Source organism: Aurantimicrobium sp. INA4, from assembly GCF_027924525.1.
Taxonomy (GTDB): Bacteria; Actinomycetota; Actinomycetes; order Actinomycetales; family Microbacteriaceae; genus Aurantimicrobium.
On record NZ_AP027040.1, the window covers coordinates 1,206,743 to 1,264,413 of the forward strand.

At 47.3% G+C, this 57,671-nt stretch carries 54 protein-coding genes and 1 tRNA gene (2 of these 55 running past the window's edge); 24 read left to right on the top strand and 31 right to left on the bottom strand.

Going from position 1 to position 57,671, the window contains the following annotated elements:
• Positions 1-843, bottom strand: the 5' portion of a protein-coding gene (locus AINA4_RS05940) for a nucleotide sugar dehydrogenase (RefSeq protein WP_281786548.1). The gene continues 489 nt to the left of window position 1, outside the view; 843 of the gene's 1,332 nt are visible here — the first part of the coding sequence; its start codon is at positions 841-843; its stop codon lies beyond the left edge, outside the window.
• A gap of 55 nt (positions 844-898) precedes the next feature.
• Complete coding sequence (gene argS / locus AINA4_RS05945; RefSeq protein ID WP_281786549.1) at positions 899-2,563, bottom strand: arginine--tRNA ligase; 1,665 nt, start codon at positions 2,561-2,563, stop codon at positions 899-901.
• A 90-nt stretch (positions 2,564-2,653) separates the two neighbouring features.
• Here argS and AINA4_RS05950 point away from each other — a divergent pair, with 90 nt between their 5' ends.
• The 5 genes from AINA4_RS05950 to AINA4_RS05970 all read left to right on the top strand — a co-directional run bounded on the left by AINA4_RS05950 (position 2,654) and on the right by AINA4_RS05970 (position 6,661).
• Positions 2,654-3,259, top strand: coding sequence for a hypothetical protein (locus AINA4_RS05950; protein ID WP_281786550.1), 606 nt, complete (start codon positions 2,654-2,656; stop codon positions 3,257-3,259).
• Positions 3,260-3,295: 36 nt separating this feature from the next.
• Positions 3,296-3,368, top strand: a tRNA-Arg gene (locus tag AINA4_RS05955).
• A 73-nt stretch (positions 3,369-3,441) separates the two neighbouring features.
• Entirely contained in the window at positions 3,442-4,347 is a 906-nt protein-coding gene (locus AINA4_RS05960) for an ABC transporter permease (protein WP_114129324.1), read from the top strand.
• A 3-nt stretch (positions 4,348-4,350) separates the two neighbouring features.
• The gene (locus tag AINA4_RS05965) at positions 4,351-5,091 is read left to right on the top strand and encodes an ABC transporter ATP-binding protein (RefSeq protein WP_114129323.1); all 741 of its coding nucleotides are present in this window, start codon (positions 4,351-4,353) and stop codon (positions 5,089-5,091) included.
• Positions 5,072-6,661, top strand: coding sequence for a DUF2142 domain-containing protein (locus tag AINA4_RS05970; RefSeq protein ID WP_281786551.1), 1,590 nt, complete (start codon positions 5,072-5,074; stop codon positions 6,659-6,661). The genes AINA4_RS05965 and AINA4_RS05970 overlap by 20 nt, the downstream gene beginning before the upstream one ends.
• Here AINA4_RS05970 and AINA4_RS05975 read toward each other — a convergent pair.
• Complete coding sequence (locus tag AINA4_RS05975; RefSeq protein WP_281786552.1) at positions 6,615-7,583, bottom strand: glycosyltransferase; 969 nt, start codon at positions 7,581-7,583, stop codon at positions 6,615-6,617. The two genes, AINA4_RS05970 and AINA4_RS05975, sit on opposite strands and share 47 nt — an antisense overlap.
• Positions 7,580-8,752, bottom strand: coding sequence for a glycosyltransferase family 1 protein (locus tag AINA4_RS05980; RefSeq protein ID WP_281786553.1), 1,173 nt, complete (start codon positions 8,750-8,752; stop codon positions 7,580-7,582). Before AINA4_RS05980 ends, AINA4_RS05975 begins: the two co-directional genes overlap by 4 nt.
• Before the next feature lie 26 nt (positions 8,753-8,778).
• On the opposite strand from AINA4_RS05980, the gene AINA4_RS05985 reads away from it, so the two are divergent.
• Genes AINA4_RS05985 through AINA4_RS05995 form a run of 3 tightly spaced genes read left to right on the top strand, consistent with a single transcriptional unit; the run spans position 8,779 to position 10,771 of the window.
• On the top strand, positions 8,779-9,669 hold the full coding sequence (locus tag AINA4_RS05985; protein ID WP_281786554.1) for a glycosyltransferase: 891 nt from the start codon (positions 8,779-8,781) through the stop codon (positions 9,667-9,669).
• 26 nt (positions 9,670-9,695) lie between these two features.
• The gene (locus AINA4_RS05990) at positions 9,696-10,436 is read left to right on the top strand and encodes a glycosyltransferase family 2 protein (protein WP_281786555.1); all 741 of its coding nucleotides are present in this window, start codon (positions 9,696-9,698) and stop codon (positions 10,434-10,436) included.
• Positions 10,433-10,771 (top strand): DUF2304 domain-containing protein, encoded by a 339-nt coding sequence (locus AINA4_RS05995; protein ID WP_114129317.1) that lies wholly within the window; start codon positions 10,433-10,435, stop codon positions 10,769-10,771. Before AINA4_RS05990 ends, AINA4_RS05995 begins: the two co-directional genes overlap by 4 nt.
• Positions 10,772-10,797: 26 nt before the next feature.
• Here AINA4_RS05995 and AINA4_RS06000 read toward each other — a convergent pair whose 3' ends face one another.
• From AINA4_RS06000 to AINA4_RS06045, 10 genes are all read right to left on the bottom strand, one after another.
• A complete protein-coding gene (locus AINA4_RS06000; protein ID WP_281786556.1) occupies positions 10,798-11,970 on the bottom strand; it encodes a hypothetical protein in 1,173 nt (390 codons plus the stop codon).
• Between the two features lie 73 nt (positions 11,971-12,043).
• Complete coding sequence (locus AINA4_RS06005; RefSeq protein WP_281786557.1) at positions 12,044-13,354, bottom strand: glycosyltransferase family 4 protein; 1,311 nt, start codon at positions 13,352-13,354, stop codon at positions 12,044-12,046.
• A 113-nt stretch (positions 13,355-13,467) separates the two neighbouring features.
• Positions 13,468-16,146 (bottom strand): hypothetical protein, encoded by a 2,679-nt coding sequence (locus tag AINA4_RS06010; RefSeq protein ID WP_281786558.1) that lies wholly within the window; start codon positions 16,144-16,146, stop codon positions 13,468-13,470.
• 82 nt (positions 16,147-16,228) lie between these two features.
• Positions 16,229-17,329, bottom strand: coding sequence for a glycosyltransferase family A protein (locus AINA4_RS06015; RefSeq protein ID WP_281786559.1), 1,101 nt, complete (start codon positions 17,327-17,329; stop codon positions 16,229-16,231).
• A complete protein-coding gene (locus tag AINA4_RS06020; protein WP_281786560.1) occupies positions 17,310-18,224 on the bottom strand; it encodes a glycosyltransferase family 2 protein in 915 nt (304 codons plus the stop codon). The genes AINA4_RS06015 and AINA4_RS06020 overlap by 20 nt, the downstream gene beginning before the upstream one ends.
• Positions 18,199-19,272: an NAD-dependent epimerase/dehydratase family protein gene (locus AINA4_RS06025; RefSeq protein ID WP_281786561.1), complete on the bottom strand. Its 1,074-nt coding sequence runs from the start codon at positions 19,270-19,272 to the stop codon at positions 18,199-18,201. Before AINA4_RS06025 ends, AINA4_RS06020 begins: the two co-directional genes overlap by 26 nt.
• Positions 19,272-20,456: an acyltransferase gene (locus tag AINA4_RS06030; RefSeq protein WP_281786562.1), complete on the bottom strand. Its 1,185-nt coding sequence runs from the start codon at positions 20,454-20,456 to the stop codon at positions 19,272-19,274. Before AINA4_RS06030 ends, AINA4_RS06025 begins: the two co-directional genes overlap by 1 nt.
• Positions 20,453-21,328, bottom strand: coding sequence for a glucose-1-phosphate thymidylyltransferase RfbA (gene rfbA / locus AINA4_RS06035; protein WP_281786563.1), 876 nt, complete (start codon positions 21,326-21,328; stop codon positions 20,453-20,455). Before rfbA ends, AINA4_RS06030 begins: the two co-directional genes overlap by 4 nt.
• 75 nt (positions 21,329-21,403) lie before the next feature.
• Entirely contained in the window at positions 21,404-21,976 is a 573-nt protein-coding gene (gene rfbC, locus AINA4_RS06040; RefSeq protein ID WP_281786564.1) for a dTDP-4-dehydrorhamnose 3,5-epimerase, read from the bottom strand.
• A gap of 33 nt (positions 21,977-22,009) precedes the next feature.
• Positions 22,010-24,040 (bottom strand): acyltransferase family protein, encoded by a 2,031-nt coding sequence (locus AINA4_RS06045; protein ID WP_281786565.1) that lies wholly within the window; start codon positions 24,038-24,040, stop codon positions 22,010-22,012.
• Between the two features lie 88 nt (positions 24,041-24,128).
• Between AINA4_RS06045 and AINA4_RS06050 the strand changes: the two genes are divergently transcribed.
• From AINA4_RS06050 to AINA4_RS06060, 3 genes are read left to right on the top strand one after another with little or no spacing between them, the layout of a single operon-like run.
• Positions 24,129-26,321, top strand: a complete 2,193-nt coding sequence (locus AINA4_RS06050) for a glycosyltransferase (protein WP_281786566.1) — start codon at positions 24,129-24,131, stop codon at positions 26,319-26,321.
• Positions 26,318-27,133, top strand: coding sequence for an FkbM family methyltransferase (locus AINA4_RS06055; protein WP_281786567.1), 816 nt, complete (start codon positions 26,318-26,320; stop codon positions 27,131-27,133). Before AINA4_RS06050 ends, AINA4_RS06055 begins: the two co-directional genes overlap by 4 nt.
• Positions 27,120-27,917: a hypothetical protein gene (locus tag AINA4_RS06060; protein WP_281786568.1), complete on the top strand. Its 798-nt coding sequence runs from the start codon at positions 27,120-27,122 to the stop codon at positions 27,915-27,917. Before AINA4_RS06055 ends, AINA4_RS06060 begins: the two co-directional genes overlap by 14 nt.
• Positions 27,918-27,920: 3 nt before the next feature.
• On the opposite strand, the gene AINA4_RS06065 is transcribed toward AINA4_RS06060, so the two are convergent.
• Positions 27,921-28,757 (bottom strand): NAD(P)-dependent oxidoreductase, encoded by an 837-nt coding sequence (locus AINA4_RS06065; protein ID WP_281786569.1) that lies wholly within the window; start codon positions 28,755-28,757, stop codon positions 27,921-27,923.
• A 249-nt stretch (positions 28,758-29,006) separates the two neighbouring features.
• On the opposite strand from AINA4_RS06065, the gene AINA4_RS06070 reads away from it, so the two are divergent.
• A complete protein-coding gene (locus AINA4_RS06070) occupies positions 29,007-32,696 on the top strand; it encodes a multifunctional oxoglutarate decarboxylase/oxoglutarate dehydrogenase thiamine pyrophosphate-binding subunit/dihydrolipoyllysine-residue succinyltransferase subunit (protein WP_281786570.1) in 3,690 nt (1,229 codons plus the stop codon).
• A 55-nt stretch (positions 32,697-32,751) separates the two neighbouring features.
• Here AINA4_RS06070 and AINA4_RS06075 read toward each other — a convergent pair whose 3' ends face one another.
• Entirely contained in the window at positions 32,752-32,991 is a 240-nt protein-coding gene (locus AINA4_RS06075) for a zf-HC2 domain-containing protein (RefSeq protein WP_281786571.1), read from the bottom strand.
• A complete protein-coding gene (locus tag AINA4_RS06080; protein ID WP_280799530.1) occupies positions 32,991-33,566 on the bottom strand; it encodes a sigma-70 family RNA polymerase sigma factor in 576 nt (191 codons plus the stop codon). The genes AINA4_RS06075 and AINA4_RS06080 overlap by 1 nt, the downstream gene beginning before the upstream one ends.
• A gap of 87 nt (positions 33,567-33,653) precedes the next feature.
• On the opposite strand from AINA4_RS06080, the gene aroA reads away from it, so the two are divergent.
• Positions 33,654-35,033 carry a 3-phosphoshikimate 1-carboxyvinyltransferase gene (gene aroA / locus AINA4_RS06085; protein WP_281786572.1) on the top strand — a complete coding sequence of 460 codons (1,380 nt, stop codon included), beginning with the start codon at positions 33,654-33,656 and terminating at the stop codon, positions 35,031-35,033.
• Positions 35,030-36,055, top strand: a complete 1,026-nt coding sequence (gene rsgA, locus AINA4_RS06090) for a ribosome small subunit-dependent GTPase A (protein ID WP_281786573.1) — start codon at positions 35,030-35,032, stop codon at positions 36,053-36,055. The genes aroA and rsgA overlap by 4 nt, the downstream gene beginning before the upstream one ends.
• A 10-nt stretch (positions 36,056-36,065) precedes the next feature.
• On the opposite strand, the gene rfbB is transcribed toward rsgA, so the two are convergent.
• Entirely contained in the window at positions 36,066-37,064 is a 999-nt protein-coding gene (gene rfbB / locus AINA4_RS06095) for a dTDP-glucose 4,6-dehydratase (RefSeq protein WP_281786574.1), read from the bottom strand.
• A 95-nt stretch (positions 37,065-37,159) separates the two neighbouring features.
• On the opposite strand from rfbB, the gene bcp reads away from it, so the two are divergent.
• Both bcp and AINA4_RS06105 read left to right on the top strand, forming a co-directional pair.
• A complete protein-coding gene (gene bcp, locus AINA4_RS06100) occupies positions 37,160-37,627 on the top strand; it encodes a thioredoxin-dependent thiol peroxidase (RefSeq protein WP_281786575.1) in 468 nt (155 codons plus the stop codon).
• A 57-nt stretch (positions 37,628-37,684) separates the two neighbouring features.
• Positions 37,685-37,915 (top strand): helix-turn-helix transcriptional regulator, encoded by a 231-nt coding sequence (locus AINA4_RS06105; protein WP_281786576.1) that lies wholly within the window; start codon positions 37,685-37,687, stop codon positions 37,913-37,915.
• A 391-nt stretch (positions 37,916-38,306) separates the two neighbouring features.
• On the opposite strand, the gene AINA4_RS06110 is transcribed toward AINA4_RS06105, so the two are convergent.
• Positions 38,307-38,747 (bottom strand): hypothetical protein, encoded by a 441-nt coding sequence (locus tag AINA4_RS06110; protein WP_281786577.1) that lies wholly within the window; start codon positions 38,745-38,747, stop codon positions 38,307-38,309.
• Positions 38,748-38,953: 206 nt separating this feature from the next.
• On the opposite strand from AINA4_RS06110, the gene AINA4_RS06115 reads away from it, so the two are divergent.
• Complete coding sequence (locus AINA4_RS06115) at positions 38,954-39,202, top strand: WhiB family transcriptional regulator (protein ID WP_096380259.1); 249 nt, start codon at positions 38,954-38,956, stop codon at positions 39,200-39,202.
• A 46-nt stretch (positions 39,203-39,248) separates the two neighbouring features.
• On the opposite strand, the gene AINA4_RS06120 is transcribed toward AINA4_RS06115, so the two are convergent.
• The 3 genes from AINA4_RS06120 to AINA4_RS06130 are packed head-to-tail and all read right to left on the bottom strand — an operon-like array spanning position 39,249 to position 41,315.
• Positions 39,249-39,827: a GNAT family N-acetyltransferase gene (locus AINA4_RS06120; protein ID WP_096380254.1), complete on the bottom strand. Its 579-nt coding sequence runs from the start codon at positions 39,825-39,827 to the stop codon at positions 39,249-39,251.
• Positions 39,828-39,844: 17 nt separating this feature from the next.
• A complete protein-coding gene (locus tag AINA4_RS06125) occupies positions 39,845-40,561 on the bottom strand; it encodes a uracil-DNA glycosylase (protein ID WP_281786578.1) in 717 nt (238 codons plus the stop codon).
• Positions 40,539-41,315 (bottom strand): potassium channel family protein, encoded by a 777-nt coding sequence (locus AINA4_RS06130; RefSeq protein ID WP_096380250.1) that lies wholly within the window; start codon positions 41,313-41,315, stop codon positions 40,539-40,541. Before AINA4_RS06130 ends, AINA4_RS06125 begins: the two co-directional genes overlap by 23 nt.
• A gap of 18 nt (positions 41,316-41,333) precedes the next feature.
• Between AINA4_RS06130 and AINA4_RS06135 the strand changes: the two genes are divergently transcribed.
• From AINA4_RS06135 to AINA4_RS06155, 5 genes are all read left to right on the top strand, one after another.
• Positions 41,334-42,368: an acyltransferase family protein gene (locus tag AINA4_RS06135; protein ID WP_281786579.1), complete on the top strand. Its 1,035-nt coding sequence runs from the start codon at positions 41,334-41,336 to the stop codon at positions 42,366-42,368.
• 62 nt (positions 42,369-42,430) lie between these two features.
• Complete coding sequence (locus AINA4_RS06140) at positions 42,431-43,738, top strand: bifunctional o-acetylhomoserine/o-acetylserine sulfhydrylase (RefSeq protein WP_280798554.1); 1,308 nt, start codon at positions 42,431-42,433, stop codon at positions 43,736-43,738.
• A gap of 138 nt (positions 43,739-43,876) precedes the next feature.
• Positions 43,877-45,718 carry a hypothetical protein gene (locus AINA4_RS06145; protein ID WP_281786580.1) on the top strand — a complete coding sequence of 614 codons (1,842 nt, stop codon included), beginning with the start codon at positions 43,877-43,879 and terminating at the stop codon, positions 45,716-45,718.
• A gap of 42 nt (positions 45,719-45,760) precedes the next feature.
• A complete protein-coding gene (locus tag AINA4_RS06150) occupies positions 45,761-46,546 on the top strand; it encodes a crotonase/enoyl-CoA hydratase family protein (RefSeq protein ID WP_281786581.1) in 786 nt (261 codons plus the stop codon).
• Positions 46,547-46,558: 12 nt separating this feature from the next.
• Positions 46,559-47,764: a homoserine O-acetyltransferase gene (locus tag AINA4_RS06155; RefSeq protein ID WP_281786582.1), complete on the top strand. Its 1,206-nt coding sequence runs from the start codon at positions 46,559-46,561 to the stop codon at positions 47,762-47,764.
• Between the two features lie 8 nt (positions 47,765-47,772).
• Here AINA4_RS06155 and galU read toward each other — a convergent pair whose 3' ends face one another.
• Genes galU through AINA4_RS06185 form a run of 6 tightly spaced genes read right to left on the bottom strand, consistent with a single transcriptional unit; the run spans position 47,773 to position 54,757 of the window.
• The gene (galU, locus tag AINA4_RS06160; RefSeq protein WP_281787650.1) at positions 47,773-48,660 is read right to left on the bottom strand and encodes a UTP--glucose-1-phosphate uridylyltransferase GalU; all 888 of its coding nucleotides are present in this window, start codon (positions 48,658-48,660) and stop codon (positions 47,773-47,775) included.
• Complete coding sequence (locus AINA4_RS06165) at positions 48,654-49,904, bottom strand: glycosyltransferase 87 family protein (RefSeq protein ID WP_281786583.1); 1,251 nt, start codon at positions 49,902-49,904, stop codon at positions 48,654-48,656. Before AINA4_RS06165 ends, galU begins: the two co-directional genes overlap by 7 nt.
• Before the next feature lie 2 nt (positions 49,905-49,906).
• Complete coding sequence (locus AINA4_RS06170) at positions 49,907-50,743, bottom strand: ADP/ATP-dependent (S)-NAD(P)H-hydrate dehydratase (RefSeq protein ID WP_281786584.1); 837 nt, start codon at positions 50,741-50,743, stop codon at positions 49,907-49,909.
• A gap of 29 nt (positions 50,744-50,772) precedes the next feature.
• Positions 50,773-51,825, bottom strand: a complete 1,053-nt coding sequence (locus AINA4_RS06175) for a hemolysin family protein (protein ID WP_281786585.1) — start codon at positions 51,823-51,825, stop codon at positions 50,773-50,775.
• A complete protein-coding gene (locus tag AINA4_RS06180; RefSeq protein ID WP_281786586.1) occupies positions 51,818-53,209 on the bottom strand; it encodes a hemolysin family protein in 1,392 nt (463 codons plus the stop codon). The genes AINA4_RS06175 and AINA4_RS06180 overlap by 8 nt, the downstream gene beginning before the upstream one ends.
• 51 nt (positions 53,210-53,260) lie before the next feature.
• Positions 53,261-54,757: a PAS domain-containing sensor histidine kinase gene (locus AINA4_RS06185; protein WP_281786587.1), complete on the bottom strand. Its 1,497-nt coding sequence runs from the start codon at positions 54,755-54,757 to the stop codon at positions 53,261-53,263.
• Positions 54,758-54,774: 17 nt separating this feature from the next.
• On the opposite strand from AINA4_RS06185, the gene AINA4_RS06190 reads away from it, so the two are divergent.
• Positions 54,775-55,815, top strand: a complete 1,041-nt coding sequence (locus AINA4_RS06190; protein WP_281786588.1) for an alpha/beta hydrolase — start codon at positions 54,775-54,777, stop codon at positions 55,813-55,815.
• On the opposite strand, the gene AINA4_RS06195 is transcribed toward AINA4_RS06190, so the two are convergent.
• A complete protein-coding gene (locus AINA4_RS06195; protein ID WP_281786589.1) occupies positions 55,727-56,620 on the bottom strand; it encodes an AAA family ATPase in 894 nt (297 codons plus the stop codon). The two genes, AINA4_RS06190 and AINA4_RS06195, sit on opposite strands and share 89 nt — an antisense overlap.
• The gene (locus AINA4_RS06200; RefSeq protein ID WP_281786590.1) at positions 56,617-57,228 is read right to left on the bottom strand and encodes an SAF domain-containing protein; all 612 of its coding nucleotides are present in this window, start codon (positions 57,226-57,228) and stop codon (positions 56,617-56,619) included. The genes AINA4_RS06195 and AINA4_RS06200 overlap by 4 nt, the downstream gene beginning before the upstream one ends.
• Before the next feature lie 99 nt (positions 57,229-57,327).
• Between AINA4_RS06200 and AINA4_RS06205 the strand changes: the two genes are divergently transcribed.
• Positions 57,328-57,597 carry a helix-turn-helix domain-containing protein gene (locus AINA4_RS06205; protein ID WP_281786591.1) on the top strand — a complete coding sequence of 90 codons (270 nt, stop codon included), beginning with the start codon at positions 57,328-57,330 and terminating at the stop codon, positions 57,595-57,597.
• Positions 57,598-57,670: 73 nt separating this feature from the next.
• Here AINA4_RS06205 and AINA4_RS06210 read toward each other — a convergent pair whose 3' ends face one another.
• On the bottom strand, position 57,671 holds a 1-nt sliver of the coding sequence (locus tag AINA4_RS06210; RefSeq protein ID WP_281786592.1) for a hypothetical protein. Its footprint extends 590 nt past the window's final position; only 1 of the gene's 591 nt is visible here; the start codon falls outside the window, past its right edge — the gene reads right to left on this strand; the stop codon is cut by the window's right edge — 1 of its three bases falls inside, at position 57,671.

Here is a 57,671-nt window from a genome sequence, read left to right on the forward strand (position 1 = left end):
AACTTCAACACCAAGTACATCCGCAGAATTGGAAAGTATGTACGCATCCTTTTCCAAACACGGACCAGCTACTGGCCCAGGTAGAGCCACATTCATTCGGTCATAACCGTAATTACATGCACGCACTACGTCGTAAACATCTACACCGGACTGATCTGCAAAGTAGGCAAGTTCATTAGCGAACGCAAAAGAAACGTCGCGGAAAGTGTTACTCGCAAGTTTGGCTAACTCTGCAGCCTCAGCAGAATGCACAGGAACAATTTCAACGCCCAAACGTGCAAACAATTCAGACGCCAGCTGTGTGGAATTCTCATCAATTCCACCAACTATTTGAGGCAACGAAGAAAGCTCAGCTAAGGCTTTGCCCTCGATGGTCCTTTCGGGAGCCATCGCGACAGCATATTTTTTCCCGGAATCCTTCAATATTGGTTCAGCGATAGTGCGTGTAGTACCGACACGAACTGTGGAACGCAGAACAGTCAATGCTCCATCAGGCATAACATTAGCAACGGCAGAAACTGCAGATTTCAAGTCCTCTAAATACACACTGCCGTTCTTAACCGGAGTGCCAACAGTAATCACATAAGAATCCGCAACCGGCGTCCCATCCTCCAAGGCAAAAGGCACCAATTTCCCCCGGGAAACAACAGCCTGAATAGCCTCATCAAGACCAAATTCATGGAAAGGAGATTGCCCAGAAGCAATGAGATCAACAACATCCTGACTACGCTCTGAACCTGCAACACGCAGCCCCGCAGAAGCTAAAGCAGTAGCCAAAGTCAAGCCAACATAACCCAAACCAACAACACAGACATCAAACTTATTGTTTGGCAAATTCGTCATTGGCAATCCTCAATACACATAAACAGGAACAATCTACTCTAGAACGTCAGATAATCTACATACGCTCTGGGGCCGAAACACCCAAAAGGCCCAAGCCGTTTCGAAGAACTTGGCCCGTTGCATCATTGAGCCACAGTCGTGTTCTATGTAAATCCGTTACTTCCTCATCAGCCTGAGGAATTACCCGGCACTTGTCATACCAGCGGTGGTAGTACCCAGCTACTTCTTCGATATAGCGGGCAACACGGTGAGGTTCTCTCAATTCTGCTGCTTGAGTAACAATTCTTGGAAACTCTTGAAGCGCGCCAAGCAGCTGGGATTCTGCTTCATGGTTGAGAAGTTCAGGAGCAAAACCATCTTCTCTGCAAACTCCAAATGCTTTTGCATTACGCCCAACAGCACAGGTGCGAGCATGTGCATATTGGACATAAAAGACAGGATTGTCATTGGTCTTTTTTCCGAGGAGATCAAGGTCAATATCTAACTGGGAATCGCTCGAGCTGCGAACAAGTGCATAGCGACCAGCATCTACACCAACCGCTTCGACTAAGTCTTCTAGCGTCACGATGGTTCCAGCACGCTTACTCATGCGCATGGGCTGACCGTCACGAACCAGATTGACCATCTGGCCAATCATAATTTCAAGGTTCACGCCTGGTTCGTCACCAAAAGCAGCACACATTGCCATCATGCGGGCAACATAACCATGGTGGTCAGCACCCAACATAATGATGTTGCGATCAAAGCCGCGCTCTCGCTTATCAAGGTAGTAAGCAAGATCACCAGCGATATAGGCGGCTTGACCATCACTCTTGATAATGACGCGATCTTTGTCGTCACCAAATTCTGTGGTGCGCAGCCACGTTGCACCATCTTGTTCAAAGATATGCCCAAGTTTACGAAGACGCTCAACAGCTCGTTCTACAGCTCGGGACTCGTGCAGAGAGTCCTCGTGGAAGTACACATCAAAGTCCACGCCAAACTCGTGCAAGCTGGCTTTGATTTCGCCGAACATGAGTTCAACACCGATAGAACGGAAAACTTCCTGCATTTCTTCACGAGGAAGAACAGTCAGGTCGTTCCCGTATGCTGCAACCACTCGGGAAGCGATGTCATGAATGTATTCACCACCGTAGCCATCCTCGGGAGCTGGTTCTCCGAGGTATGCGGCAATCAAGCTTCGAGAGAATCGGTCAATCTGTGCACCATGATCATTGAAGTAATACTCACGCGTGACTTCACCGCCTACAGCCTCAAGAACACGGGCAAGAGAGTCCCCAACTGCTGCCCAACGAGTCCCACCCATATGTATGGGACCTGTTGGGTTAGCGGAGACAAACTCAAGATTGAGTTTGACGTCTTTGTAAAGCGAACCCTGGCCGTATCCTGGGCCTTGTTCAACAATTGTCTTGACCAACGCACCAGCAGATGCAGCGCTGAGACGTATATTGATGAAACCAGGACCCGCCACTTCAGCAGATTCAATACCCTGAACATTCAAGAGTTTCTGGGCCAGTATTTCTGCAAGTTCGCGGGGATTAACTCCCCAAGGCTTTGCTAATTTGAGGGAAACGCTAGATGCCCAATCACCGTGTTCACGATTTTTTGGGCGTTCAATAGTCACAAATGAAGCATCAATGCCATCACAATCAAAATCATTTGACTGTGCATACTGCTTAATTCGTTCCAAAATTTCAAGTTGTAAATCTTGCGGAGTCATATGCTGACAGTTTAGGGCTTGCGGGATACCAATAAATGACTGTTCGACGCGCCTTCAAAAATAAAAGTCTCGCAGGATTAGGTTTGATTTATGGTTATGTCCATAAATCCAAAGTTGGCAGTCTGCGGTTTGTCGGTTGTCATCATTTCATCATTCTTAACTGCTTGTGCAGCCCCTGAAACTGAACCTGTTGCGCCTGTTTCGTCTAAAGTCGCAACGACTCCAACATCTCAAAGTACTTCGCTTCCTGTTGAAGAAGGAATCGTGGGAGTGAACACAGGAATGGACTGTTCCACCCTGATAAGTAACGAGGATCTTTACAATTACAACCCAAGTTATTCTTTAGACCTCAGTTTTTCCCCACAACCCGGTTCATTAGCAAAACTTGCTACAGACTACAAAGGAATTTCCTGTACTTACATCAATCTGTCAAGTGGAGATTCATTCACGATTTCTCTTGCCAAATTTGATTCCGAATCGTTTGACGCGTTTAAGCAAAATCGAGAAGCCGAATCCTCACAAATTTCCTCAGATTCCATTCCAAGTCCCTTTGTTGGTTTGTTTGTTTCGGGATCTAGTGGTGGAACATTAGAGATCCTTGGAAATGGCTACTGGTTGAGTGCAAGTGCCCCTTGGGCGCAAACTCCAGAGGACTTACTCAAGCCGCTTGGTAATGCTCTAACAAAGTTGAACTAATCTCATGAAACTACTTTGGCTGATAACCTCAATTAGGCCCTCGTAGCTCAGGGGATAGAGCATTGGTTTCCGGTACCAAAGGTCGGAGGTTCGAATCCTCTCGAGGGCACAGTGTGACTTCAACATAAATCGCACATTATGAAATGATTACTGAAATGAAAACGAGATAGCACGGAGATTCAATGACGGTGAAAGCTCGTGATGAATATATCTCAGGTCTTACTTGGCAAGAAACAGGAATAAGACAAGGTTTTTTTTCGTTTCTTTTGAGCCCATTTCTCGAAGCATATTCGCAAAGGGGCTTGATCTGGCTACTCATTGATAAAGAGCTCCGAGCAAGATACAAAGGTTCAGCCTTAGGTATTGTTTGGAGCCTGGCGAAGCCAATTACTCAATTACTCATTTATTTTGTTGCAATTGGTGAGTTCTTAGGCGCGTCAAGATCGATTCCTGGATTTGCCATCTTTGTGCTAATCGGCCTAACCGCATGGTCTTTTTTCAGCGATGTAGCATCCCAAAGCAGCCAAGCAATTTTGGGTAACGCTGGCATTATCAAAAAAATTCATATTCCCAGGATTATCTTCCCGCTGAGTGTGGTCGGGTCAAGTTTTGTTTATTTTTTCATTCAGTTCTTAGTACTTGGAATTGCAATACTTCTTGTGCAACAACTACCTGAGTTTCCTCAATTTTGGCTCTTGTTCCCTTCGACGGCTATTTTGATTTTGTTCGGGACCGGAACCGCCTATCTGATTTCGTCAATTAATGTGTTCATCCGGGATCTCCAACATTTGGTCGATGTATCTCTTTCAATTTTGTTCTGGCTTTCCCCAATTGTTTACTCGTACAAATTTGTTGTTCAAGCCATACAAAATGATTTTTTATTGAATCTCTACTTAGCAAACCCTGTGACTATTTCGATACTGGGGTTCCAAAGAGCACTTTGGGCTCAAGGCACGAACGATTTATCCAACTTTCCTGAGCACTTGGTTTGGCGACTGTGGATCATGTGCGCTATCGGTGTTGTGTTTGTGCTGATTGGCCAGTCTGTATTTCGCAAATTTGAACGAAACTTTGCACAGGAGATTTGATCAGTGGCACACATCGTTGAACTAGAAAATGTCTCAAAAAGATTTGTCATACACAAAGAAAAATCCCTCAAAGAGCGCCTTCTCAATTTTCGCTTGTCACAAAGCCATAAAGAAGATTTTTACGCGCTGAGAGATGTCTCTTTTGATATTTCAGTTGGTGAATCTTTAGGGCTTGTAGGACACAACGGTTCCGGGAAAAGTACCCTACTCAAGGTCATTGGTGGAATTCTCTATCCCACAACTGGCGTCGTCCGCAGACGAGGAAGGATAGCTGCACTTCTCGAGCTTGGTACAGGTTTTCACCCTGACTTGACTGGTAGACAAAACATTTATCTCAATGGGTCTCTCATGGGTCTTTCTCGATTAGAAATTGAGAAGCACCTTGAATCCATCATTGATTTTTCTGGAATAGAAGAATTTATTGATACTCCTGTTAAGTTTTATTCCTCTGGAATGTACGTGAGACTTGCATTCAGTGTTGCCGTCCATTCCGACCCAGATCTGCTCATTATTGATGAAGTGCTTGCTGTCGGAGATCAACCATTTCAAGAAAAATGTTTTGAAAGAATGCGAGAGTTCCAAAAACAAGGGAGAACAATCGTCCTTGTTAGTCATTCTTCGGAACAGATCAAGAGTTTTTGTGACAGGGTTGCACTTCTTCATCATGGTGAACTCAAATTTGTTGGAAAAACTCGCCAGGGTCTCAAAATGCTAGATGAGTTATATGCAGCAGAACAGCGATAAATCCATAGCTCCCCACACTAATTCTTCTCAAAGGTTTACAACTTTGAGCAAATATAAAGTCTTCGTAGGGATTGTCGGATTATTTCTCGCTCTGGCAGCATGGTCTGTCGCTTCACCAGTGGGCTCGAGTCCTGATGATGATTTTCACCTTGCGAGCATTTGGTGTGGAGACGGCATTCGGAACGGATTATGTGAACCTGGCTCAAGTGAAAACTCAAGAATGGTGCCCTTGGCCCTTGCGCATTCAATCTGTTACGCCTACAGCCCAGAATCCAATGCGACCTGCCAAGATAACAATCTTGCGATAAATCCTGAACTGCTTTATGAGACAGAAAGACTCAACACCACAGGGTTATACCCCCCACTCTTTTATGCAACCTTGGGACTTTTGGCTTCAGATCATCTTCAGGTATCTGTAGTCATGATGAGGTTGGTAAATGCAGCCATATTCACAATTCTCTTTTCACTGACATTTATAGTGGTGTCGAGAAAATTTAGGTCTCCGCTCCTTCTGACATACGCCTGTACTTTAGTTCCTCTTGGCTTTTTTCTTATTCCAAGTACTAACCCAAGTTCATGGGCCGTCATCAGCATAGGTATGTTTTTCTTTCTCCTTGCTTCTTTGGCACAAGAAGTGTCCTCAAAACGTGCAATAGCTACAGTTGTACTTTCTGTGATTTGCTTCACTATGTTGGTCGGCTCCCGCGGAGACGGCGCAATATTCGCTGCAATTGCTGTCCTTAGCAGTTTGGTTCTTTATCCGCCATTGAGGAAGTTCAGGATTCCTACTCTTGGGCTTTTTGTGTTCTTCTTTACTGCAGCAGTATTCATTTTCCTTTCAACTGGCCAAGCATCGGTTACGACCGAGGGTCTCAGCGATCAAACTGCCTCAGCAACAAAGCATTCAGGCTTCAACCTTTTGTTATTCAACATCCTCAATATGCCCTCCCTGATAACCGGGGTTTTTGGAAGTTGGGGATTGGGATGGTTAGACACCGTGATGCCACCCATGGTTTGGGGAATTGGGCTAATTATTTCTTGCATCGTTATTTTCCAAGGAATGACAACAACAAATAAACGAAAGAATCTGGCCTCTCTAGCTGTTTTGGCTCTGCTATTTGCCATCCCGTTGTATGTCTTACAGAAATCAAATGCAGCGGTGGGTGCCTACGTGCAACCAAGATACATTTACCCACTTGTCATTCTGCTCGTTGCCATTTCTCTTGTCCCACTGACAAAATCAACCGCTTTTTCCATCAATTTCGCACAAAAAATAATCATCTTTTTTGGCTTGGCGCTAGCTTTTAGCATTTCCCTTCATCTGAACATGGACAGATATATCAGTGGAATTTCTAACCCATCCTGGGACTTACAAACCGCTGATGGCTGGTGGTGGAATGTCCCAATTTCTGCATTTAGTGTTTGGCTAGTGGGCTCTATTTGTTCGCTGGTGTTTTTCTGGATTGCTGCCTCAGAATTTCAGCGAAATGTGTCTCAATCGGACAAGGTACATAAGCGCAAAATTACGCAGACTGGAGAAAATCTCGAAGCATCTCAACAACAGGCCTAGCAGAAAAGTCTCTGTAATTCCCATTTTCTGCCTGTTTCCAAATTTGAGGAAAACGAAACAGTCTCTGCTTTGGATATGACTTTCGACTGATGTTGAACTGAATTGCACGTCGAAGTTTTTCAACGTGATCATTCTTGAAATCTTTATGCTGAGCCAATATTTCGACTTCACTCAGCCTGTCAATGAGTTGTTCGTACCTTCCTCTTCGCGACGCGAAAAAGAATGCAAGCAAACCGCGTATCGACCTTTTTTGAAGCCCAACAGAATTATCGTCATGCAATCTGTAGCTAATCAACTCATCCTGAACTACAAAATAACCATTTTTTGCGGCGGCAATTATTGCAAGCCATTCATCATGCAGCCAATGCTGTGAAAAAGGAATTGAATCAGAGAGCAACTCACGTCGAATTACAGCGGTGGCACCAGTAACCAAATTCCTTTGGAGCAAAAGATCAAACGCTACTCCTGAATTTGCTTCATTCTGAAGCAAATGAGAATACTTCAATTTCTCGAAAAGAGTTTGGGGAAGTTTATGTCCATGTTTATCAATTAACTCAGCATCGCCGTGAAGAAGAAGTACTTCTGGATTGTTTTCCAACATAAATACTGATTGAGAAATTCTGTCCTCATGCCATACATCATCTTGGTCGGACAAGAAAATAATGCCACCCTGAGTTGCCTGTAATGTTCGTTCAAAATTAGTAACAATATGTGCAGCACCAGAAGGCGGGAGTATAGATGTCTTTATACCTAATTCTTCGAAATGGACCTTGTACTCTGTCAGCAGAGACAGAGTATTGTCTGTAGATCCATCATCACCGAAGATGATTTCATCTGGCAAAAGTGTCTGTCTCTTGATGCTCTCTAATTGAGCAGTAAGAAACTTCTCACCGTTATATGTGCATAACGCTACTGAAATCATTTTGTCTTTTGAACAAGATTTTTATAAATTTTCGCTGTTTCTTCCGCTACAAAATCCCATGTGAATTCTTTGGCTCTTGCGGGTCCATCGCGTTTTATTCTGTTCACCCAATCAATCGAAGTTGCTTTCTCGACGCTATCAATCAGGGATTGCACATCTCCAGGTTCACAATAAATAGCGAGATCACCGCCAACTTCCCTACTGCAGGATGCATCTGCGAGAACTACAGGCGTTCCACTCGCTAGGGATTCCAGGGTTGGCAGACCAAAGCCCTCATAAACCGATGGGAATACAAAACACTTTGCTCGCCGATAAAACTCTGGCATTTGTTCATCAGAGGGGTTGAAATGAAATACTCGTTCCACGAATGGAGAAGTTTGTACCATCTTTCTTTCTTCATCCGAATAGCGTCCGCCTCCAATGACGACAAAACAAAGTTCGGAATCGTTTTTCGCCATTTTCTCGAAAGCCAAAAAAGCAGTTTTGAAGTGCTTGTATCCTCTTCGGACTCCGACAAATAGAAGATATTTTTCTGGCAAATCAGGCATCTCAACCTCAGGATGTGGTGAGAGAAATTGTTCGCCAACTCCAAAAGGAACAACCATAGTTTTGGACCTGAGGTTGTCACCATAAAACTTCAACATGTCATTTGTTGTAGATTCTGAAATCGAAATGAGAACATCACATCTTTCAGCAAACTTCTTTTTAGCAAAATGCGGATTCCCCGTAGGAAAATATTCAGGATAAACCTCAGGAATCATGTCGTAAATTGTGACGACACTGGGCTTGTGGCCAAGACCTAAATATGCTCCATTCGTGAATGTATGGTGAATGACATCAACGGTTTCAATGAGAGGACCTTTGTACCTTGGGTTTCCGGTTAGACGCCACAAATATCCTCGAAGCCTGCTTTTGAGATTTGAGTCTTGTTTAGCTCGAGGCACTAGTCCGGACTCAGCTAAGTGAGAGTTTCGCGTTTCTTCGCAAAGCAAAATTGGTTCAACACCGTACTTTGGGAGCCTTTGAATGATCTCCACAAAATACTTGGAGATACCGCCACGAGATTGAGCTATAAATATTTGGTCGTCAAAACCTACGCGTATCAATTCTTTAGGCTTTCTCTGCGATATCCGTAAACAGGACTTGTGAATAGTGATGTCAAAAGGCATTTGACCCGTAGCGATAAGTTTAACCTGTGCGTCTTCAAATCTTTATGCCTTTCTACGGTAATCCTGAACACTTCAGGCTGGCAGTAGAAAGCGTAATTGCGCAAACAGACTCCGAATGGACGCTAACCATCCTGGATGATTGCTATCCAGATCCGGAACCAGGCAAATGGGTCGTAAGCCTCAATGATTCTCGTATTTCATATAAGCGAAACTCAACAAACCTTCTTCCCAGCAAGAATTACAACCAAGCAATAGACATCTCGTCTTCTGAGTTCATAATGCTGATGGGATGCGATGATTTACTTTTGCCTAACTTTGTTGAGCGATCCAAACAATTGATTGAAGAAGCATCCCCGGACGTTGCTGTCATTCAACCGGGTGTTGTGGTGATTGATGAAAACGGGCATCAACACAATGGTTTAGCAGACCGAGTGAAGAGAAAAATTGGTCCATGGCCTATTTCTGGTCACAGAATGGTTTCAGGAGAACAAGCTCACGTAGGACTGCTCAAAGGAAACTGGACGTATTTCCCCTCTATTCTTTGGCGAGTTTCTTCCTTTGGATCCATGAGGTTTCGTACTGACCTCAACATTGTTCAAGACCTGTCAATGATTCTGAACTTGGTCGAATCAAATAAAGCCATTCTGGTCGATAGCGAAATCTCGTTTTGCTACAGGAGGCATAAGCAAAGTCTTTCCGGTGCTACTGGGATAGATGGATCCAAATTTGTTCAAGAGTCAATACTCTTCAGTGAAGCTCAAAACAGAGCATTACAAAGAGGGTGGAAAAAGTCTGCAAGGGCAGCCAAATGGCACTTGCTGTCTAGATTCAACGCACTTGGGGAGTTACCAGGCGCATTGCTAACTCGAAACACCAAAGGGGCTCGAAATCTTCTCAGGCATATATTTATGTCTTAAGCAACAACTGTCAGTACTCTTGTAAAGTGCCGAGAAACCCAAAGACCTTAGTTATCATTCCTGCTTGGAATGAATCGGCATCAGTTGGCAAAGTTATTGAGAAAATTCTCCAATTAACGCATGAATACGACGTACTTGTAGTTAATGACGGTTCAAGTGACAACACTGAGGAAGTCGCACTTAACGCTGGAGCAAATGTGGCGACATTGCCCTTTAACTTAGGCGTCGGCGGTGCAATGAGAACAGGGTTTGTCTATGCAGTTGAAAACAATTATGAGGCCGCTGTACAGGTTGATGCTGACGGGCAACATGACCCAGTAAACATCCCAGAACTCTTGTCTGCTTTAGAATTCAGCGACATCGTGATTGGGGCTCGATTTGCAGGAAAAGGCGATTACCAAGTTTCTGGCCCAAGGAAATGGGTCATGCAAATTTTGGCTGCAAATATTTCTCGTATCGCGGGAAGTAAACTAACTGATACAACATCAGGATTCAAGGCTTTAGGCCCCCGAGCAATCAAATTGTTCAGCAAAAATTACCCTGCGGAGTATTTGGGCGACACAATTGAAGCACTCGTGGTCGCGGCACAATCAGGGCTCAAGATAAGCCAAATTCCTGTATCAATGCATGCGCGGCAGGCTGGTGTCGCATCCGCAAATCCAGTGAAATCTGCCATTTATTTATTTAGGGCATTAGTAGCGTTACTTTTCGCGATGAGTAGAAAACCTCATCCCATTGTCGATGCATCGGCAGGAGATCAAAAGTGAGTTATGTTTTTGGGATATCCTCCGCTTTACTCGTGATTATTGCCGTTGTTGTTCTTCTTCGAAGGAATTCTTTGAGGGAAAGACACGCAATTTGGTGGATGATCGCCGGATTTCTCGCACTAGTGGCAGGAATTTTCCCGAAGACCCTCGATTGGCTATCTGAACTTTTGGGAATAACTGTTCCCATAAACCTTGTGTTCTTTACAAGCATTGCAATTTTGTTTTTCGTCAGCCTTCAAAACAGTTCAGAACTAACAAAGCTTGAAGAAAAAACAAGAAAACTTGCAGAAAGAATCGCGATTATTGAAATGAAAAAACCGGAACGTAAAGAATAAGTTCTCGCGTTTAAGCCTCAATCAATTTATTGATTGACCTTGTTTTTTCTTTTTGTAATCCCTGGCATGGTTCCTACCAATAGCCCCACTAATGGCGGAGCAATCAATACTAGGGATAAAAGGAAACCAGGTTCTAATTCAAAGAACAAAAACGCGAGGGTAACAATTACTGTTACTAACCACATGCAGAGATAACGAAAATGAGCATCTTCGGCAAGTAGTTTTGCCCCAATAACAAAAAGTAAGGCAACAACGCCAGATGAGATTCCTACAGCTAGGTAAATGAGGCCGTTAATCTGTATTTCCTGATCAGCAACATATGAAAAGACCTGATTTCCAAAAACACTTAGAAGTGCGCCGAGAATCAGGGAAGCAATAAATACTCCCAATGAAATTAGTCGAAGCCGACTGATGAAGTCAGAGTTTTTTCTTATCTTTGCAATTAAGTAGCTCTGCAATGACATCGCAATAACGATTAATGGAGCTCTGGCAAGTGTCACAACAAAAATTATTGATGCAAGCTGCTCTTTTTGTACTTCGAAATACAACTCTCTAATGACTAGCGGGAACCCACTTATCAATAAAGACATGGCACCCGCGGCAGCCATTGTTTGGATGGAGTTGATGAAGAAGTTTCCCAATGAAACGTCAAAGGCAAAATTCTTGGAAATGTACTTCCTTGTTATTGGAAATACAAACGCTGGAACAAGAATGAAAGGCAGACATATCGCTACTTCCATAGCGATGGCATCGTAGCCAAATGTTGCCACACTTCCGACAAAGATGAGCCTGAGTAAAACATCAGAAACAATCATCAGGGCAACTACTTTGACCGCGTTGTTTGCTCCGTAAAGCAAGCCTGATATCAGCGCCACAATCGCGTATCCGGAAAGTCCACAAAATAAAATGAGGCCACTTTCCAAATTTGGAGGACCGAAATAATGATGAGGAAGTACCACTAAAGAAATAACAGCAAGAACAACAGCAATTAATCCGATGGTTGCTAAAGCAACTTGGAACGGGCGGGCTCCACGCGGGTTTTTTGAAGTTTGATCTCCCTCATTTCGACTTGAGGATCTTGTGACTTCTTGCTGGATTCCCGAAAGGAGTCCAATACCTAGATAGAGCGCGCCCCAGAAAATAGCGAATTCCACAAAAGAAGAATCAGAGACTTCTCGCTTAACCAAAATATTGAGCACATATCCAAGTACTCCCGCTAGTCCGGTTGCCGTAACTAGAAGCCCAAAATCTGAAAAAACAAAAACCCTAAACTTACTTAACAATTTTTTGCCAGACTTTTTTCAGCAAAGAGGAAAGTCCCTCTGTACGCAAAATTTCTCGTGAGTGCAGAATTGCTGGTTTGAACTTGTTGATTACTGAATTTCTTTGCAAAGGAAGCAATAGGTATCTCTTATCTTTCTTTGCCCTTGGCAAAGGAGCATTTTCAAGTGCGTTAATTAAGGGTGCAGCCACTTTGTCCCAATAAAAATCATTCTTTAGCTTTTCGATATTACTTTTAGCTTGAAAATATTCGTCGTTATCGTTGAGTAGTCCAAGTATTGAATCAGCGATTTCTTCTGGACTCTCGAAATCTGCTACTTTTCCCAAATTCAGACGCTTAATTTGGTCTGAAAAGAAGTCTCCTTCTGTTGAGACAACTGGCAATCCGGCCCAAATGTAGTCAAGCATCCTCGTGCGGAATGAGAAAGTCGTCTCGAGAGTGTCAAAATGTGTTGTTATCCCTAAGTCCGCTTCGAGTAGGTAACTGGCTCTCTCTTCATATTCGACCCAGGAATCGGTAAAGAACACACTCTTGTCCAAAATGCCTAATTGACGAGCAAGCTGTTTTGCTCTCAGTACTACGGGCATATCCGGAATATCAGAATTAGGGTGACGTCCACCCATGAAAAAGAGCTTCACTGAAGAATTCGATTGAGAAATCAAAGCAAAGGCTCTAATGAGGTTTTCAAGATCAAACCACTCATATAGTCCGCCAGACCACAGAACAACTTTGTCTTTTTCCCCAATTCCAGTGACTCGTCCCTTAATTACTTGGGAATGATGTTGGGGAAGTTCCCTGCTCAAACCAAAAGGAACAACCAAAACCCTGCTATCCAGATTTGGGTGAGCCGAATACTGAACTGAATCTATGGAAGTAATACCTGAGAGAACTCCTAGATAGAAATTTCTTTGATTTTGATTTGCGCACAAAAGTAAATCACTGCGAAAAATCAGCTCACGCTGAATTCGGGATGCTTCCGAAATTGCAAAATTAGCTAAGCTTCCGGGTTGTTTTTCTAAACGTGCCAAATTCTCAAAAACTACTGGTGCGTATGCATCTGCAACCAAGAACTTGCGGGACTTACGTAGTTTAGGAAATTCCTCAAAACCGAGAGCTTGGAAAACTATTGCATCGGCCCAATTCTCCAATTCTGAAAAATTGCGAGAATCGTTTTTGTCAACGTGTACTGAAGGAATGTTTTCGATGGCGCTACAAGTTCCAGTTGTAGCTATTTGAACATTGAATCCATGATCCTTCAATGCTTGTGCAAGGCAAACAGACCTAATTCCAGGTCCTGCCATACGTGAACCGATAGGGTCGGATGTTAGAAAAAGAACGTTCTGTATCTTCAAACTGTTCACGCTAGTCCTAAATGCGGAGTGCGAATGAGTAAATCTTCGCACCTACTTCAAGACTACGGCACGTTGACTGTCCGACAGCCAATATTTGACGCTGGTCCAGAAACGTTAGAGGCCCAGATACAAATTGTTTGTTCGCCTCTGGCTGCAGGAATCACCCCAGAAAAACCTTGGTTTTGTCCTGCGTTAAGCACAAACCCTGGAACAAGAGGATTGCTCAAACCGCGAGGAATTGAGGTCCACGAAGAGCCGATGTTGGCTGCGACATTGACACTCTGCGTTGGTTGACTTGGCCAGACTGCCCATCCACTCACGCGTATCCCGCCGCTTACAGGCGTAAATTCGGTGAGCATTGAAGACAGTGACGGTGTGGGAAGAACGGTGACAGTGCTACATCCAAGCACTACTGCCCTAGTTACACCTGCAGCCCAGACACAGGCTTCGTATGTTCCAGGTGGCATTGGCATCAGAGCGTTGTATCCCTGATTTGGCCCCGCACCAGATACTCGAGAAGGTGCGAGTGAATTTGCAACACCTGTGTCAGTTGGGAACCATTGGCTTCCTACATTGATGGCGATTCTCACCTGTGAAGTTGGTGACGAAGGCATTACTGCCCAACCATCGAAGTGGATGCCTCCTGCGCCACCAGAAATGTTGTTGAGTTCGCCAATAGTGGCGTTGGCTTCAGGAACAACCACAGATCTACACTCTAGGAATTTTGCGGGTGCATTTGGTTGTGCTGCCCAGAAACACACCTGGTGTGTTCCTGCTGGTAGCGGGATTGAACCTGAGAATCCATGTTGTGCAGAAACTCCCGGCACAGATTGTTGAATTGTTGTGCTGTTTTGGTTTGCATCAATTGGATACCATCTTGAACCAATGTTTGCAGCAACCCGCACAACAGTAGAGTCTGACGATGGCCAAACTGCCCACCCACTGAAATTGACTTGACCAGGTCCAGGCGTCACAGATTCCACTGCAGCTAGTACACCAGCGGTAGATGCGCCTACTACGACTGTCCTACATCCCAAAATAGTCGGACCCGAATTGGGATTTGTTGTCCAAATACAAATTGACTGGCTACCCGACGGTGCTGTGAGATTGACCGTGAAGCCATGTGAATTACCAACCCCGGGATATGCAGTATTTGCTGCGGGATTATTTTGGTTTGCAGAAATCGGAGTCCATGAGGAGCCAACATTTGCAGCAAGATGCACAGATGTCGACGGAGAATCAGGCCAGACTGCCCACCCTGAGATTGTTACTGAGTTTCCATTAACAGTAACCGTCTCTATTGCACCGGCAGCAGGTCTCGCCTCAGCAACCAAAACGGTTCTACAACCGACCATCGTGGCGGAACCATTGGACTTATTTGCCCAGATGCAAAATGTTTGTTGGCCAGGAGGTGCATCGAACTGTGCCGTGAATCCTTGGTTTGATCCTGCCCCAGACACTTGACCAGGGGCTGCAGAATTTGGTTGTCCACCTGTAGCTTGAATCCATCGGGAACCAATGTTTATCGCGATGTTGACACCAGTGGTTGGAGAATCTGTATTGACAGCCCAACCATTTACTTGGATTCTTCCAGCAGTGGAAGTAACAGATTCCACAGTAACAATTGGGGCAGGTGCAACTGGCACTGTGACTGACCTACAACCAGTGCTGCCCATTCCACCTGAGCCCCCAGCATTGACAAGATATAGACAAACAACATAGGTGCCAGAGTCAAATGGCAAAGTCGCGTTCACAGCATGATTTGGACCGGCACCTGGGTAGTTTGCACTCAGGTCGTTGCCGGCTGAATTAGCGATAACCTGTCTCCAAACCGTTCCGATCTGAACTGCAATTGCAACGCTTGCTGTGGGAGCATCAGGGTCTACTGCCCAACCACTGAGTTGTATCCCAGAGGAATTTGCACTAACTGAAATGTCACCCTCGGGCGTTCCCAGGGGTGCGGTGGTTGGCCCGAACCAGTCTGTGTACAGACGCCAAAAGTTTCTATTTCCATAAGCAGAACAAGCATCGCCAGTACCGTACAGATTGTTGAGAGCCGCGGCATTTGGCTGATATGGAGTGTAGTTATACAGAGCGGCTGTTGCTCTGTTTTGAATAAAGATATTAGAAGATCCACAATCCCTATTTGGGTGGAAAAGAATTGTATTTATTTGACCAGCTCTGTAGTTCCAACGCTCAGGAGCGAGGCCGTAATTTCTCATCTGCCGAGCAGCGTTATAAACCTGGTAAAAGAAACCGCCAAAACTAGGGTCGCACGGTGCTGTATCTGGACAGGCAAATCCTGTGGCGCGTGCGTACTGGCTTGCAACTGGCCATGTGTCAGTAATGAGGCTTTGTTCCTTCTGAAGAAGAACCAGAAGAACTTTGGCACTTACGCCACAGCTAGCAGCAACTCGAGAAATAATTTCAGCTGCACTCTGGAGTGGATGTGCAGTGTAACCATTACACAAGCCTGCCTCCGCGCGCATGTTAGGCACTGCCTGCAGATAGTCCTTCAGACAGGTATAGCCTGCACGGCAAACCCCAGATTTGGAGTCAATAAACCTAGCTACGTCCATAGGGGACATTGAATTGCCGTCAAAAAAGTTTTGATCGCTGATGATGTAGCCAGGATTAAACTGATTCGCCACTGCAGCTTCGGCTTTGGAGGTCGGAGAAAATGCAAGCAACAATCCTGCAAGCGTCACAACGCTTGTCAGAAGTGCAAATAATTTCTTCATCGCAATACCTTCAACCCCCAGTTTAAGGTTAATGCTACTGATGAAACAGATTACCAAGCTGTTAATCGACTGAGTGTCGAATTTACATCAATTTTGCCTTTACTCGCCTGAGCAGGTTTCTTGCCCTAACTGCGATGCGAATAAAGGGTGAAATGAGCCGAATAAACACTCTAAATGGACGCCTCAGCACCCCATCTTTGAACATGAAACCGTATGAGCCTTCAGCGCTTATTTCATGATGAAGAATTGCCAATTTTCTTAGCTCATCGATCGTTCCGGTCTGAAAAACGTATGGAGCAAGGTTCAGCTTTTCAATGACCCTTTGCTCAGATTCCCTCCACTGAGTTTCAGAGTGTTCTGTGTAGGAAGTTTCGACGCCTACCCAATTGCGATAAATAGCAGTAAGTGCATTTTGCTGATGAACCCCACAAATACTTCCCACTCGAAGAATCATGTCCCAGTCTTCGCACACGTCAAGTTCTTCGTCGAATTTATTCCCCAGAACAGAGAAAAACGCAGTTGGAAATGCCACAGACATAAATGGCGAGTGGTTTACTCTCAGATGATCGAGTTGAGAATACTCAATCGCGTAAGGAATTTCTGGCCACGAAATTGCACGAAAGCCGAAGGATTGGTCAGACCATTCTTCGATCTCAACTTTTTGCACTGCGCAAATTGTTCGGATCATTCTGCCGGGGGCAAGGAGAGCACCCTTCTTGAATTCTTCAACCCAGTGAGCAAAAACAATATCGTCATCGTCTAATGCAGCGATATAGGAACTATTTGCCAATTCAATTCCTACGTTGAGCGGTCTAGCACGCCCCCCGCCCTCAACTCTTACTTGCCGGATTCGTTCTGTAAAATCTTCAGGAAACTGGTTGATTACTTCCTCAAGTTGTTGATGAATTTCGTCAGTAACATCATGCTCCAGCAACAAAACAGCAAAATCTTGTGAAGTTTGTCCATAGAGAGACGTGAGAACATCCGAAAAAGCGTTGAGTCGTCGACCCTGTGTTCTCATCAAAATCGTTAGGAACGGTTTGTCACCTGTGACAGCCGACTTGTTCTTCACCTCAAAAATGGGGTCCAACGAAGACTCAACGGGTTCAGGAAAGTGTGCCGTCATCCCACTGAGAAACTCTTGAAATAGCGGTTGTGAAGGATCAAAAGCGATGTTTCGCATAATTCCCCTCGATAAATTGAGCAACTTCATGCTTACCATCAACTGGTGTTGGAAGTGTTCCTGATTTTTCTCGGAGTTTAAACTCATCGAGTGCTTGGCGTTGTTCAGCGGATCCCTTTGCAAACAACTTGGTCAAATGTTTGACCAAATCTTGCCTTGAGTACTTATAGGCAAGCAATAAAGCTGCTTCCGCAGAGAAATAGGCTTCTGACGAGGTGGCAAGCCACTCCCCGCCAAGTCCAAGACGTTTGTCGTGAAATACTGTCGCGCTGGGCTGGTACAAAACTTTCCAACCCCTAAGTTTCAATTGCCAACTGTAATCAACATCGTCACAATAAAGAAAGAAAGTTTTACTATCAAAACCTTGTACCTGATCAAACGCAGATTTACGTGTGAGCAGACAAGCTGTCGAGGACCAGGCAGTTTCTAAGGTCCTTGGGTCGTAGTTTTTTGGGTGTTCTAAAGGTAGTTGTCTAGCCTCGACAGAGCCCACACCTTCTTTGAGAGTTGCAGTCAGTTTTTCGATGCATGTCGGGGATACTTCAGCGTCTGGATTCAGAATAAGCAGGAGGTCATCTTCTGACTTTCCGGCTAGGACATTATGTCCTTGAGCAGATCCTAGGTTTTCTCCAAAGAAAAGGTATTCAAAACCACCGCCCGCATTTGCGGCTAATTCTTGGAGTGATTTGATATCTGACTGAGAGATCGTCTCTTCGGGTGAACAGTCACCCCAGCGAACAACCCAATTTTCAATTTCCTTTTTTTGTTTCGCTCTTTGCGCAGAATGGACTACTGCTCGAAAAGCTCGAACTAAAGCAGGAAACTCATTTTGATAAATTACTGTCTGAACAGCCAACGAAACTGGCACTTCATAACCCCTTGGCTGATAACTCATCTTGAAGCCATTGTTGAAGCTTGAGTAGCCCCTCTTCTAGGTTGTGCTGCGGCTTCCAGCCAAGAAGCTGGATCGTGGGGTCGATGTTGCAAGCTGCGTATCTAACATCACCCTCCCTAAATTGACCTGTTACGTGGGGTGGCTTAGCGTCGTAGAAGTCACTCAGCCACGTTGCCACTTGAGAAATAGTTGTGGGCACACCCGAACCAACATCACAGGTTAAGACTGCTTCCTTTTGTTGAAGTTGGGAGGCTGCAACAAGCGCAGACACGACATCATCGATCAGCACAAAATCACGAACTATATTTCCATCTTCATAAAGGGGAATTGATTTTCCATTTCTCGCCAGTTGAGAGAACAAGGAAACAATTCCCGTATAGGGATTCGACAAGGACTGACCCGGCCCGTAAACATTTTGCAATCTTAAGATTGTGATGGGCACATTGTTTGCTGCGCCCCAAGAAGAAAGCAAATGTTCTTGATCAAGTTTTGTTGAGCCATAGACACTTGTGGGGTGCGGCCATGTTTCTTGTGCTGCGGAAGGAACTGGGCTTAATTCTGAAAAGTCCCATTGCCCGGATTCAAGTTGTTGTTTAGATCTGATACCTGGGTATTCTGCTATTCCCTCAGACGTTTGCCACCGTCCTTCTCCATAGACAGCACGACTACTTGTCAAAATAACCTGTTGTGGAAAAATCTGAGCTTTCCCAAGAGCATCCATCAACCTAGTTGTACCAACAACGTTGACCAGCGCATGACGGCTTGACTCATACATTGACTGTGCTGTCCCGGTTTCAGCAGCTAGATGTATGACCAGGTCTGGGGCAAAATCGTCAAAAATGTTTTCCCAAATCTTTTCATCGACGACGTCACCAATAATCAGCTCTGCACTTTCATGCAATGCTGTTGGTCTCACTTGGTTTTCATGGACTTGTGGGTGAAGGGAGTCGAGAACGACCCACCTTTCGGCATGCATTGCTAATTGGTTTGACAGTGCGCACCCAATGAAACCTGCTCCGCCAGTTACAAGAACATTTCCTAGATTCATTACTTTTTGCCGTTTCGAATGCGCTCGTACCAGAAGCGAACACCCCGTCCAGGGCCCCAGTCCTTGAGAGAAAGTGCATGCTTTTCAAGAATGTGCCAACTTAGCCACGCACAACCCATTGTGACAATCCACGAAAGAATCACATAGGGGAAGAAACCCCATTGGTATACGCCCATGAAGGCAAGTACCTGTTGGACTAAGAAGCCATAAATGTAAACGCCATAGGAGTAATCATTCTTTTGGCCAATCCATTGAAACGATTTGGGTAGTCGAGCTGCAAGATAAAGGATGAAATACACAGCAGCGATCGTTCCCATTGTGGAGAACCCACCAAAGCGCAGTGTGGCTAGTGCGAGCAGGCCAGTGAAGATTCCTAAGCGGTCGTCAAAAACTACCTGCTTGGAATAGACGGCAAACACTGATCCCACTAAGAAGGTAAACCCTAAGGTAATCATGTATTGATCAGCCATAAATGTAGGCACTAGGGCGACCACTATGTCCCAGTTCAGAGCTGCCAATAACTGCAGAATAAAAAAGAAAATAGCAAGCATGGGCACGATTATGCGTGCCCGTGTCAGTAAGCCGAAGGCAACAAGAGCAGCAATGATTAAGTATGCGCGCCACTCATAAATCAAGGTCCACAACGAACCGTTAAATGCGCTGGCACCTACTTCTCTTCCGTATGGAGTTGTTGCCGCTAGAAGGTCATAAATGCCGTATGTTCCAATGCTCAAAGTCCAGTTTGCTGTGAAGTAGTAAACGGGTCCGTTGGGAGCAAAAGAAAAATAATCGAGAAGTTGCTGACCTCCTGCAACCCAGATCATGGGTGCAACGAGGAATGCAGTTACGAGAAGTACTAACCAATAGGCAGGAAAAATTCGAATTGTTCTACGCCACATGAATTGAACAACGTCACCTGACATCCCGCTTTTTGCAATCAGATAACCACTGACCGCAAAAAAACCTGCCACTGCAAGACTGCCGAGTGAGGCTTGTCCACGCGTAAGAGCCCAGAATGGATCTTTTCCAAACCCGCCAAGAGGAAAGGCGTGATCAACAATAACCAGGCTGGCAAGAATGAGGCGAATAATTCCTAGCGAGTTGTTGTGACCGTTAAGCGCCTGTGAGATGGATACAAAATTGGATACAGATTTCCCAGAGGCCAGGGGCGTCGACTCACTCACAGTGCACTGTAATTTTCAGTGAGCTGCTGAAGATATTGTCCATATCCACTTTTGATCAATGGTGCCGCCAATTCTTCAAGTTGGCTGGTTGTAATCCAGCCATTTCTCCAAGCTATTTCTTCAATGCATCCTATTTTGAAGCCTTGGCGATCCTCAATGACACGTACATATTCCGAAGCTTGCATCATTGATTCAAATGTTCCAGTATCCAACCAAGCTGTTCCACGATCAAGAACCTGAACACTAAGTTTGTTCATTTCAAGGTAATGAGCATTAATCGAACTAATTTCGAGCTCACCCCGGGCACTTGGCTTGATGCTGTGCGCAATGCCAATTACGTCATTGTCATAGAAGTACAAACCTGGAACAGCGTAATTACTCTTCGGGTTTTTGGGTTTTTCTTCGATAGAAACCGCTCGTAACTCTGAGTCGAACTCAACGACGCCATAGCTCGTGGGATCAGAGACATGGTAAGCAAAAATCAAACCGCCATCCACATCAGTGTTGTCTGAGAGCGAAGTTCCTAAACCAGCACCATGGAAAATGTTGTCACCTAGAACGAGTGCAACACTCTCATCTCCAATAAAATCTTCGCCGATGATAAATGCTTGGGCTAATCCGTCAGGTGAAGGCTGGACCGCATACTCAAGTGACATCCCCAGTGAAGAACCGTCACCAAGAAGTGCTTTGAACTGGTCATGATATTCGGGCGTAGTGATGACAAGAACCGCACGGATACCGGCCATCATCAAAGTTGAGAGGGGGTAGTAAACCATCGGCTTGTCATAAATGGGCATTAGTTGTTTAGAAATGCCCTTAGTAATAGGCCAAAGTCTGGTTCCAGACCCGCCGGCCAAGATAATGCCGCGCAACAACTTCCCCTAACAATGTGGATAAAACCAGTTTATCGGAACCAATCCGAGCCTGGTTTAGATATCCGATTTAAATCAACCAAGCCACTTTGGCAGCAAGCCCATGTTCAACGCATCCTTCAGCGTTGGTGCTTCCTTATCTTTCCCAGAAAAAAGAAGTTGTTCAGTAGGTAACCCAAAGTCAATGTTGAGATCCGGGTCAAGAGGATTAATCCCGTGCTCACGATCTGGCTTAAATGTGTCAGTAACTAGGTAGCTCACAACTGTTTCATCCTGAAGAGAAACAAATGCGTGCCCTAAACCTTCACTAAGAAAAACAGCATTTCGAAGCTTTGAATTTACTTCGACAGCTTCCCATTGCCCGAAGGTCGGAGAACCAACACGAATATCAACAATGAAGTCGATTATTGAACCATAAGGACAAGTTACGTATTTTGCTTGCCCAGGAGGGACATCCGCAAAATGTATTCCTCTAACTACACCTTTTTTGGAAACAGAAATGTTCCCCTGCTTCAAGTCAAGATCTCTACCTGTGGCTTGCTTGAAATGATCGGCTCGGAACCACTCCGCAAATTCGCCTCGTTCATCCTTGTGGACTTGATTTTGAACTACGAAACTATTCGGGATTGGTAATTGATAAATTGGCATTGGTAAATGTTATCAACCCTCTGAATTTGTTTCTCAAGAATTCGAAGATAATTGATTGTGAAAAAACAAACCAAGTGTTCTCGAAAACGAATCGCTTAGGTGGTTGGTGTCAGCATAAATGGGAATGCCGCCGATCACCGAAGAGCATTTATTTATTTGGGGGCAAATGTGCGAATACAAGTCGATTATTGTTACACCTTGAGTTGTTCGCGCTGTGGTCAAAACAACATTTGATAATTGCTTAATCGATCCATCTATTGAGCATGGGTCAATTGCTCCCTTACCAGCTGCAATTATGCAATCTGGGATATTTATTCCCCCTGTATCTGGCACATCAGTAACTACGTAAATTTGCTTCCCTTTGGACAATAGTGAATCAAAAGTTTCTTTTACTTTGTCTTCTGACAGCCTTACTTCTTTTGAAACATTGTCGTCAGGGTAGCTGCTATACCAACCTGCAAAAATAACCTTGTCAATTTGCTCATTTTCTGAAATTTCTTGAAGCACACGTTTGGACCATTCTGTGCACTGTTCCCAATAAACAGAATCATGAAATGTAGCTTCGAAATATCTTGAAGAAATCCCTGGGCAGCCGAATCTAGTGTATGTTTTCAAAAATTCTTTATCTTTTGAGGCCACAACTTTCATCGCCGGTATCAATGCGGCAGCATGAGAATCCCCCACTATTGCAATCCCGTTTGAGTATTGATCAAAGTAGGTACAAGATTTCCAATCATTAGTTGGCTCAACTAAACACCAATTCGGGTCGAGATCTTTTCCACCTGATGCTAACTTTTCAAAATTCTCAACAACATTGTTGTTTTTACAAGACAAATTTCCAATTGCATTCGCGCCGCTACAAATCCCCTGCTCTGTCCATGCAACTTTCGCAGAACTAGCCTGGGGCAAAATTTGTGTTGCACAAAATGCCACAATCACAAAAATCGCAACAGAAGACAGAACAGCAAGCTTGACTCTATTTTTTTTGGGCGACCATTTCCGCATGGGTTCTTCAATTAGATAAAAGGTAGCCATTGAAAAAAGACAAGTCACTATAAGTAAATAAATATTGTTGATTGGGCCCTCAAAACCTATATAGCTAGCTGTTACGAATAGAGGCCAGTGCCATAAATAAATTCCGAAAGATAACAACCCAATCATTTCGATGACAACCAAAAATTGGTTTGTAGTTGTTCGATGTAAAGAACCAATCAAGATGATTATCGAAGTGAAAAGAACTGGAAAAAGAGCATGAAACCCCGGATAGGTTTCGGAAGGTTTGATGAGGAATATGCAAAGAATCAAGCCAATCCACAATGAAATTAAGAGAGGAAAAACATAAAATTCTTTGATTATTTTCTGCTTCTTTTGCTCAAGGAATCTGTAAGCAAGGTAAACAAGGGCACCTGAAAGAAGTTCCCAAAATCTGGCGAGAGAACTGAAATACAGGTTGGTACCAGTTATATAGGCAGATACGGAATAACAGAATGAAACCGACCATGCACAGATTAGAAATATGCCCAGAACATTGGTGGATTTGAGCTTAAGGAAAGATGTCCCAAACGCAAATAAAAGTAGGGCAAGCGGAAAAACAAAATAAAATTGCTCCTCAATTGCAAGCGACCAATATTGTTGAAACATTGACGGCAACGCATCGTTTGAAAGGTAATCAACTTGCCTATTTTGAAAGATGAGATTGAGTGAAAAACTTAACGAACCCAAGAAATCAAGAAAGTTACTCTTCTGAACGGAAACTGGCGAAGTCAATAAAGACAAAACCATAGAAACGCAACTCACGAATATTGCCAAGGGCAATATCCTCCTAAATCTCCTAAACCAAAAAGTGCTTAGTAGTGATTTTTCGCGAATTAGCGCGCGCGGGTACAAATACTCCGTCATCAAAAAACCTGAGATGACAAAGAAAACGTCAACGCCGATAAATCCGCCCGGCAGCAAATTCGGCCAGAAATGAAAGACAACAACTCCGACAACGGACAAGCCGCGCAAGACTTGTATATCTGATCGATAATTCTTTGAGTTGTTTAATCTAAGGAGGCTTTGCATTTGAATTGCAGTTACCCCTCTATCTAAATCGAATAGTTTTTACGTTAGTGTAGTACCAAAGATGTCGCATTAAATGACTGGGGGAGTCATGAAACAAGCATTTTCCAATGACATTCTTTCTGAGGAATTAATTCACGCAGAAACAGTTGCAGTGGTCACCCTATGGTCAGGAGGTATGACATGGTCAGCTTGCGCAGAAAGCCTCATACGCTTCACGAGTGAAAAAGTCCCAATTTGCATTTGGGATGACGAGGGGCCCTCCCACGAAGCCATTGCCGAATTAAGTCGACTCGAAAAAAAATTCAACAGGGAAGTTTTTTATTTTAGGCAAAATAAAAACTTAGGTGTTGTTGGAAACCTGAACAGCGCGTTTGCAACATTTATAAATTCTGACGTAATTGTTTTGAATAGCGACATTGTGGTTGGACCTGACTGGGACCAAGCCTTGAGAAAGGTTGCTGATTCACGTACAGATGTTGCGACAGTAACTTCGCTCAGTAATGGTTCAGGACTTTTCGGAATCGGAGAAATTCCTCAACTAGGTAAAAGAATCCCAACTGTAGATGAATTTGCAGCGCTATCCGAAAAAGTAAAACAATATTCAGCACACATCACTCCCGTAGTTCCAACAGCAACTAGTTTCTGCACGCTATTCACAAGAAAAGCAATAAACATAGTTGGCTTGCTCGATCCTGAGTTCTCGCCTGGTTATGGTGAGGAGGTTGACTACTCTCTAAGATGTTCGGCCTACGGCTTTGTACACCTTGCCGCTGATAGTGCTCTAGTTTTTCACGCCACGGGTGAGTCATTCGGAGATACAACTCAAAACGAGAGAAAAAAACTCAACGACGAGCTGGTTTCAAGAAGATACGAATACTGGCAACCGTTTATTGATGATTATATTTCTGATGAAGACACCCCTTTAGCTAGGTCTAAACATTTGGCTAAAGCGGCTCTAGTCGGATTGAAAATTGTGATTGATGCTGAAAAGGTGAACCCCGATCTCACAGGGACTTTTGAAGGTTCTTCAAGGTTAATCAATGCTTTGTGGCAAAATCCTATGGTTCATTCAGTAACACTGGTTGCTCCTACCCACGCGTTACAAGATCTCCGTGAGTGGTCGAAATTACACACAAACTCAGTAATTGATGTTGTATCTCTAGATGAACTGGGAAACGAGAAACAATACGATATTGCTTTTAGGCCTTATCAAGACTACAGCGGAGATACTTGGCCAAAAGTAAAACGAATAGCGAGGAGAAATATCGTCTGGCATTTGGATTTAATTGCCACACATAATCCGACTTACTCTCTAGACTTCGAAAACTTCAAGCTGCTTGATAGAGCAGTTACTGAATCGCTTGATCAAGCAGATGCAATTGGTGTCCTAACAAAGCATGTAGCGAATGATTTGCAAAGTACCTATGGCGGTAAAGGACTTGAGTCGAAACTTTTCATACTTCAAAATGGGCCAACTCAATCCCAAGCACTCGCTAAGTCAAACATTTATCCAGACGAACTTCAACAACTGGATTCTGAACCATACATTCTCGTTTTAGGAACAAATTATCGCCATAAAAACTTAACTTGGCTGATGCGGGTCTTCCTTATGGTCCGAGAATTAGGCTGGGTTGGGCGAATGGTGGTGGTTGGCCCAACTCCAAGCATTGGTGGAACCGTGGAGCAAGATTATCTTCTCGCGGAATCCACTATTCCAAGTGCATTTTCATTCTTAGGCAGAGTTGAAGAAGCTTCAAAAAGATTGCTGCTCAAGGGTGCAAAACTTGTACTTGTTCCATCAATTACCGAAGGTTGGGGATTGGTCCCCATAGAAGCTGCACTTGAGGGAGTGCCTGTCATTTCAACTGATGGCGGTGGGCTCAGAGAAGTTATGCCTTCTGACGCTGTTTCTTTGAATATTGCATCAGACTACGAATCTGCCGTAAGAATTTACAATCTACTGACCAACTCATTGCTTTCTGAAAAACAACTTCAGTTATGGGTAAACAAGGCTAGAAATCTAAGTTGGTCTGATTCTGCTGAATCATTGGTTCATGCAGGCCGTCTATCCCTTTCAAAAGCCAGCTGGCTTGAGGAATCGACAATTATCCAACAACAAGAAACTGATAACGAAGTAATTCAACCGAAGTCTCGACGGAGTCAAAGTTTTAGCGATTTCTTTTTCAGTATCTCGAGAGTTTTTTTTCCTTTGAATTCAAAAAGAAGGGAATACCTCAAGAAAGTTTTCCCAAGCGTTAGACATTCAAGGACACTGTCTTGAGTGAAAAATCATTGATGGATTGCGTCTTTGACCCCATAAATGTCATCTTGAAGCCCTGTATTTGTGTTCGTGTAGGTCAGGTCGATCTTCTACTTCCTGCAGATGATCTAGTAGTTACTCCTTATATTCAAAACAACAGAACATGGGACCCCGAGGTCTCTGCCTGGTTGAGACACTTTGCGCAACAATCTGAAGTTTTCATGGATGTAGGGACGATGATTGGCTACTTTGGACAACAAACATTTCAAGCTAATCCAAATTTGAGGATTCATCTGATTGATCCAGATGAATTTAATCTAAGAATTGCATACGAAAATGTCAGGAATCAACCGAATACAACTCTCTACAACTGTGCAATTACACCAAAAAATTCAGAAAACTGGGTGATCACCAGAGACAGTAAAAATTTCGGGAACTCTCGCGTCCAACACAGCGGAGTCTTTCAGGATCACAATTCAATTAAGACCGTCAACCTTGCAGAGGCGATTGCGGAGGTTAGGGCAGATTTAGTAAAAGTCGATATCCAAGGATTGGAAGAGTCCATCCTTAGCGAATTAATCCCTGATGAATTGCCCAACCTTATCACCATCATTTCAGAGGTATCTCTCCCTGAGTGGGAAAATCCCGAATCGTTCATGCCAATGATTCAGGCGTTTAGGAGACATGGATTCAGGGTTTTCATTATTCAGGGACAACGACTACTACTTGAGATCAAAAATGTACTAACCGAAAGCATGAACATTCTGCTCACAGGAGACCATGTAGACCTGATCTTTGACAGAGGTGGGAGAGTTGCAGATGTACAAGACTAAAGTTGACGCACTTTACATAAATGGTGAAAAATTTACCGTTTTGAACGAATTCGCAAACGAAAAATACATCGCATTAGTTCATGACACTTTCTACTTAGACAAAGCAGAGGAGTACTTTTCTGATTTATTGTCTGCTACTGCGCTTCATAGCAGGGGATTTACCTACTCTGCATGGAATCCCTGTCTAGAAGAGTATGGTTGGCCTCCTGCTGTTTTATCCTGTGGGTGTCTAAATTCTGCAGAATTTCGCAGATTTATTAAGCGCTTTCATGACGGGTCACACATAAATACACCATGGCCAAATTCAAATGCTTTGCTCGTGGACAAAAAAAGGCTCACAGCGTTGACTTCAGGAGGCACGCAAATCAATCTCAAGATGTGGCTGAATTTGTTTCCGCTTGGAAGCCACTATATTTCCCTCTCAACTATGAGTATTCAATCACCTTCTAAATTTATTAGCTTGGAGGGGCCAGGTTTACTCAATCATTGGGTGTCTAAACAAAACTCGAACTTCACCGGAGGAATTATCCCCAAGGAAATCGGTCGGCTAACCAGAGAAGCTTGGATAGAAGATAGAGCTTTTCAACTCGGTAAGACTTACATTCCTGGAGAAAGCCGTAAAAAAGTTCTGAGAGAAATTAAGAATCTCAGAGGCTTATTCTTTGAGGAAAGTTTTTGTTGTACGAAGGTGGTTAAGGGAACTCCCACGATGTTTTTGACACCTAATGAAAAAAAAGCACTAAGCACTATGAGCATAAACAGTGAGGAAACTTTGGCTTCTTGAATCTTAGAATTCTAGGAGGTTGCTTATCTTTGCTAGGTCAGGCCAGCAACCCTCACTAATTCCCTGCCTCTCAGGAAAAGCACCAAAGTCCAGCTCAATTGTTAAATTGTGCTCTCTGTGAAACTGCTCCAAACGTTCACGCAATGTCATGACTTTTCCAGAACCTATATTCAGCACGCCTGATGAGCCTTCAATAGCAGAGACAAGTGCAATTTTTCTGCCAAGTTCTTCGACATCAATGAAATCAAATTTCGTAGTTCCCAACGTGAGGGGCATTGTTTTCTCACCCGCAGCATCAAGCTGCAACATCTTGGTAAATACTGAATGATTTCGCGAATCATCCCCAAGAATGTAGTAGCACCTGAGCCATAGGTACTCGACACCCTTTCTTTCACATAATTCTGAAAGCGAAAGCCGGAGAGCATTTTTTGCTATTCCATATTGGTTTTGCGGGTTGGGAACTGCGTCCTCTCCAACTAGGCCGGTTTGAGGACCAAGCTCGTGCATAGTGCCTAAACCCACAACTTTTTTCAAACCGAGATTTATGCAGGACCGAACGAAATTGAAGTGATCTGAAAGATGCCCCATATGAGCATCAGAAGTGTGTACAAAGCCGTCTTGCCAAGCCAAATGTATAAGTGTCGCCCCGTGGACAATGGAAGCGTATTTTTCCATGTCGAGTTGCCATAAATCAGATTCGATTATTACCACATCACTAGTGAAGTTGACTTTAGATGAATCACGAAGAACAGCAAACACTTCGTGGCCTTGCTCAGCCAAAGTAGTCACAACATAGCGGCCAATATAGCCAGCCGAACCAGTCACGATGAACTTAGACAAAATTTCAACTTTCAAAAAAGGTGGATGCAAGGTCCTGTAGCTTCAAACCCGGTTATGTTTCTAGCTTACCCACGGGAACTTCTCGATTTTTTGTGCAAGAAATCATTTACTGCAGAAAAATCTCTAAAACTTCGGGCGCCTGGCACCAAGTACTTTTTTCAATTGGGTTAGGCTTGAACTTGTGGGTTCTTGTACGTCTCTACAAGAAAATAGACCAAAACAATCAACGGAGAGTGGGCGACTTTAGCTGTGTCGAACCAGACGGAGAATGCCGGAGCAGCCGATGAATTCGGCGCTAATGAATGGATGGTCGAAGAGCTTTATGAGCGCTTCGTCGTAGACAAAAACTCAGTAGACCCAACATGGTGGCCAACCCTTGAGAAGTATGCAGCTAAGTCCGGTTACACCTCCCCCGCTACTCCAGCACCAGCGCAAACTCAAGCACCTGCTCCCACACCAACAGCAGGCACCGAGACTCAACCAGTAGCCACCACTACCTCCCGCCCCGCACAATCAGCCCCTATTCCTGCAGACGCTCCAGTTATTGCTCAAGACTTCTCCGCCGCAGAATCTGAAGAAGAAGACGTCGTCACTATTCTCAAAGGCATGCCAAAGACTTTGGCAGCGAATATGGATCAGTCTTTGACCGTTCCGACAGCCACAAGCGTCCGCGCAATTCCCGCCAAACTTCTCATTGATAACCGGATTGTCATCAATAACCACCTCAAGCGTACTCGCGGTGGCAAGGTTTCCTTCACCCACATTATTGGCTGGGCATTGGTTCAAGCACTCAAGGCTTTCCCCAGCCAGAACGTCTACTACGACGAGGTAGACGGCAAGCCAGCACTAGTTTCCCCTGCTCACGTAACCCTTGGTCTTGCTGTTGATGTTCCAAAACCTGACGGCACTCGTGCACTCATGGTTCCTGGTATCAAGCGTGCAGACACTATGACTTTCGGTGAGTTCCTTGCCGCTTATGAAGATCTCGTTGTCAAAGCTCGCACCAACAAGCTGGCTGCAGATGACTTCAAGGGAATCACTGTATCCCTGACCAACCCAGGTGGAATCGGAACCGTTCACTCGGTTCCTCGCCTGATGAGGGGACAAGGCTGCATCATCGGTGCAGGTGCTCTGGATTACCCAGCTGAGTTCCAAGGCGCCAGTGAAGAAACCCTCATCGACCTTGCTGTTAGCAAAGTGTTGACCTTGACCAGCACCTATGACCACAGGGTTATCCAAGGTGCTGGCTCTGGTGAATTCTTAAAGATTGTGCACGAGTTGCTTATCGGTCAACGGAATTTCTACGAAGACATCTTTGCTGCACTCCGTATTCCCTATGTGCCCATCCACTGGAGCACAGATGTAAGCGTGAACCTCGGTTCTGCAATCGACAAGACTGCACGCGTTCAAGAGCTGATTAATGCATACCGTGTCCGTGGCCACCTCATGGCAGACATTGATCCGCTCGAGTACAAACAGCGCACTCACCCTGATCTCGAAATCGAAACACACGGGCTTACTTTCTGGGATCTAGACCGTGAATTCGTCACCGGCGGTATTGGTGGAACACGCACAGCTCCCCTGCGCAAGATTCTTGGCATCCTCCGCGACTCGTACTGCCGCACAGTGGGTCTGGAATACATGCACATCCAGGACCCTGAACAGCGCAAGTGGATTCAGGAAAAGGTAGAGCGCCCCTACGAAAAGCCTGGCCACGACGAGCAAATGCGTATTCTTGGCAAGCTCAACGAAGCAGAAGCCTTTGAAACCTTCCTTCAGACCAAGTACGTAGGACAAAAGCGCTTCAGCCTCGAAGGTGGAGAGTCTGTTATACCTCTACTTGATGAAATCCTCCAGGACGCTGCAACTGCAGAACTCGATGGCGTGGGTATTGGTATGGCCCACCGTGGTCGCCTCAACGTTCTCACCAACATCGCTGGCAAGACCTATGGCCAGATTTTCCGTGAGTTTGAGGGAACCCAGGACCCTAAGAGTGTTCAAGGCTCAGGAGACGTGAAGTACCACTTAGGTACAGAAGGAATCTTTACCTCTGCAGAGGGTAAGACCATTCCTGTCTCCCTCGCTGCAAACCCGTCCCACCTCGAGACCGTCAACACCGTTCTTCAAGGAATTGTCCGAGCAAAGCAGGACCTCAAGCCCATAGGAACATTCACGACCTTGCCCATCCTCATTCACGGTGACGCAGCTATGGCCGGTCAAGGTGTAGTCCTTGAGGGCCTGCAAATGTCTCAGCTTCGCGGATACCGCATTGGTGGAACAGTCCACATTGTGATCAACAATCAGGTTGGTTTCACAACACTTCCTGAAGCTTCACGCACCTCTGTATATGCAACAGACGTTGCGAAGACAATCCAAGCCCCCATTTGGCATGTCAATGGCGATGACCCTGAAGCAGTCGCTCGAGTTGGCCGCTTGGCATTCGAATTCCGTCAGCGATTCAACAAAGACGTCGTTATCGACTTAGTCTGCTACCGCCGTCGCGGTCACAACGAAGGTGATGACCCTTCGATGACCCAGCCACTGATGTACAACCTCATTGAAGCGAAGCGCTCCGTTCGCCGCCTATACACCGAGGCCCTCGTGGGTCGTGGTGACATCACTCAGGAAGAGTTTGACAAAGCACAGGCAGACTTCCAGGCACAGCTTGAAACCGCGTTTGCAGAAACTCATGCTGCGCAGACCGGAACCCACACAACCGTGGGCGCAAACGACACAGTTACTGGTGGGGCTTTGCTCAGTAACGAAGTTCTCACCCCAGCAACAACCGGTGTAGATATCTCAGTAATTCACCGTATCGGTGATGCATTCAACAATGTTCCAGAAGGCTTCACTGTTCACAGCAAGCTTCAGCAGCTTCTCGCCAAGCGCCTTGAGATGAGCCGAAATGGTGACATCGACTGGGGCTTTGGAGAGCTCCTTGCTTTCGGTTCGATCTTGCTTGAAGGCAAGCCTGTTCGTTTGACTGGTCAGGATGTTCGCCGCGGAACCTTCGTTCAACGTCACGCTGTATTCCATGACCGTGAAAACGGACAGGAATGGCTGCCCCTCCTCAACCTCAGTGAAAACCAGGGACGATTCTGGATTTATGACTCCCTCTTGAGCGAATACGCCGTACTCGGATATGAATACGGTTACTCCGTTCAGCGTGAAGATGCTCTGGTGCTGTGGGAAGCACAGTTTGGTGACTTCGCAGACGGTGCGCAAACTGTCATCGACGAATACATCTCTTCATCTGAGCAGAAGTGGGGACAGCGTTCTTCAGTTGTCATGCTTCTGCCACACGGTTACGAAGGACAGGGACCTGACCACTCTTCTGCACGTATAGAGCGGTTCTTGCAACTTTGTGCTGAAGACAACATGATTGTTGCTCGTCCCTCGACACCAGCATCCTATTTCCATCTGCTTCGTCGCCAGGCATATTCACAACCACGCAAACCGCTGATTGTGTTCACGCCCAAGGCAATGCTCCGCTTACGTGGTGCATCAAGCAACGTCGAAGATTTCACAAGCGGTGTCTTTGAACCAGTCATAGACGACCCCCGCCAGCTTGACCGCAACGCAGTAAAGCGCGTGATCCTGACTGCTGGTAAGCCTTACCACGACCTGGTTGCTGAGCTAGAGAAAGCGCCAAACCCAGAAATTGCAGTGGTTCGCCTCGAACAGTTCTATCCAGCTCCGATGCAGCAGCTCAACGCAGTGCTTGCAACCTACCCCAATGCCGAGTTGGTGTGGTTCCAAGACGAACCAGCAAACCAAGGAGCTTGGCCATTCATGTTGCTTGAGGTCTCACCTCAGCTTGAAGGTCGCGTTTTGCGAAATGTTTCACGCCCCGCCTCGGCATCTCCCGCAGTAGGTTCTGCTAAACGTCACGCAGTAGAAGCAGCTGAAATTCTTCAACGAGCATTGTCATTCAACTAATCAAAACTGAAGAGGCCCACAAGCTTTAGCTTGTGGGCCTCATTTGTTTTTGGAACTAATGCTTTTGCATGCTTCTGAGCTTTAGTAACACCTCTTGCTTCAGGTCTTCAGGAGCATTCTCCTCACAAGCACGTTTCACAGCTTCTGTGAGGACAACACCGACCCTGTGTTCATCTGCACAATCAGGGCAGTTCTCCATGTGCTCACGGATATCTGCTGCTTCTTCGCTGCACAGTTCATTGTGAAGGTATTCTTCAAGGTCTTTTTTGGCCTTCTCGCAACCGCAATCACCCATTATTTGTCCTTTCCAAAACCTTGTTCTCGCGCATAGTCAGCTAATTGCTCCCTGAGGAGCTTTCTTCCTCGGTGAAGTCTGCTCATCACAGTTCCAGTTGGTGTCTCCATGATGTCTGCAACTTCTTGATAGGAATATCCTTCAACATCTACCAAATACACCGCAGCTCTGAAGTCCTCGGGGAGTGCCTGCAGGGCATCTTTGATGGCACTTGCAGGCAAGTGATCAATTGCTTCTGCTTCAGCAGAACGGCTTGATGTGGCCGTTCTGCTTTCTGCATCCCCAAGTTGCCAATCTTCTAATTCTTCGAGCGGGGAATAGTAAGGCTGATTCTGTTGCTTGCGGTATTGGTTGATGTAGGTATTTTCAAGAATGCGATGCAACCATGCTTTGATATTTGTTCCCTGCTGGAACTGATCAAAAGCCGCAAAAGCTTTGAGATAGGTTTCTTGCACTAAGTCATTGGCGTCTGCTGAATTGCCTGTCTTGCGCATTGCATGCGCATAAAGCTTGTCAATGTGCTCCATTGCCTGCTCTTCAAAGAGTTGGCTCCGGGCTGAGGCTGCAGAAGTCATTACTGACAAGCCTACGCCTGCCTCTTCATCTAACAGCACAGCTGCCATGGTGAGCACTCCTAACCAATCCTCGATAACCTAGAACAGATGCAGACAACTCCTTATTCCCGGCCAGAATTTGACCCATATGGGTCAAATGATGTTCCCGAGGACACAACCGCGCACTGGAAAGCCCCTCTAGCTTCGTCAGCGGTTGTTGGGTCACTGCAAATCCCAGGTTCGAAGTCACTGACAAACCGTGAGCTTGTGCTTGCCGCTATAGCAAATGGGCCTTCGATTATTCATCGCCCGCTGCATTCTCGCGACAGCAGACTCATGATTGAAGCCCTGAGATCACTTGGAACAACAATTGAAGAGATCCCTGGCGAGGGGACTTTCGGCCCAGATTGGAAGATCACACCAGGAGAACTCACCGGCTCAACGACGATTGATTGTGGTCTAGCCGGAACGGTAATGAGGTTTATGCCTCCCGTGGCTTCCCTCGCACTCGGTCCCACAACTTTTGATGGTGATGAGGGTGCACGTAGACGCCCGATGGCAACCACAATTACTTCTCTCAAAGCGCTGGGCGTTGATGTTGCCGATGAGGGTCGCGGCTCTTTGCCCTTTACTGTGCACGGAACTGGTTCGGTTACGGGCGGAAAACTCACCATAGATGCTTCCAGTTCCAGCCAATTTGTCTCAGGTTTGCTTCTCTCCGCAGCGCGCTTTGAGCAAGGCCTAGACCTCACCCATTCTGGTGAGCGCCTGCCAAGTCTTCCCCACATCGAGATGACTCTCGAGGTTCTTCGGAAGCGCGGTGTTCAGGTAGAGAACCCCGAGGTTGGCCACTGGATTGTGAAGCCTGGCCCTATCTCTGCTGTTGATGTTCAGATCGAGCCCGACTTATCCAACGCTGCCCCATTCCTTGCTGCCGCTGTTGTGACCGGTGGAACTGTCACCATTTCCGGCTGGCCTGAACACACTACTCAAGTGGGCAATGACTTGCTCGAAATACTGCCACTTTTTGGCGCACAAGTTACTCGTGAAGGTGACAAAGTCACAGTATCTGGAAGTCTTGATGCCTCTGGTAAACCGGTCATTTCGGGCATCACACTCGATCTCACTACAGGGGGCGAATTAGCTCCAGCAATTGTTTCAATTGCTGCACTGGCATCTAGCCCCAGCACGATCACCGGCATTGGCCACATTCGCCACCATGAGACGGACCGTTTAGCAGCCCTAGCAACAGAGATAAACAAGCTTGGTGGCAAAGTCGCTGAGCTAGAAGATGGCCTACATATTGAGCCGGCGCAGCTTCATGGTGGAGTGTGGCACAGCTATGAGGACCACCGCATGGCTACCTCCGGAGCCATCATTGGCCTCGTAGTTCCGGGGGTTGAGGTAGAAAACATTGCCACAACCTCTAAGACGCTTCCTGAGTTTCCTGAGTTATGGTCAAAGCTTGTGGAGCCAAAATCCTCATGAGTTGGTGGAACTCGGACTCTGATGAAAGCTCACTAGGTGAGCAGTATGACGAGTCTGATATTCGGATAAGGCCCAACCCGAAAGCAAACAAACCACGCACAAAAACTCGTCCAGATCATGCTGACGCTGTTCAAGGCATGGTCACTGGTGTTGATAGAGGCCGATACACCGTACTCATCAATGAAATATCTGTGACGTGCTCTCGAGCTCGTGAGTTGAGCAAAAACGCGATTGTCGTGGGAGACATTGTCAATGTTGTTGGAGATGTGACAGGTAGCCCTGGATCTCTTGCACGTATTGTTCGCGTAGAACCCAGGAAAACATTACTTCGACGAAGCGCTGATGACACAGACGAAGTTGAACGCGTCATTGTTGCGAACGCAGATCAATTACTCATCGTTATAGCAGCAGCAAACCCAGAACCACGAGTTCGCTTGGTTGATAGGTATCTCGTTGCAGCATTTGATGCAGGAATTACCCCCCTATTGGTCGTCACAAAGTGTGACACACACGACCCGAGCGAATTCTTATCTAACTTTTCAGGCTTGAATATACCCATCTTCCGAAGCGGTACTGACCAAGTTCCAATCGAAGATCTTCAGAAAGCACTAGCTGGACACACCACGGTTGCAGTCGGGCACTCAGGTGTTGGAAAGTCAACATTGGTCAATGTATTAGTCCCCGATGCCAAAAGAGCTACAGGTCACGTCAACGAAGTTACTGGCCGAGGTCGCCACACATCCAGTTCAAGCATTTGCTTCAAACTTGATACGCCTTTTGGGATTGGTTGGATCATTGATACGCCAGGAGTACGGTCCTTTGGTTTGGGCCACGTAAACACGGCTAACGTTTTAGGCGCGTTTCCTGATCTTCAAGAAATCGCACAAAACTGCCCGAGGGGATGTTCGCACTCTGCAGATTCCCCCGACTGTGATTTAGATAGTGTGCTGCGAGACGGAACTAATCCAGCCCAAATTGGCAGGCTTGATTCTTTCAGGCGACTCGTGATTTCAATGAGCTAAGTACTGAAATCTAGTGACCCTTTGATGCATAGAAGGCTTCAGTGGCGTCCTTGGTCGGTGCCCACCATTCTTCATTGTTTTTGTACCACTCAATTGTTGAAGCGATTCCTGATTCAAAGTCAGCATGAGAAGGCTTCCATCCCAACTCTGTGCGAAGTTTGGTGGAGTCAATAGCGTAACGAAGGTCGTGACCTGCTCGATCGGTTACATGGTCATATGCGTCGGCGGGCTGACCCATCGTGGTGAGAATGAGTTCAACGACCTCTTTGTTGTTTTTTTCTCCGTCAGCACCGATGAGGTAAGTCTCACCAATGACACCTTTATCAACAATTGTCATAACTGCGCTGGAATGATCATCTGCATGGATCCAGTCGCGGACGTTCTCACCTGCGCCATACAGTTTGGGTCGAATTCCACGAATCACATTTGTGATCTGACGAGGTATGAACTTCTCAACGTGTTGGTAGGGACCGTAGTTGTTTGAACAATTTGAGATAGTCGCGCGAACTCCAAACGAGCGGACCCATGCACGAACAAGGAGGTCGCTTCCTGCCTTAGTAGAGGAATAAGGGCTCGAGGGGTTGTACGGTGTGGATTCGCTAAACCGTTCCGGGTCATCGAGCTCTAAATCTCCATAAACCTCGTCTGTGGAGATGTGATGAAGTCTGGTGTCGAATTTACGTGCTGCTTCAAGCAGTGTGTATGTACCAATGATGTTGGTCTCTAGGAAAGGACGTGGATTATCAAGGGAGTTGTCATTGTGAGACTCTGCAGCGTAGTGGACCACTGTGTCGTGTTTACTAAATAGCTGGTCTACGAGCTCAGCATCCCGGATATCGCCGTGCACAAAGTTGAACCTGTTGGAAGGAAGGTTTTCCAAAGATGCCTTGTTACCTGCATAAGTGAGGGCATCGAGAACAGTAACTTCATGGTCGGTGTTGTCCAAGAGGTAGTGCACAAAGTTTGAACCAATAAAACCTGCACCACCAGTGACCAGAATCTTGCTCACAACAACACCTCAACAAACTAACTTCAATGTGAATCACCAGTTTATCTGGCTTGTCAGCAGTAGCAGAGTTTCTCTGTGCCTTATACGCTGGATGCATGAGCACACGACTTGAAGCTGGACAAACTGCACCCTCCTTTACCCTTCCCGATCAGGATGGCAAATCTGTCAGTCTGAGCGACTTTGCTGGGAAGAAAGTTATCCTCTATTTCTACCCTGCCGCTTCCACTCCAGGCTGCACCAAGCAGGCATGTGATTTCCGTGACAACCTAAGTCAACTTGCAAACAAGGGGTATGTCGTACTCGGAGTTTCCAAAGACCCACTCTCCAAGCTCAAGAAGTTTGAAACTACTGAAAGCTTGACCTTCCCCCTCCTGAGTGATCCAGAGCTCACTGTTCACAATGCATACGGAACCTATGGCGAGAAATCGATGTATGGAAAGACCGTTATGGGAGTCATCCGCTCGACGTTCGTGATCGATGAGTCAGGAAAAATTGAGCTTGCTCTGTATAACGTCAAAGCAACCGGTCACGTAGCCTCGCTTATGTTGAAACTGGGTTTGTGAACAACTATCCGCCATACTGATAACAGCCCATTTCCTCTGCTCGAAGGTCTGATAAAGATGTCACAAGACATCGAAAGTTATGAACACAATCTCGCGACTTCAATTCGCGCTTTTCGCAAGTCAAGAGGACTATCACAAGCAGATCTTGCGCTCAAAGCTGGTTTGGACAGAAAAACCATAAACCGAATTGAAAACGGGCATTATTCTCCGACAATGTCTAACTTCTTCAGCATTTCTCAGGCCTTAGAAGTAGATCCCCAAGATCTCCTTGCCTCAAAATGTCTGTAGTTCAGACTAGTTTCCCTTCCTAAGCCAATTGTGTGCACTTTACGCACACTGGGACGCTATATTTAAGGGACAGTCATGGTACAAATAATGGGGGAATCGGTGGGCATCACGTCCATTTTGGAAAAGCTAGACAACGCAGGGTGCGGTTATACAATCGACTCCTTCAAAGTTGGCCCTAATCAGGACCGGGCCATACAGTGGGTGGCGGCTCGTCCTGTCCTCCCGGGAGAAGAACCAACCTGGCCGCCTATTGCTTCTGTACTCGAAGAACTTCCAGAAAGCCATGGGCTCGAAATGGGTCTCAGCAATTCGCATGGAAGAGTGAGCGAATGCCCTTTTCAACCGCACCTTTGCCAAGGTGAACACCTTGTTGCAAGTGGTGTTGGAGTTCTTAAGAGCTAGATGTTTTTTCGGGGGCCGAACGGACAATAACAGCCACAAATGTTGCTGTTGTCACGGTTGCAATAAAAGCTAGTAACCAGCCAATCGGTTGCCATGCAGATAATCCTGCGATGAACGATGTTGCCAGAGCAAATTGGAGAATCTGCCAGGTAATGATCGCGCCTTTAGTCCATGCTTGATCTTTTAGCGTTCCAATACCTACAAACGCTAACCAGAAGGCGATCAGCAAAGTAATGACAATAATGACGATTGCCCCTGCTAGGTTGGTGGTTTTTTGGACGAATAGTTGTGAAAAGAAGTAAAAACCGCCTGCAAATACAATCAAAGACTCACATCCAACCAAAGCAGCCAGAAAAACAACTAGCGCGCTTCCCGGACGATTTTTTTTACTACGAGGACCTATTTCTAGGGGTTTTTCTTCCGAATTCATCTGAATCGCCTATTTTCTGTGAAAAAAGTCTTGACCTTAACTTGAAGGCGTGTCACCATTATCTAAGTCGATAAGCCCCCACGTCGAGGTGGGCAAGGCATTTTCGCTCTGGAAATGACCTTGGGACTAACTATCGGCAGTCATTCGAATCTAGTCCGAATGTTCTTTTGTCTTTTTTAGCATGCCCACAAACAAGGAGTACCATCATGGATTGGCGTAACGACGCAGCTTGCCTCACGGTTGACCCAGAGCTGTTCTTTCCCGTAGGCAACACCGGCCCAGCCGTCGACCAGATCGACAAGGCCAAGGTCGTCTGCTCACGCTGCACCGTCACTGAAATGTGCCTCCAGTATGCCCTTGAGACCGGTCAGGACTCTGGTGTGTGGGGTGGACTCAGCGAAGACGAGCGCCGCGCACTCAAGCGCCGCGCAGCACGTGCACGTCGCGCAAGCTAATTAACTCTTCACAATATGCTCACAAGCTCAATGCTTGTGAGCATATTTATTTAAGTGACTTTTGGAGCATCACGGTTCCAAGCCAACGGTCAAACTTGAAACCAACGCGCCCCATCCGCCCTATTTCTTTGAAACCAAAATCCTCATGAAGTTTGAGCGAGGCTTCGGCTCCACCGTCAGCTATCACGGCAATCATTTCCTTGAGGCCAACCTGTTCAGAACGTGAAATCAGTTCTTTCATGAGTGCTTTGCCTAAACCTTTTCCTGTAGACGCCGCCCTGAGGTAAACAGAGTTCTCCACGGTGAATCTGTAGGCACGTTTTTGCTTCCAAGGAGTCACGAGTGCGTAACCAAGGACTTGGTGCCCCGGGGACACAGCAACAATGAAAGGCATATTGAGCTTCTGAAGATAGGCAAACTTTTTCTTCCACGCAGTCAAGCTCATTTTGTTTTCATCGAAAGTCACCACGGAGTTCATGACGTAGTAGTTATAGATTTCCTGAATGTCAGGAAGGTCGGACTCTCGGGCTTCTCTGATTTCAAAAGAGAAAGGCGCCTCAGGCTCCGGCTTCTTTTGAAGATGCCGTGGCAACTGCCGCGGTTTGAGATATTCCTCTGGAAGCACGTGCCCAGCCTAACCGACTAGAACAACGCTGAATAGCTTGGCAACGCCCAATTGATGGGCGTCTGGCCAAGCTCTTCAAGAGCATTATTGACTTTGCTGAATGGCCGAGATCCGAAGAATCCTCGCGAAGCAGACAACGGGCTGGGGTGAACAGATTCAATAAGTACTGATTTGTCCAGATAATGCTTTGCAGATATCGCGTCGTTGCCCCATAAGACTGCGACGAGCGACTTATCTTTTCTGTTGTTGAGAGTAGATAAAGCTTGTGCTGTAACTTCTTCCCACCCAATTCCGCGATGAGACCCGGCTGTACCGGATTCAACCGTGAGGACTCTGTTCAGAAGCATGACACCCTGCTCAAACCATGGTGTGAGGTCACCATTGGATGGCTGGGGGCACCCAATATCTTTCTGAAGTTCTGTGAATATGTTCCTCAAGCTTCGAGGCAGTTGGCGTTGTTCTGGTGAAACCGAGAAAGACAACCCAACCGCATCTTCTGGCGTGGGGTAAGGATCTTGACCCAGGATCACAACCTTGACTAAATAAATAGGAATTGTGAACGCTCGCATTACGTTGTGTTGCTTAGGAAAGAACGTTCTACCTTGATCTAGGTCACGTGTAAGTCGTGATTGGATCTCAAGGAGAAGTGGTTGGACAGACTGAAGTGGCTCAACCCAACTCTGATGAATATCCCCTGATTGGGCTAATTCCTCAAGATTGAGGCTGAGAGTCATCTTTGTGTTCTGTTGAATGCCCCGAGTGGGAATTTTGGTGAGCTTGGTGATCAAGACTTCGCTTGTGAACGCTCTGAACTTTCTCTGTGAGATAGGAAATTACGGTGGCCGTCGTAGCACCAACAATGATCATGCCACCAAGCATGAGCAATGAGGCGTAAATGCGGCCAAAGATAGTGACGGGAACCATGTCACCATAACCCACAGTCGTAATGGTTTCGATTGCCCACCAGACTGCATCACCATAGCTGGTAATACTGGCTCCCGGCGCTCTGCGTTCTGCGCCATACACAGCGAGTGACAAGACGTAGATATACATCAATGCAAAGGATGCTGCATAGGCAACCAAACGTGCCCGTACAGAAGACCCCTGCTTTCCTCTAAACCAACGCAGTCGCGATAAATACATCAGAAGAAGGAAAGGTCTCGTGAAGGGGATTGCCATAGAAATGAGATCTATGACGTTGCGCTTGAAGAAGACCCGCTTGTCGTTCGACAGTGTGAGACGAACGAAATAGTCGATGATGAAGGTAACCCAGATAATTCCGAGCATCACGAGGATGTACTTGTCTATTCCCTGAGTAAAGACCTCATCGTTAAGAATGAGCACGGAGTAACCAAGAAGAAAGATAAAGGACAGGAAGATGAAAGGAAGCGTGGTGTATTTCTCCCACGTGATCTCTTTAGGGCTTCGTGTGTCTTCCACCAACATGCCGTCTGCGTTCATTACCAGTGGCTTGGGACTCTTTTCCATAGTTCTAGGCTAGTAAATATGAGCACACAACGGGTCGCGTTATGGGATAACGCCCGTTTTGGTGCCATTGCTTTGATGGTTGCTGGCCACACTCTCACCAAGATGGTGGGAGAAAATGATGCCGCATTTACTCTTTACGTCTTTATCTACGCCTTCCATGTCCCTGTGTTTGTTGCTGTTTCTGGTTACTTCACAAAGGGGACAGCACCAGATGACAACAGAATCAGGTCCGTTTTCACAGACATTCTTGTTCCGTATCTCATCTTTGAAGTCATTTGGTCAGTCGTTCTTTTCCTCTACAACGGCAGCTTCCGTTTGGACGTCACTCGAGCATCTTGGACATTGTGGTTCCTGCTCGCTTTAGCAATCTGGCGCATAATTTTGCCCTATCTGGTCGCATTGAAATATCCCCTGCTGATTAGCATCGTGATTTCCATCGCTGCAGGTTACTTTCCTATTGACCAAACCTTTTCAGCTGCCCGTGTGTTGGGTTTCTTGCCCTTCTTCGTATTCGGCTGGCAGCTGCGCCAATGGAATCTCGGCGAGCGCTGGATGGCGCTACGTTCCCAGTCCGTCATTCGCTGGCGAGTGGCAGCAACCACGTTCATGCTGGCCGTTGCAGTTTCTATTTCGTTGAGCGTTCCGTTTTGGCGTGAAGTGCAGATTCGTAGCTTCATTACTTATGACGCAGGCTATGCGTCATTTGGCTACGACCAGTGGTGGTCCGGCGCTGTGCGTCTTGCCGCCATGGTTGTAGCTGCCGGAATGATTATGGCTTTCCTCATTTTGATTCCTCGCGAACAAACATGGTTTACCCAGTTCGGGCAAGCGACGATGTATGTCTACCTTCTGCACACGTTCGTGCTCTACCCACTGCGTGAAAACGGAGTTCTCGATGGGGAACGTCCCTTCTGGTACATCTTGCTTGCTGTCGTTCTCTCGTTTGGGTTGACCGTTGTGTTGTCTACAAAACCGGTTGTCAAACTGTTCAAACCTCTGGTTCAACCCAACCTCAATTGGCTCTTTGTTACACCCCGTGACGCTTCCCGTTGAGTAGCTTTCCTTCTGGGCGTAACGTCATAGCAAGTTTTGATTACCCAAATAAGGAGCACACCATGAGCGACAACCAAGCCAACTGGAAGTTTGAAACCAAGCAGATTCACTCTGGAGCACAGCCAGACCCAGTGACTAATGCTCGTGCTACCCCGATTTACCAAACCACCTCTTACGTGTTCAACAACGCCGAGCACGCTAAGAACCTCTTTGCTCTGGCAGAGTTTGGAAACATCTATACCCGCATCCAGAACCCCACTCAGGACGTTGTTGAGCAGCGAGTCGCTGCTCTCGAAGGCGGAACCGCAGCGCTTCTTGTCTCTTCTGGTCAGGCCGCAGAGACTTTTGCAGTGCTCAACATTGCCGAAGCTGGTGACCACATTGTGTCTTCAAGCTCTATTTATGGTGGCACCTACAACTTGTTCAAGTACACCCTGGCCAAACTCGGTATCGAAGTTACCTTCGTAGAAAACCAAGATGATGCTGACGAGTGGCGTGCAGCCGTTCGCCCCAACACCAAGCTTTTCTTCGGTGAAACCATTGGTAACCCCCGTATCAACATTTTGGATATTGGACTTGTTTCCAAGGTTGCGCACGAGGCAGGTGTTCCCCTCATCGTGGACAACACAATCGCTACCCCCTACCTGATCCGTCCTCTCGAGCACGGAGCTGACATTGTTGTACACTCCGCAACCAAGTTCCTAGGCGGTCACGGAACAGTCATCGGCGGAATCATTGTTGACGGCGGAAAGTTTGAATGGTCTAAGAACGTTGAGAAGTTCCCTGGCCTGACAGAACCTGACCCCTCTTACCACGGTGCAAGTTACACAACCGTACTTGGCGATTCGATTGCGTACATCATCAAGGCACGTGTCCAGTTGCTGCGTGACCTTGGTTCATCTATTGCTCCTGCAAGCGCATGGCAAATAATCCAAGGAATTGAAACCTTGAGCCTGCGTATTGAACGTCACGTTGAAAATGCGACCGCTATTGCTCAGTGGTTAGAAGCACACCCCCAGGTTGCTTCCGTGAACTACGCAGCATTGCCTTCAAGCCCGTGGTACACCGCAGCAAACCGCTATGCCCCCAAGGGCGTTGGTGCTGTGCTCTCCTTTGAACTCAAGGGAGGAGTTGAAGCAGGTAAGGCATTTGTTGACAACCTAGATCTCTTTAGCCACCTCGCAAATATCGGTGATGTTCGCTCATTGGTGATCCACCCAGCATCTACAACCCACTCACAGCTCACTCCAGAACAGCAGCTAACTACTGGTGTGACTCCAGGATTGGTTCGTTTATCCGTTGGGCTTGAGAATATTGATGACCTCAAAGCAGACCTTCAACAAGGGCTGGATGCAGCGGCTTCGATTTGAGCAGGAACGTATCTTGACGAATCCTCAGCTTAGATTCACCAGCCGTGAATATCCAGAACAAGTCAAAAGCTTGCTAGCGTTACTATCTTGAGGGCTGACATATTCAGCTATCCATAGAGCTGAATTCGAGAGGCAGTCTTGGCTATTTCCACTAGTTTTCGTTTGTGGGCTTCCCTACTTGTAGTTGTGCTTTCAATAGTGGGATTTCAATTGTCAATTCTCACTACATCTATGTTGTTTGTGCTCTGTTTTGTAGTCTTGACTTTTCTTTACGCCAAGAAATTGGGGTTGGTTCTTTCCGGTACTGCAGCATTCCTAATGTTGGGGTCAACTGTTCTTGTTTCAGGACTGCTAGGGACATTTATCCAAACTCAATACGTCCAAACAATTGCAGATTCATTGGGTCTGGTGACTTTTGTCGCAATTGGAATTGAGTTTGCTACTCAATCAAAGGCGATTGTAAAAACAAGTGTCCTAGGTTGGGGAAGAGCTCAAACTATTTCTCTTATTGGGCCTCTCTTTTTTTGCATTTCTTTCCTAGCTTCAAGGTTTTTGCCGCAGGGTAACAAATTTGCCTGGGTTATGAATAATGACGCAGTCAATAACATCCTCATGGTCAGGGACTTAACAAATGACGGCGGCGTACTCATCGGCGATGGAGGAAATCCTGTCCCCTTTACCACTTCCTTACTCTCAATATTTCTGGTTCAGCCAAATACCGACTACGAACAACATGGAAATCTCATGGCTGATGTCCTCGGAATGCAGATGTATTGGCTTTTCACAGGAATTCTTCTCGGGTTAGCTGCTGGTCTGTTGGGAGCAGAGATTTCCCGTCGTCAGAACCTTTCCCAGAAATGGCAGATTCTTTCTGCTGGAGTTGCTTCCTTTGCTACAACAATGTGGTTCATTGTTGGATATCCGATTGAATACGGTTTTCTTAATGCTGCGCTGGGGCTGGCACTTCTATTGGTTGCCACTCTCGCTTTTCAATTCCAGGAAGAGCAGCCTGCTGTAGTTCTTGGTGTTTTATTTCTGTCATCTCTACTAATCATTGCTACATGGACGCCAACAGTTATTTTTATTCTTGCGTTCATAGCCATTGTTGTTGTCCGACAGAGAAAAACCATTTTTGTGTCAGATTTATCTGTTCTGTTTACCTGGGGTTTCCCAATGGTCATCACAATAGCTTTTGGCCTAGTAATTACTATCCCAAGTTTTATAAGAACCTCTTCGCTTTTGTCTTCTCCAGGGGGCGTTGAACATATACCGACTGCGATGTTGTGGCTTCTTCCACTCTGCTTGGTATTGATTAGCCTGGTTGTATTTGGACCGAAGTCATCCAAATTTATTGCATACTCCTCTGTTGGTATTGCCCAACTTATTGCAGTGAATGGACTTCTATTTCTCAATCGAAACTTAGAGGACCCTTGGACCTATTACCCATTCAAGATGCTCTGGTTTGGTTCGGCATTTATTTGCCTAATCATCATTCCAATCGTGTTTGTATTCATAAGTAAACAGAAACAAAAAATACTGCGTTACTCTCTTGCTTCGCTCTTTACATTCACCTTGTTGATAGCACTCAACTGGTCGATTCCAAAACCCTCGACATTTGCTTTGAAAGATATATCTTCGATTTTCTTTTCCCCTCAAGGGGAGCTGTTTAATGATGAAGTCGCGACTCAAATGTTTAAGGATGACAACGAATCCCTCGTTGTTTATTGGATTTCGCAACGTGGCGATCAAGCAAGTGCTCTGAATTTTTGGAATATTTCGAATTGGGCCAATTCGTTAAAACCGAATGTTTATGACATTCGATACCTTGCCTACTATTTGCCGCCAACAGACCCAAAACTACTCTGCGACTTGGCTAGTTTGGCCAAAACTGAGCTAAAGGTTGTTTCCTCTGATGAGGATTTACAGTCGGGCTTATACGAATTTTGTCCTGATTTGCCCATTTCTATTTCTCGCGGCTAATTCCCCTGCAATTACTCTAAATTGCTGGGGTAGTCTCTTCACATGGTTGAACCGATGATTGAAGTTGATGACCATGGCCACATCCGGCAGCTGAGACTCAACCGCGCCGAAAAAATGAATGCCGCCAATCGGCAGATGCTCTCCGAGCTTTCTCTTGCCTACGCAGAAGCAGACCGCGACGACAATATCCGCGTCTTAGTTGTCTCTGCCGCGGGCGAGCATTTCACAGCAGGCCTGGATCTTGCAGATGTGTTGGGAACTGCAAATGAGTCAGGTCTTCAGCTCACACCAGCCGGAGGGCTGGACCCCTGGGGGATCACTACCCAGCCCATTTCAAAACCTGTTGTTGTGGCAGTTCAAGGAACTTGTCTCACTCTCGGTGTTGAGCTCATTTTGGCATCTGAGCTTTCTGTTGCTGATGAGACAACAGTTTTTGGGCAGCTGGAAGTCACGCGCGGAATCATGCCTTTTGGCGGTGCTACCACCCGCTTCCCAGCCCGGGTAGGGTGGGCCTACGCATCTCGATATTTGCTAACTGGTGAAACGTTCAACGCAGAGGAAGCACTTCGTATTGGCCTCATCAATGAAGTAGTCCCTCGCGGAACACAGGTCGAGCGAGCAATGGAGCTTGCTGGACTGATTGCCGATCAGGCTCCCCTTGCTGTTCAAGCAACACTGAGGAATGCGCGAATGGCGCGAGCAGCAATTGAAATAGAAGCTTTGGGTGCATTGCCCCAGGAATTAGCCGGACTTCTCTCTAGCGAGGATTTCAAAGCGGGTGTTGCCTCCTTTGCGACGAGGTCAAAGCCCACGTTCTCAGGCAAGTAGGCTTAATGAACTATGGATTGGCAAGATTCCGCCGATAACCTGCCCTCAGGATTCATCACTGACGAGCAGGTTCGCTCTGTTGCCGGAAAACCTCCCGTCACAGGTGCTTGGCGCGATGGCGATGCACCTGGAAACCGACAGTTTGCCAATCTAGGCCCGTTTGATTTTGAATGTGGGGGCTCTCTTCCTCACGTTCGTATTGCCTACGAAACATGGGGAACCCTCAACGAAGATAAAGACAATGCAGTCCTGGTTCTCCATGCTCTCACCGGAGACAGCCATGTTGTGGGGCCCGCCGGAGGCGGTCACACCACAGCTGGCTGGTGGAATGAGGTTGTTGGCCCAGGTCTTGCCATCGACACCGATAGGTGGTTTGTCGTTGCACCCAATGTTTTGGGAGGCTGCCAAGGTTCTACCGGTCCAGCATCACTTGCACCGGACGGATACGAATGGGGCTCTCGTTTCCCCTACACAACAATCCGTGACCAAGCACGTGCCCAAGCGCTGTTCTCTGACGTGATTGGCATAGACAAGTGGGCTGCTGTTATTGGTGGCTCCATGGGCGGTATGCATGCACTCGAATGGGGTGCAATGTTCCCCGAGCGCGTCGAGCGCTTGGCGGTGCTTGCCGCACCACCAGCAACAAGCGCTGATGAGATTGCATTGAACACAGTTCAGATAGAAGCGATCATGCTAGATCCAGCTTTTCGTGCAGGTCACTATTACGAGGCTGCGGATGGTGTGGGCCCATATCGGGGCCTGGCACTGGCGCGCAGAATTTCCTTCCAGAACTTTCGCACACCCGCTGAGCTCAATGAACGCTTTGATCGTTCCTCTCAAAGCGACATCAGTCCTTTAGGTAAGGGTGGTCGTTTTGCTGTGGCCAGCTATCTAGACTTCCATGGCAACAAATTCACTCGCCGCTTTGATGCGAACAGCTATGTCACTCTCGTCGAAGCCATGAACTCACACGATTTGGGTCGTAATCGAGAAAGTATTGAATCAGTGCTGGAATCGATCACGATTCCCACACTGATTATTGGTATCGACAGTGACCGTTTCTTCCCCTTGGCTGGCCAACAACGACTTGCTTCCCACATCCCCGGAAACATCAATGGCGATGTGCCTGCTCTATTGAAATCAGACTTTGGTCACGATGCATTCTTGATCGAATCCGATTTTGTGGGTGAACAACTCAGCAGGCTTCTTGCAACCTAAGTTTAGGTTTACAGCTTCGAGGTAAAGCCCCTGAGCCATGCTGTGAATTCGCTACCCAGATCATCTCTCTCACTTGCGAGCTCGACAATTGTCTTGAGATAAGAAAGTCGGTCACCGGTATCAAAACGGCGGCCTTCAAAAACCAGTCCAATAACTGGTCCTGCTAATTCTGGGTGAGCTGCCATCTCATTCAATGCATCGGTTAGCTGGTATTCCCCGCCCAGACCGGGCTTAAGGTTCCTGAGCACCTCAAAGACGCCTGGTTGTAATACATAACGACCGATCACGGCAAAGTTCGAGGGTGCTGCTTCGGTAGATGGTTTTTCGACCAACTCAGAAACCTCAACAACGTTGTCGTGACGATTTCCAGTTCGAACAATTCCGTACTTGTGAACGTCACTTTCAGGAACTTCCATCAATGCAACAACATTTGCTTGCTGATTGTTGGCAATCTCGATCATGTCTTTGAGGAGAGTGCTGTTTGCTTCAATGAGATCGTCACCGAGAAGCACGGCAAACGGTTCATTGCCCACAAAAGTTTCGGCCTTAGAAATAGCGTGGCCAAGTCCTAATGGGTCTCCCTGACGGACGTAGTGCAAATCAGCAAGACCTGTTGCCTCTGCAACAACACCTAAGCGGTCTTTGTCACCTTTTTCAATAAGCAGGTTTTCAAGTTCGACGGCGCGGTCAAAATGGTTTTCTAAAGCGTTTTTGTGTCGTCCTGTAATCATGAGGACATGTGCAAGACCTGCGCCAACAGCTTCTTCAACAACGTATTGAATTGCTGGCTTATCAACTACAGGCAGCATCTCTTTAGGCAAAGCTTTTGTTGCGGGAAGGAACCTCGTACCTAAGCCTGCTGCAGGAATAACTGCCTTGGTTATGTTGCTCACAATTCCACACTACCTGCGAGGTTGTAAGGCAAGGACGTGGCTTTCGGCTTTGATTCATAAGGAATCCACACCGAAACTGCCAGAAGTACTACTTCCCCAATATTTCGTAGCGTAAGCAAGCTCAATTCAAGAGGTTGAACATTGAGCAGACCCGCATAAAGGTAAGGGTAAAAGCTTTGCGTTAGTGCCGCCAACACAAGGGCAACTACTGCAGGCGCGACGAAGCGTACGCGCTCCATCACTAGCCCGGCAATGATGGGGGCAGCAAGCCACCCAATGTATTGAGGCGAACCAACCTTATTGAAAACAATAAGAACCATTGTGAGCGCAAGTGCGACCGCGGGCAGAACATGGCTGGGATTTGAGCCTTTGTGGTGAAGCAGCATTCCCCAGCCCAAAATTCCCACAAATCCCAGAGCAATAAGGACCGAGGAAAGATCTGCAGCAATGTTTGCTCCTTCACCCGATACCTGAAAGGTCAAAATCACGGTGTCGTAGTAGACGGCATAACCTTCTTGGCCCAGCGCAGCTAGCCAGAGAAAAGGAGTTGCGAGTGGAGCCTCTATTTGCAACCCCCGTGTGGTTTGCTGTCCAAGAAAACTGAACAGGTTACTTGCTCCGCCGAGAATAACTGCAATGGCAACTATCACTCCGGAGGTGACCAACACAGAGATAAAGACTTTTTTTCGGCGATCAACGGCAACCAAGACTGCTGCGATAAGAGCCGCTGGAGAAACTTTGATCCACGTAGCGATAGTGAGTAAAGCGCCAGCTAAAGCCGGACGTTCTACAGCAGCAAGTAAACCAACAATTGCCAAAGGTGTGATGACTGAATCTAACCGTGCAACTGCAATAGGTCCCAGTAGTAACAAGAATGCGAGCCACCACCACGCAGCCACGCGCTGCACCTTGTTTCGAGTACTTCCCCTTGCTGAATACAGCAAATATGCGAAGGCGACGGCATTCAAACCAGTTACGAGTACTACCCAGCCCAGGGCATAAGAACCCTGCCCGGCAAGAAGTGGCAGCAATATGGGAACCAAGGCCAAAACGGGATAAACCCACACTGTGTCAATTCCAATAGTTCCTGCGCCTTGAGCAGCTTGTGCAGCCCACATCTCATAGACGAAGGAGACATCTCCGTACGGGACTGCCTCAGCAACATAGCCTTGCCAGCCCAGCCACACACTGACCAAAACAAAAGCTGCCCACAACAAAAGTGAGCTCCCCCAGATTCGTGGCTTCATAACTATGAAGTACTGCCCTGTGTTATGAGTTCGTGAACAACAAGTGATACCTGATCAGCAATTTCTAGCGCAGGAAATGGACCCTGCTGTGCAGCACGAAGTCCTGCTTGACTATGAAGATAAACACCCGTAGCTGCATACTCAGCTAGCTCCGTGAGATGCGGAACTCGATTGTGACTATGCGTAGCAATAATGGCGGCAATAATTCCAGCTAGAACGTCACCTGTTCCTGCTGTGGCTAACCACGTTGTTGGTGCTGTCACCCGAGTGATAAACCTGCCACCGGATTCGTGCTCAGGTGCAGCAATGATCGTTTCGAAGCCTTTGAGCACGACCACGACACCGAGTTCATCAGCTGCCCGTGGAGCCCAGTCCTCGTTGGGGTCTTCGCCTTGAGGAATGAGACGTTCCAGTTCGCCCTCATGGGGAGTAATGACCGCTGGCGCAGATACTTTGTCCAATAAAGCCAATCCACCAGCATCCACGACCACGGGTTGCAACCCTAAACATGCACGAGAAAGATCTGGCAATTCTGGATTGAAATATGGGTCTGCCTCCATGCCAGAGCCAACGAGCCAGGCATCGACGGCCCCAGAAACAGTCACTGTTTCAGGCCGTCTGGCCAACACCAAGGATGCAGGTTCCTTTTCGCCGAGGAATCTCACCATGCCGATGCCTGTGCGGTGGGCTGCCTCTACTCCCAGAACAGCAGCTCCCGGATAGGTGGCTGAACCTGTGACAACTCCAAGAACCCCATGAGAGTACTTGTTGTCTTGGGGAGTGGGAATACGAATGTGAGCAGCTGCCTCAGCTGCTCCCCATTCGCCGATGTGTTCCATGTTCCCAGTCTTGTTCATTTGGGAAAGAACTACCACCGGCGAGTGGCATCGTTGACTTCACCCACAAGCTCTTCAATGATGTCTTCCAGGAAGAGCACACCGGTCGTTTCACCAGTCGCATCAACGACGCGGGCAAGGTGAATACCTGTGCGCTGCAGTTGAGCAAGGACATCTTCGAGGTCAGTGGATTCACTGACAGAAGCGAGTTGCCTAATTCGCTTTGTTTTGATTGGACCTGTGTGAGTTCCTGCTTCAGAAATGTCATCATCATAGGTGAGTACGTCTTTGAGGTGGATATACCCAATAGGTTCCTGTTGGGCATCACTGATGACGTAGCGAGAGAAGCCATACTTTGCTACAGCCTGTTCCAGCTCGCTGACGGTGGAGCTTTCACTCAATGTGACCAAGTTATCTATTGAAACTTTGATGTCGCCTGCTTTTTTCGTAGTGAAATCAAAAGCAGCAGAAAGAGTTCCCGAGCTGTCCTCGATGGTTCCCTCTCGGGTGGAGTGGGAGACAATCGTGGCTACCTCATTGAGAGTAAACACACTGTTTGCTTCTTGACGCGGCTGTACCCGACACAGCTTCAGCACACCATTAGCTATTTCATTCATGACCCAGATCACTGGCTTCACAACGCGTGCAACAAAGACCAACGGGGGAGCCAAGATCAAAATGGCTTTATCTGGAACGGAGAACGAGGCGTTCTTGGGAACCATTTCTCCAAATATCACGTGCAAGAACGTGACCAGCACCAAAGCAAAGATGAAGCTAATCGCAGAAATCCAACCTGGTGCCAAGCCAGTTCCATACAGTGCCATCTCCATCAGGTGGTGAATGGCCGGTTCTGACACGTTCAAAATAAGCAGAGAGGCAACCGTAATTCCCAACTGGCTTGTAGCCAGCATTAAGCTGACGTGCTCCATGGCATAAAGAGCTGTCTTAGCTGAAGCTTTGCCCTTGTTGGCTAGAGGTTCGATTTGCGAGCGCCTCGCAGAGATCACAGCAAACTCTGCTGCCACGAAGAAAGCGTTGAGGGCGAGCAGAACCACAAGCCAAATCAGTCCAGCCCAATCACTCATCGCTCTCACCACCCTCGTTGGGAGGTGCCGGGGTGAAACGAAGACGATCAATACGACGCCCGTCCATGCGAACAACCTTGAATTCTCCACCAGGAACGTGGACAGTGTCTCCTTGTTCGGGGATACGACCTAATTCACTCATTACGAAACCGGCTACGGTTTCATAGTTCTCGTTTTCTGGAACGGTAATCCCAGCGCGCTCTTCGAGTTCATCTGGTCTGAGGGACCCTGGGAAGGTGAGGTATTCGGCGGTGGAGACTACTCCTGCGCGAGAACGGTCGTGTTCATCGGCGACTTCACCGACTAGTTCTTCTACGAGGTCTTCGAGTGTGGCAATTCCTGCCGTGCCACCGTATTCGTCGACAACCATGGCCATTTGTAGGCCCTTGCCACGTAATTCGGCCAAGAGTGCATCAAGAGACATCGTGTCTGGAACACGTAATGGCTCACTCATGAGTGCGGAGACGGGAACCTCGCTGCGTCGTTCTCGGGGCACTGAGATAGCGTTCTTGACATGCACGACACCGACAACATCGTCGAGGCTGTCTTCGGCCACTGGGAAACGGGAGAATCCCGTTTTCCGGGCCAACTCAAGAACTGCTCGAGCTGAATCTCCTGGTTCTAAAGATTCAATTCGCAAGCGCGGGGTCATGACGTCACTGGCGGAGAGCTCGCTGAATGCAAGAGTCTTGCCCAGCAGGGTTGCCGTATCAGCTTCCAGAGCACCCTCACTAGCTGACCGTCGCAGGAGTGAGGAGAGTTCCTCAGCAGAACGAGCCCCGGAGAGCTCCTCTTTGGGTTCTAAACCGAATCCTCGCAATACCGAATTGGATAGTCCGTTGAGGAAAGCAATAACAGGTTTGAATAGAAACGTGAACGCGGTTTGAAAAGGGATAACTACTTTGGCAGTTGCTTGAGGAATTGCCAAAGCAAAGTTCTTAGGGACGAGTTCACCAATAATCATGGAGAGCACTGTGGCAATAACCACAGCACTCACACCTGCAACGGTTCTAATGACAGCCTCATTCCAGCCGAGTGCTGAAAGTGGCTGAAACAGCAATGCAGAGAGCGCTGGTTCCATCAAGAAACCCGTGAGCAGGGTTGTGAGGGTAATTCCCAATTGCGCGCTTGAGAGGTGCGTTGACGTGATCGTCAACGCCTTGATGGTCATGCTGAGACCTTTGACGCCTCGCTCCCTCTGTGCCTCAAGTTCAGGGCGATCGAGATTGACCAGGGCAAACTCTGCTGCGACAAAGAAACCGGTTCCTACGGTCAGCAAAAGACCAAAACCGAATGCAATCCATTCGCTAGCCACCAAGACCACCACGCTCTCGGCGTGAGTGAGACAGAATAATGTCGTGGTTTCGGGCTCGCGGGGGGTCATCCATTGCACTTGTAGTTTAGCGAAGTTGCTGAGTAAAGCCTCTCAACGATGCTATGACAGGCTGACAAACCTCAACGGAACTTCAATAGACACATCTGTACCACCCTCTGGTGCTGGGCCCCATTCGATACTGCCACTGAGCTCGCCTTGGATGAGTGTTTTCACAATCTGTGTACCCAGGCCATCACCGATTTCACCTTCTGGTAGGCCCGTTCCGTTATCAACGATGTGAACGCTGAGAGCTTCATCAGTGCGGTTGGCTTCAATGATGACTGTTCCCTCACGGCCTGCAAGGCCGTGCTCAACTGCATTGGTCACGAGCTCTGTAAGAGCAAGTGCCAGCGGTGTGGCATATTCGCTCGGGAGAACACCGAAGCTTCCAGAAAGTCTGGGGTGAACGGTGGTGCCGTGAATGGCGGCAACTTCAGCGCTGAGCATCAGTACTCGGTTGAAGACATCATCGAAGTCCACATTTTGACTCAGGCCCTCAGACAAGGTGTCGTGGACCACTGCGATGGAGGCAACGCGTCGCATTGCCTGGGTAAGTGCTTCACGTGCTTCGTCAGACTGTGTTCTGCGAGCTTGGATACGCAACAGTGATGCCACCGTTTGTAGGTTGTTCTTTACTCGGTGGTGAATCTCGCGGATTGTTGCATCCTTAGTGATGAGTTCCATCTCTTGGTTTCGAAGCTCAGTGACATCACGGCAGAGCACAATCGCTCCGGTTCGCTCACCGAGGTGGCGAATAGGGATTGTGCGAAGAGAGATGGTTACTCCCCTGGCTTCAATATCTGCCCGCCACGGTGCACGACCGGTGACAACGACGGGTAATGACTCATCGACGTTGATTTTTCCGGTCAAAACACGAGTAGTGACCTCTGCGAGGGTTTCACCCTCGAGCTCATCATTAAAGCCGATGCGGTTGAAAGCAGAAAGTGCGTTGGGGCTGGCGAAGGTGACCACACCGTCGACATCCAGACGGATCAAACCATCTGTGGCACGCGGTGCACCACGCCTCGGTGAGGGTGCTGCATCTAAGTCAGGAAAATCACCTGTGGCGATCATGTCGAAGAGATCATTAGCGCAGGAATTGAAAGTCAATTCCTGACGACTAGGAGAGCGACTCTCGGACAGGTTTGTGTGCAGGGAGATGACGGCAATAGGGCTTGTTGGTGCCGGGTCGCTTGATCCCTGGCGGACACGGCGCACGACCGGAACGGCACGAACTCGTGTGGGGGTTTCTTCGTACCACGCAGGTGAAGAAGATTCGATAATGGCAGAAGTTTCATAGGCTTCACTGACCTGAGCACGCCACTCCGCTTTGATTTTCTGCCCTACAAAGTCGCGATAAAACAAGGTTGCTGAGCTAGATGGGCGGGCATGTGACACGGCAACAAAAGAGCCATCTGTTGTGGGAGCCCACAACACAATGTCGGCAAAGGCGAGGTCAGCGATGAGCTGCCAGTCACCAATAAGCATGTGAAGCCATTCAATATCGGCGGCTGAGCCAATTCCTTGAGCTTCCATGATGTTGCTGAGAGTCGACATACCTCTAGCCTAGAGTCATGCGTAAGAAGTGGTTGTGGCGGACACTAGCTGTTCTCGCCGGGATTGTGGTGGTGACTGTTGTGGCATTTACGGTAAGCCCTTGGCCCAGTGCTTTGATTATTCGCCAGGTGTTCCAAGATGGCGCGAAAAAAGTAGCGGCCATCATGGAGCCCTATGCGCCCACCAGCGGTGTTGATTCTGTCTTGGACGTCCAATATGCCGAAGGCTCAACTGAGCCCTACGTCACACCATCTAGCTTTACGCAACTAGACGTGTTTTATCCCACTGGAACGACTGAGCCCTTAGGAACAGTTATTTGGACTCATGGTGGCGCATGGATTTCAGGTAACAAGTCCAATGACCGCAGTTACTTTGAAATATTGGCTTCAAAGGGTTACACCGTTGTCGGTCTCAACTACACCTATGGGCCTGAGGCGCAGTATCCCACTGCAGTTTTTGAACTCAACCAAGCACACAAGTTTTTGCTGGAGAACTCAGACAAATTCCACATCAACCCTGATGCAATCGTGCTCGCAGGTGACTCTGCCGGAGCCCAGCTCACCAGCCAACTGGCCACCATCATTACCAAGCCTTCCTATGCCGCTGGCATGAAAATCACTCCTGCTCTCTCACCCGAGCAACTCCAAGGTGTTGTTCTCAACTGTGGCGTATATGAAGTGACGTCACTTCTGGGACAAAAGGGAATCTTGGGCTGGGGCGATGACGCATCGCTGTGGGCCTACACAGGAGACCGAGATCTGGTTAACTCCGCAGCTGTTGCTGAAATGTCCACCATTCATCACGTGGATGGAAACTTCCCGGAAACCTATATCTCTGGCGGTAATGCTGATCCACTCACGGCGGAGAACTCTAAGCCTTTCGCTGCAAAGCTGCAGTCACTGGGCGTAAACGTCACGGAACTGTTTTGGCCGGATGACTACACACCGCCACTTCCGCATGAATATCAATTCAGGCTGAATCTTGATGCTGCTCAAACGGCATTGACGCAAACGCTTGCTTTCTTGGACGAGAGAATCGGTTCTTCTTCTGCCCAGTAACAGGCGCGCTGTGTGAAAGCACGCCTGCAATCTCAACAAACCTCTTGCGTAGCTTGCTCGTGTGAGCCGACATACTCAACGGTTTTCCGCTTGCATAGCTGGCGTTGAGAGCTTTCTCATCCAGAGGCAGCTCGTACACCTCGTGCAAACCAGCAAAACGGCTCAGTGTTTCTGCCGCATGGGAACTACCTCTGGGATCTAATCCAGGTCTGACCTTATTGACCACAATCAAACGCAGTGACTGCGGAAACAAGTCAACGAGGACATCGTGGGCACGGATAAACCTGGCAATACCCAGTGCATCAGCACTTGCAACCTCCACAATGCAATCAGCATGCTTCAACACCGTGAGTGTTGCCGCGTTACGCCTGGGCGCGAAGAGATCACTTGTGATCTCTTCATCTGTTTCCAGATTGAAACCCACATCAACAACCACCGCATCAAAGGCTTCAGCAGCGCAGCTCAGAACAAGCTTCACCCGCTCTGCTGTGAGCTCAGGCCACCTGTCTGTTCTGGTTATCCCGGAGAGAACACGTAAGTTTCCTACTGAGGTTGACACGTGGTGAGTGAGGTTTTCTATGTCCTGTGCTGTGAGAGTCCCTGACTCTGCCAAACGGCATGCTGCAGCTAAACCTGCCGCTTCATCGATGATGCCAAGTGTGGGAGCAATGGCTCCGCCATAGCTATCAGCATCAATGAGAAGCACTGACTGACCCAATTCAGCTAGCTCAGCTGCCAGATTGATGGCAACGGTGGTTCGACCTGGTGCTCCTGTTGGCCCCCACACAGCAATGAGCAGGCTCATGAGCTCTTCCCGCGGGTTGGGACGAGGGAAAGAGCATCACCATTGGCTTGAGACTCTAGGAGAGCAGCGACCTTGTTTTGTGGGACCACGAGTTCGACCCGCACTCCCCCGTTAGATGCTGCCAAACCGGTTGCCTCGGTGATGTGTGCAATCTGAGCACCAGAGATGATGACGGATGGTGGGCCGAAGACGCCCTGGCCCGCCGCCATCGATGCCCAGACATCCACAGAAGTGCCGACCACAGCTTCTGACGCAAGTGGAACGTCAAGCTGGACCACCACATTCGTGGTCGCGACCTGCTTGGCTGTTCCCACTGCGCTGACCGGAACAAGCTCCCCAGCACCAACGGCTTTGGTCACCACTGATCCAGGTGTGAAGGCGTTTGCGGTGAGGTAGGAGGTTCCAGAGCTACCAAGCTTTACATCTGTGAGAACGAGGTCGTTCTTGTCGAGGACGTGGCCTGGTGTGAGCGTTTTTGAGGCAACATAAACCGCGGTGGTGCTCTCTGTTGCCGTGACGAGAGCAAAGCCCCCCAGTGCTGCGCCCACAACGAGCGCTAATCCGATAAAGAGTCGCATGTCGAGGCGACGTGTCTTTGTGTGAGTCATGAGAAGAATCTTCTCGAAAGCTTGTGAGGACTGAAGAAAGTTATCCACAGATTTTTCCCTGCCAGGTTTTTGAGTCTCGTATTTTCCTAGTCTGGGAACATGAATGATTTTGGCTCTACTGACGTGAATACTGACCGTTTTCTTACCGCGACCGAAGCAGCAGAACTCTTGAAAGTTTCTGTTGCCGATGTGCATGAACTCATCAACTCTGGTGAGCTCCAGGCATTCCAAGTGGGGAGCCGCGGTCCCTGGCGGATAGAACACGACATTCTTGAGCTGTTTATTGCTGAGCAATACGAGATTTCACGTCGCAGCGCCATGTGGAACAACTCATCTTTGGCCTCAGCTAACAACATCACTGATTTCTAAAGCTTCCCCATCAAGAAGGGCTTCCCGAATTTGTCGGGAAGCCCTTCTTGCTTTTTCCTGAAATTCACGGAGCT

Excerpts from the sequence above, each read along its gene's own strand:
- AINA4_RS06190 (WP_281786588.1), top strand. The coding sequence starts at position 54,775 with ATGCGTAAGAAGTGGTTGTGGCGGACACTAGCTGTTCTCGCCGGGATT.
- AINA4_RS06080 (WP_280799530.1), bottom strand. The coding sequence starts at position 33,566 with ATGACTTCTGCAGCCTCAGCCCGGAGCCAACTCTTTGAAGAGCAGGCA.
- aroA (WP_281786572.1), top strand. The coding sequence starts at position 33,654 with ATGCAGACAACTCCTTATTCCCGGCCAGAATTTGACCCATATGGGTCA.
- AINA4_RS06175 (WP_281786585.1), bottom strand. The coding sequence starts at position 51,825 with ATGAGTGATTGGGCTGGACTGATTTGGCTTGTGGTTCTGCTCGCCCTC.
- AINA4_RS05970 (WP_281786551.1), top strand. The coding sequence starts at position 5,072 with ATGCAGCAGAACAGCGATAAATCCATAGCTCCCCACACTAATTCTTCT.
- bcp (WP_281786575.1), top strand. The coding sequence starts at position 37,160 with ATGAGCACACGACTTGAAGCTGGACAAACTGCACCCTCCTTTACCCTT.
- AINA4_RS06140 (WP_280798554.1), top strand. The coding sequence starts at position 42,431 with ATGAGCGACAACCAAGCCAACTGGAAGTTTGAAACCAAGCAGATTCAC.
- AINA4_RS06200 (WP_281786590.1), bottom strand. The coding sequence starts at position 57,228 with ATGACTCACACAAAGACACGTCGCCTCGACATGCGACTCTTTATCGGA.
- rsgA (WP_281786573.1), top strand. The coding sequence starts at position 35,030 with ATGAGTTGGTGGAACTCGGACTCTGATGAAAGCTCACTAGGTGAGCAG.
- AINA4_RS05980 (WP_281786553.1), bottom strand. The coding sequence starts at position 8,752 with ATGCCTTTTGACATCACTATTCACAAGTCCTGTTTACGGATATCGCAG.
- AINA4_RS05975 (WP_281786552.1), bottom strand. The coding sequence starts at position 7,583 with ATGATTTCAGTAGCGTTATGCACATATAACGGTGAGAAGTTTCTTACT.
- AINA4_RS06195 (WP_281786589.1), bottom strand. The coding sequence starts at position 56,620 with ATGAGCCTGCTCATTGCTGTGTGGGGGCCAACAGGAGCACCAGGTCGA.
- rfbC (WP_281786564.1), bottom strand. The coding sequence starts at position 21,976 with ATGCCAATTTATCAATTACCAATCCCGAATAGTTTCGTAGTTCAAAAT.
- AINA4_RS06205 (WP_281786591.1), top strand. The coding sequence starts at position 57,328 with ATGAATGATTTTGGCTCTACTGACGTGAATACTGACCGTTTTCTTACC.
- AINA4_RS06060 (WP_281786568.1), top strand. The coding sequence starts at position 27,120 with ATGTACAAGACTAAAGTTGACGCACTTTACATAAATGGTGAAAAATTT.
- AINA4_RS06135 (WP_281786579.1), top strand. The coding sequence starts at position 41,334 with ATGAGCACACAACGGGTCGCGTTATGGGATAACGCCCGTTTTGGTGCC.
- AINA4_RS05960 (WP_114129324.1), top strand. The coding sequence starts at position 3,442 with ATGACGGTGAAAGCTCGTGATGAATATATCTCAGGTCTTACTTGGCAA.
- AINA4_RS06130 (WP_096380250.1), bottom strand. The coding sequence starts at position 41,315 with ATGGAAAAGAGTCCCAAGCCACTGGTAATGAACGCAGACGGCATGTTG.
- AINA4_RS06010 (WP_281786558.1), bottom strand. The coding sequence starts at position 16,146 with ATGAAGAAATTATTTGCACTTCTGACAAGCGTTGTGACGCTTGCAGGA.
- AINA4_RS06105 (WP_281786576.1), top strand. The coding sequence starts at position 37,685 with ATGTCACAAGACATCGAAAGTTATGAACACAATCTCGCGACTTCAATT.
- AINA4_RS06050 (WP_281786566.1), top strand. The coding sequence starts at position 24,129 with ATGAAACAAGCATTTTCCAATGACATTCTTTCTGAGGAATTAATTCAC.
- AINA4_RS06170 (WP_281786584.1), bottom strand. The coding sequence starts at position 50,743 with ATGGAACACATCGGCGAATGGGGAGCAGCTGAGGCAGCTGCTCACATT.
- AINA4_RS06150 (WP_281786581.1), top strand. The coding sequence starts at position 45,761 with ATGGTTGAACCGATGATTGAAGTTGATGACCATGGCCACATCCGGCAG.
- AINA4_RS06185 (WP_281786587.1), bottom strand. The coding sequence starts at position 54,757 with ATGTCGACTCTCAGCAACATCATGGAAGCTCAAGGAATTGGCTCAGCC.
- AINA4_RS06125 (WP_281786578.1), bottom strand. The coding sequence starts at position 40,561 with ATGACTCTCAGCCTCAATCTTGAGGAATTAGCCCAATCAGGGGATATT.
- AINA4_RS06165 (WP_281786583.1), bottom strand. The coding sequence starts at position 49,904 with ATGAAGCCACGAATCTGGGGGAGCTCACTTTTGTTGTGGGCAGCTTTT.
- AINA4_RS06015 (WP_281786559.1), bottom strand. The coding sequence starts at position 17,329 with ATGCGAAACATCGCTTTTGATCCTTCACAACCGCTATTTCAAGAGTTT.
- AINA4_RS06075 (WP_281786571.1), bottom strand. The coding sequence starts at position 32,991 with ATGGGTGATTGCGGTTGCGAGAAGGCCAAAAAAGACCTTGAAGAATAC.
- AINA4_RS06020 (WP_281786560.1), bottom strand. The coding sequence starts at position 18,224 with ATGAGTTATCAGCCAAGGGGTTATGAAGTGCCAGTTTCGTTGGCTGTT.
- AINA4_RS06155 (WP_281786582.1), top strand. The coding sequence starts at position 46,559 with ATGGATTGGCAAGATTCCGCCGATAACCTGCCCTCAGGATTCATCACT.
- AINA4_RS06110 (WP_281786577.1), bottom strand. The coding sequence starts at position 38,747 with ATGAATTCGGAAGAAAAACCCCTAGAAATAGGTCCTCGTAGTAAAAAA.
- AINA4_RS06045 (WP_281786565.1), bottom strand. The coding sequence starts at position 24,040 with ATGCAAAGCCTCCTTAGATTAAACAACTCAAAGAATTATCGATCAGAT.
- AINA4_RS06180 (WP_281786586.1), bottom strand. The coding sequence starts at position 53,209 with ATGACCCCCCGCGAGCCCGAAACCACGACATTATTCTGTCTCACTCAC.
- AINA4_RS06025 (WP_281786561.1), bottom strand. The coding sequence starts at position 19,272 with ATGAATCTAGGAAATGTTCTTGTAACTGGCGGAGCAGGTTTCATTGGG.
- AINA4_RS05950 (WP_281786550.1), top strand. The coding sequence starts at position 2,654 with ATGGTTATGTCCATAAATCCAAAGTTGGCAGTCTGCGGTTTGTCGGTT.
- AINA4_RS06005 (WP_281786557.1), bottom strand. The coding sequence starts at position 13,354 with ATGGCAGGACCTGGAATTAGGTCTGTTTGCCTTGCACAAGCATTGAAG.
- argS (WP_281786549.1), bottom strand. The coding sequence starts at position 2,563 with ATGACTCCGCAAGATTTACAACTTGAAATTTTGGAACGAATTAAGCAG.
- AINA4_RS06115 (WP_096380259.1), top strand. The coding sequence starts at position 38,954 with ATGGATTGGCGTAACGACGCAGCTTGCCTCACGGTTGACCCAGAGCTG.